This window comes from Nostoc sp. JL34 (genome assembly GCF_017114945.1).
In the GTDB taxonomy this organism is placed as follows: domain Bacteria; phylum Cyanobacteriota; class Cyanobacteriia; order Cyanobacteriales; family Nostocaceae; genus Nostoc.
Window position 1 is genome coordinate 1 of the sequence record NZ_JABXKQ010000135.1, and the last position, 57,671, is coordinate 57,671.

Genomic DNA, 57,671 nt, shown 5'->3' on the forward strand with positions numbered 1-57,671 from the left:
GAAGTATTCATAGATAAAAAAGGTTTTGACCCTAGTGATCCAGTAGGTTATCTCAATAGTTTTGCCATTAGAGCTAACGCCCCCAATCGTTTATTTTTGTCTTAACATACGTGAATTTGATGAACCTCTCCCTCCCAGCCTCCCTCTCCGAAACGGAGAGGGAGGAGCAAGAAAAATTAAGCTTTTACTCCCCTCTCCGCGTGCCTAACGGCAGGCTGACGCCAACGGAGAGGGGCTGGGGGAGAGGTCATTAAATTTCTAGTCCCAATATTGCCTCACGACTAAATTATCACCGGAGCATTTGATGATGGAATATACTTCATTGCCTATCAATACTCAAGACAAAATTATGCCCCGCACTGGATTTTTAGAAGTTGAAAATTTGGTCAAGTCTTATCCGACACCTGACAAGGATGATTTTGTTGTTTTAGATGGTGTTAATCTCACGATTGGTGAAGATGAATATATTTCAGTAATTGGTCACTCTGGCTGTGGCAAATCAACGTTACTAAAAATTATCGCTGGTTTAGAAAAAGCAACTTCTGGTTCAGTCAAGCTTGATGGTAAAGAAATTCGTCAGCCAGGAGCCGAACGGATGATGGTATTTCAGAACTATTCACTATTGCCTTGGTTAACTGTCAGAGAAAATATCCGGTTAGCTGTAGATGAAGTGCTAAAAAATGCTAACCGGGCTGAAAAAATTAGCATTGTTAACGAACACTTGGCGATGGTAAACTTAACAGCGGCTGCGGATAAATATCCGGATGAAATTTCTGGAGGGATGAAACAAAGAGTAGGCATTGCTAGGGCTTTAGCAATTCGCCCCAAAATGTTGCTGATGGATGAACCTTTTGGAGCGCTAGATGCCTTAACCCGTGGTAAATTGCAGCGACAAGTGTTAGATATCTGGGAAAATAATCGACAAGCAGTGATGATGATTACTCACGATGTTGATGAAGCAATTTATATGTCAGATCGCATTGTATTAATGACTAATGGACCAAATGCGACGATTGGAGAAATATTAGAAGTGCCTTTTTCTCATCCGCGCGATAGAGCTGCTATGCGAAACTCAAAAGAATATTTTGAACTCCGTAACCACGCCCTAAATTTTCTCGATAGATATTTCACCCAAGATGAGTAAATTAGACTATCATCTCTTTAGTGGGTAGCCTAATTCAAATTCAGCCAAACTGAATTTGGAACGGAGGAACCAATGTTTGGGGCTAATCTTACGAGAGACACCTTCCAGTCTTAGCCCGTCAGCTAACTCCGTAGGCAATGGAAGGAACCCCCAAGACTTTGGCTGTAATACAGTTATTATTGGGGTTTCCTTGACTGATTTAAGATTTGAGATTTTGGTTATCGTCACTCAATCAAAAATCAAAAATCAAAAATTTGTCCCCCTGCTTCTCATTGTTAATTCATTTCATTGGGAGAAGTAAAGCTGTGCAAATCAAGCCAATGTTAGCACGTCTGCAAAGTGCCACAGGTCGAGATGACTTAATTGAACAAATGGTACTGCTGCCAGAACCAAAAAAACTCTTTTCTGAAAAAGCTCAAAGCTTAAAAGCAGTTAATTTAATTGTCGCTTATGATGCATCTCCTAACAGTCATACGGCACTAGATATTGCCTTTTGGATTGCCCATCAAACCCGTCTAGCTACTAATGCACAAGTTACAGTTCAAGCTGTTTATGTCGTAGAAGATAATCACAGCAGTCAGTATCCAAATATCTTGAGCTTTCCCCAACAACAGCCTTCATTAGAATGTCAAGTTAGTGAAGTCTCAAAGTCTGTCACACAGGTATTAACTCAACCTAAATTGCAGACAGTGATAACTCCGTTGCAACAAGCAGATATAATTCTCTGGCAAGCCCGAAGTCTGGCTGAAGAATGGCAGGGTTCCTTTAAATCTCATTTACGGTTTGGCTCCATTACCACAGAACTTAAAAAAGTTGTTGAATCAGAAACTGCCGATATTCTGTTTCTAGGTTGCAATTCTGTCAATCATCCGATGATTGAGGCTCTAGGTTCTAATTTCCCCTGTGCCGTTTTGGGCATTCCCAGTAGTATTGATGAATAATCGTTCTTTAAAATTCCAGTAATTTTTGTCAAATTTTGATCGGAGAAAAGTCACCTAAAACTAGGTGGCTTTTTTAGCTACTAAATAAATAAACTTAAAATTTTCGATCTACAAGCATCAATTATTAAATTCATGAAACACGAACTATTTTTTGATGAATTTGAAATCAAATATTATCAATGGCGATTAAAAGAAGCAGAAAAAGAAAAATTGTAGGTTAGGTGAAGCAAAGCGCAACCCAACAAAGCCCTAGAAATTTTGGGTTTCGTTCCTCAAATGCCAGTTGCTTCTCCCAAGGGGAGACGCTGCGCGAACAAGTCGGGAAACCGCAAGGGCGCAGTGGCTCCCCAACCTACACAACTAAAGTTTTTGACTAGTAACCAATTAGGTGCAATACATCGCGTAGGACGCTATAACCGGCTAAATCCCAAAGTAGGTAGGCAAGAAAGCCAATAGCTGCCAAGCGACCGTTCCAGATTTCAGCTTGAGGAGTCCAGCCAAATAAAAATGCATTGCGATCTATGCCGTTGTAAGCTTTAGCAACAGTTGATAAATCAGCAGAAGGACGTGTTTCCATTTTTTTTGTCTTCAAGATTCATTTGTTAACTTTAATGTAGCTATTTGTAACTCAACTGCTGTCTGCCTGTAGGAACAAACTATTAGCACCTCTTGTGGAGGAGAATCAACAACATATTAGTGCGGACAAATCCACCTTGAGGTGGTGACAATAAATAGCTATGCAAACAAATACAAAGTGTTGAAAAGCTGATAATTTATGTGAGATAAATCTCAATAAATAAGCAATGAAAAATTCAAAACGAACGGTATATAGTTAATATTATGTGTCAATTAGATTAAGTTTTTTATCAAGAGATAGAAAAAGTTATATCTTCCGCTGTATGAGGGTTTCAGCCTTTGGAGAGATGCTTTAAACAGCTAAATTCTACGATTCTGAGCTAAATAGTTAGGTATTGCCATAGGTACAGACATAAAATACTAAGAGTTACTTCTCAAGAAATTCTTAATTCCCCCAAATTTAAACTTAGTAGAAGGAAATACAATGTTCCAAAGTACGGAAATCATGGTGGGACTCTACAAACCACTATTGTGGTTAGCACAGGTTCCAGTAGAACCCTCAAACGTCACGCCAGCACAGGCATCAGTTCTCACTTCCGGGCCGCGCTTTTTTGTGGCTTTAATCTCCGGCGTGATTCTAGCCTTTGCTTTCCAATTAGTTCTAACTAATCTCTCCCTTGCATTTGGTATTTCCTATCTGGGGCACTCATCTGACTCGGATTCAGATAGTAGAGAAGTCGAAAGTTTGGGCGGCAGCATTCGCAAAATCGGCACAGCAGTGGGGATTTGGACATTAGTCACTGTGACGATCGCCTTATTAATCGCTTCTTTTCTCGCAGTAAAATTGAGCCTTGTAATCTTAGACCCAACATTGGGAGCGATTCTCGGTTTAGTGATTTGGGGTGCTTACTTTTTAATCCTGGTTTGGGTCAGTTCCACCACCGTAGGTTCCTTAATTGGCTCAGTCGTCAATACAGCAACCTCTGGGTTTCAGGCAATTATGGGGACAGCTACTGCCGCACTAGGCGCCAAAGCAGTCAATAACCAAGTTGTCGCAACGGCTGAAGCCGCCGCAGCTGCTGTCCGTCGAGAACTAGGAAGCGCCATCGACCCCGTGAGTATCCGGGAAAACATTGAAGATTACTTAGAAAAGATCCGTCCTCCAGAGCTAGATTTGTCAAAAATTCGGAGTGATTTTGAAAATTTACTCAACGATCCGCAATTAAAAGCGATCGCCGGAACTTCAGATATCCGCAACATCGACCGCCAAAAGTTTATCGAGTTAGTCAGCAGTCGCACTGATCTTTCCAAAAAAGACGTTAGCCGCATTGCTGATACCTTGTATAAAGTTTGGCAGCAAGTGGTAAGTCAACAACCACCCACCGAAGACCGTTTGGGTGAGTTGATGGATTATCTGAAATCACTTCCACCAGGACAAAACAAAACAGACGAACTCAACGCCAAGCTGGATCGGTTATTAGCAGAAAAACGTGGTTCCAAAGAATCTGACCAAAAAACCGCTTCAGGGCCAATTCAAAGTACACTCCAGCAAGGACTATCTGCCTTAACCGGCATTGTGTTGGGACGCACAGATTTGTCTGATTTGGATGTGGAAAAAATCTTGGGTAGTCTCACTAGCGCTAAAGATAAAGTCACCGAACAAGCAGATAAGCTAGGGTTGCCAACACCATCACAACCCTATAGCCCAATTCGGGCTGATGTCGAAAACTACTTGTACAACACTTATGCTTGGCAACTGAGTCCAGAAAGAATTGCCCAGGAATTTCATGATGTCATCTACGACCCAGCAGCTGACCCTGGAATCGTCCGCAGGGAACTAGAACGACTATCCCGCAATGATTTAGCCAAAATTTTGCAGCAACGGGGATTGCTTACCCAAGGTCAAATTCAGCGCATTGCAAATCAGCTAGAAACTGTCCGCCAAGAAGTGCTAATAACAGTCAGAGCTGTTGAAGAAAGAGATATAGTCCAAGACTTGCAACGCGCAGTAGAAAGTTACCTGCTCGTTACTCCCAAGGCAGATTTGACACCCGAAGGCATTGAGCAGAAGTTTAAACCACTGTTGCAAGACTCAGAGGCAGATTATGAAACCCTGACATTGCGACTAGCGCACCTTGACCGCCAAGAAATTCGGGAGATATTGTTACAACGTAATGATGTCCAGTTATATGAAGTAGACAGCATTCTCGATGAGTTGGAAAAACAACGCGATCGCGTCTTGGTAGAATCCAAAGGACTAGCTGAACAGGCACAATATCAAGCAGAAACCCTGTGGCTGAATGTAGAATCATATCTGCGTAACACAGGCAAATCAGAACTGAATCCTGATGCTATCCGTGCTGACTTCAAAAGGTTGCTGGAAGATCCTCAAGCTGGAATTACCTCAATTCGGGCCCGCTTGTCTCGCTTTGACCGCGATACCTTGGTGCAATTATTGAGTCAGCGGGAAGATTTGAGTGAAGATCAAGTTAATCAAATCATCAATGCTACTGAGGAGTCATGGCATAATATTCGCCACACACCCCAAGCTGTAGTAGATAAAGCGAAAGAGCAATACGACTCTGTTAGCACCACGATCGCAGATTATCTCCGAAATACTGGTAAACAAGAACTCAATCCTGAAGGTATTCAGCGAGATTTGACCAGATTGTTTGAAAATCCCAAAGAGGGAGCCGTCGCACTGCGCCGTCGGTTGTCGCAGGTAGACCGGGATACACTGGTAAAATTGCTCAGTCAACGCCAAGACTTGAGTGAAGAACAAGTCAATGAAATCATTGATTCCACCCAAACTTCGATTCGTAACTTTGTGCGTGCGCCTCGTCGCCTAGCTAGCCGTACACAGCAAAGAGTGGAAACATTCAAAGGTTATCTAGAAGAGTATCTGCGCCAAACTGGTAAGGAAGAACTAAATCCTGAAGGTATTAAACGCGACTTGCAACTACTGTTGCACGATCCGCGAGTTGGTGTAGAAAGTTTTAGCGATCGCCTTTCCCAGTTTGACCGTGATACCATCATCGCCCTGCTGAAAATTCGGGAAGATATTTCTGATGAAGAAGCGGCGCGGATTGCCGATAATATGGTGTCTGTAAGGGATCAATTTGTCGAACAAGTTCGGAGCATCCAACGGGGCATTCAAGATGCAATTGATGGGGTTTTTGCCCGCATTCGTAACTATCTCAACTCCCTGGATCGCCCGGAACTTAACTATGATGGTATTAAGCGCGATATTCGCACAGTTTTTGACGATCCCCAAGCGGGGTTTGATGCCCTGCGCGATCGCCTGTCCTCCTTTGACCGTGATACCCTAGTGGCAATTATGAGTTCTCGTGAGGACATCTCCGAGGAAGATGCCAACCGGATCATCGACCAAATTGAACGGGCCCGCAACACAGTATTGCAACGTGCAGAACGCCTACAGCACGAAGCCCAACGCCGCCTAGAAGAGGTGAAGCATCAAGCACAGCGGCAAGCAGAAGAAACCCGCAAAGCCGCAGCTACAGCAGCGTGGTGGTTGTTTGCCACAGCATTCGTCTCTGCTATTTTCTCTGCATTAGGAGGAGCGATCGCTGTAATTACGCTGTAGTTTAACAAGTTGTCTCCGCTAACTTTTAAGCCTCCTAGTTTAGGAGGCTTTTCTATGTTTGGAATGTCCATTTGTCCTGAAATATATTGGCGGATTTCGTGTGAGTATGTCTTTCAATATAGTTATATATGAATATCCTTAACCCAATACGCTTGGGTTAAGGCTAAAAACTAAAATTGGCGTAGGCTGGGGAGCCACTGCCTTGGGCGGGTTTACCGACTTGAAGCAAGTGGCGCAAGCGTATTGATCCTTTATCGCTCTCATCTCAACAATTAGGAACTCATCTTTTTTATCCTAAGTCCAAAATGTGAATAAAGTCATGCTGGAATTGTGACTTTATTCCACTGTGTCTTCTTATTTAGTATTTTAAACTGAGAGCAATGCAGCAAATAAATTAATTTGTGTAACAAACAAAACTTACTGTAAATAGAAGACGGAAGAATATCTGTTCACAAATTATTGAGAAATGCTGTAGAAAACTCAAGTAAATTAATTGATGGAGAAATTATCATGAAACGCATTCTATTAGGTACATTACTTGCTCTCCCATTTGCAATTTCCTCTTTGCCGTCACAGGCATCGGCAGCACAAATCATTGTCAGACCCAATGTTCATCAAGCTGCTATTGTGCATAAACCTATTGTTGCCCGATTTCAACGAAAGTTAATTCCTGCACATTGGGAAACAGTACGACGCGGTAACAGGTGGGTTAAGGTTCGAGTTCCTGCTCGTTATGTAAATGTAAGAGTTTAATATTTAACGTGAATTTGACAAACCCCTCCTTAATTTGAATTCTTGTTCAAACCTGTCTCTCTCTGATAACGAGAGGGACAGGTTTTGTGTAGTAAAATATTTTAGATATCTTTTTATTAGGCTGATTAGACGGACACTATGTAATCCGTCAAACTCACGTTAATATTTAAATGGAGGCTAACAACTCAAGTAAAAATTTGTTGAAAAATAAGATTTGCAAAGTAAATGAAAATATCTGAGATAAGTCAATTTAATTAACATGAATATATATCAAAGTTCTCGGCTTTTTAAAAAACTTCTGATATTTATACTAGGCATTACTTTAATGACAGCCTGTGATTCCATTCAGGCTAAAGAAAAAATTTTGAGTGGTGATAATTATGGAGAATTACATGACCAAGGAAAGTTGCGTACTTACTATTTTTACACTCCAAAATCTTATAATCCAGACCGCCCAATGCCGTTAGTTTTAGTATTTCATGGAGATGATGGTAATGGTCGGTCTATCAGTAATGTGACTCGCTTCAATGAATTAGCAGAGCAAAAAGGATTTATTGTTGTTTATCCAGATGGAATTGACCAAAAATGGAGCCTTAGAGGTAACGGTCAAGGAAGGGTAGATGATGTTTTGTTTGTCAGTGCTTTGATCGATCATCTTCAGCAGCAAATCAATATTGATAATCATAAAGTCTATGCCACCGGTTTTTCTAGAGGTGGCATACTTACCCAAGCACTGGCTTGTAAGTTACCTGATAAAATTGCTGGTTTTGCATCAGTAGCTGGTTCGCTCCCAGTTAGACTCAAACCTAATTGCCAGCCTCAAACTTCCATATCGATGTTAATGATCAACGGTACAAACGATCGCGATGTACTTTATGAAGGTAATGACCACACTCAACGAGGAGCGCTAGTTTCTATCTCAGACATGGTAGATTTCTGGCGATCGCACGATCAATGTACCTTATCAAATGCATCTTTGAAGTTTTCTAAAGATCAAGTGAAAACCGCTCTCTACACAGGTTGCAATGGCAACTCAGAAGTCTGGCAGCTAGCGGTAGTAAACGGTGGGCATTTCTGGCCTGGTGGTTCCTCAACTGATGAGAGCGTAAACAAATTCAATGCCAAGTTGGGGCTGAATGCCAGTGAAACAATTTGGAACTTTTTTCAACGTCACAGTTCATGAGTAGCTAATTTTTTAAACACCATTTTCCTTAAACCATGCCAAGAGGCGTTTCCAACCTTCCTTAGCTTCTTTCTCGCGGTAGGAGGGGCGATAATCGGCAAAAAATGCGTGGGGTGCATCAGGGTAGACGATGATTTCAGATTTGCTGCTACTGGACTTTAAGCGATCGCGCATCTGCTCTACTGTATCAAGGGGAATACCTGTATCCTTCCCACCATAGAGTCCGAGAATGGGGACTGTCAGTTTTGATGCAATATCGACGGGATATTTGGGCTGAAGTTCGGTAGCATCGCCTACAAGCTTGCCGTACCACGCCACACCTGCCTTCACCTGGGGATTGTGTGCCGCATATAACCAGGTAATGCGCCCGCCCCAACAGAAGCCTGTAATTCCCAACTTCGCGCCATTCCCCTTAGCTGACTTCTTTGCCCAATCTACTGTGGCATCAAGATCGGATAACACCTGGGCATCTGGTACTTTGGCGACAATGGGGCGAATTTCGTCTATGTTGCTTAACTTGGAGACATCGCCTTGACGCACAAATAATTCCGGTGCGATCGCTAAATATCCCAACCGAGCAAAGCGACGAGTGATATCCTGAATATGCTCATGTACACCAAAGATTTCTTGGATTACCAAGACGATAGGGAAATTATCACCAGTAGCAGGTGCTGCTCTGTAGGCAGGAATTTCGCCATCTTTGACGGGAATTTTTACCGCACCAGCTACCAACCCTTTAGCATCAGTGGTTATGACTTGGGCAGAAATGGGTTGTACTGCGAGGGCAAAACCCGTCGCCACTGTAGCTGTTGCAATAAATTTGCGGCGCGTTATTTCTTTCATCATCTCTACGTTGAATTGGCGAAAATTTTATTATTTGTTATGCGTACAGTACTATAAAATAAATATTACAGTTTATCAATCAGTCTACCGTAATATTAAGCTTCGTTTGCTGTCCAAGCGTTCTTTTTCTGTAGCAATTGTCAGCAGAAAGTCAGAAGTATTGACAAAGAGCAAGCCACGAGATTAAACAATTTTCTGTGCTGAGTTTCCTTGATAATCATCCATAATCGCTGGTAATTACTTTGGCAAATAAGTATATGTTAAAGCCAGTAAACTATTTGCTGTAGTTAAAATCTGGCTTTTATCTATTTATTAATTCCTGTATTATTTTTATAACCTCAAAATTTCATTTCTTATAGCAAGTTTCATTGCAATAAGGAGCATCGGTAAGGGCACAACAATGTTGTGTCCTTACGATAGTCTATACTCCACTTGATTGCAAACCGTTATAATTCAATATAACAATCACCGTTTGCACAAGCCTACACAAACAAATTATCCTTCATTTATTCGCCTGTATCACTTGTAAACTACCACCTGCATATAAAGTTGACTTACTCACTTCAAACCCAGTCTTAGTTAACAACTCACCTAAATCAGTTTTCAAAAATTCCCAAGCTGTTTCCGTCTCAAACAACCACAAAAACACCGATACCCCAGGCCAAAATATCGGATTTTTTGGAGCGTGAAAATCCACCAGCGTAAATACCCCTTCTGGCTTCAGCACCCGATAAACTTCATTAATAATTTTTCGTAATTGCTGAGGCTGCATCTCGTGTAATGCAACGCTGGTATGCACCACATCAAACAGATTATCTGCAAATGGCATCTCCTCGGCAAAAGCTTCTATGTATGAAGCTTCGGGTACATTTAGCCGCGCCCGTTGCAAAGACTTGGGTGAAGCATCCAGACCTGTTACATTTTGTGAAAGTTTTACTAAAAATTCCGTCGTTTGGCCACTGCCGCAACATAAATCTAATACCTGAGTATCTGAGTGAATTGTTAAGCCTTGCAAAGCAAGTTGCCGAAAACGGGCTTCACCACCTACACTAAAGGCTGCTAAACGCGAAATACCGTCATACAACCATTGATAGCGGTAACTCCAATCCCTTAAAATTGTTGCCATTGCATATTTCCTTGCTATTAAGCTTTATATTTAATAAAGATATATTGTTAACATTAGTAAAAAACCTGAAAAGATTGGGGGAAAGTAACTGCTATGGGTCGTGTAGGCGTCTTATTACTCAATCTCGGTGGCCCTGATAAGCTAGAAGATGTCGGGCCGTTTTTGTACAACCTATTTTCCGATCCGGAAATTATTCGCCTACCATTTCGCTGGTTGCAAAAGCCCCTAGCCTGGTTTATTGCCACGCGGCGAACCAGAACATCTCAAGAAAATTATAAGCAAATCGGTGGTGGTTCCCCACTGCGGCGGATCACAGAAGCGCAAGGGGAAGCTTTAAAAGAACAGTTGGGTTATTTGGGGCAAGAAGCTAATATCTATGTGGGAATGCGTTATTGGCATCCCTATACAGAAGAGGCGATCGCACAGATTACCCAAGATAAGGTAGAACATCTGGTAATATTACCACTATATCCCCAGTTTTCTATCAGTACCAGTGGTTCCAGCTTCCGGCTTTTAGATAAGCTTTGGCAAGAAGATCCAAAACTTCAACCGATTGATTACACCGTCATTCCTTCTTGGTATAAACAACCAGGCTATCTTCAAGCAATGGCGGAACTCATAGCCCAGGAACTCGAGCAGTACCCTAAACCGGATGATGTTCATATATTCTTTAGCGCTCACGGTGTTCCGAAAAGCTATGTTGAAGAAGCAGGCGACCCTTACCAGGTGGAAATTGAGGAATGTACTGCGTTGATTATGCAGACTCTCAATCGACCCAATGCCCGCACCTTAGCTTACCAAAGTCGTGTCGGCCCAGTAGAATGGCTGCAACCCTATACTGAAGATGCCCTCAAAGAACTAGGCGCAGAAGGCGTGAAAGATTTGGTTGTCGTGCCAATCAGTTTTGTCTCAGAGCATATCGAGACACTACAAGAAATTGATATTGAGTATAGAGAAGTAGCCGAAGAAGCAGGAATTCACAACTTCCGTCGCGTACCGGCTCCCAATACCCATCCAGTATTTATTAATGCACTAGCCGAATTAGTGATTGATGCACTGAGAAACCCCAGTTTCAAGCTTTCGCAAGCTGCCCAAATGAAAAAGATGGTAAAGATGTACCCTCAAGAGCGTTGGGAGTGGGGTCTGACAACTAGTGCTGAAGTATGGAATGGTCGGATTGCCATGCTGGGTTTTATTGCCTTAATCGTAGAGCTGATTACCGGTCACGGTTTCTTACACATGATTGGGCTTTTGCAGTAAAGAGTATTGGGGATTGGGGACTGGGGGCTGGGAAAGAAGCTGAGGGAAAGGCGAAAAGGAGTAGGAGAGGCAAGGGAAAAATAATCCCCAATCCCCAATCCCCAATCCCCAATCCCCAATCCCCAATCCCTAGTTCCGCCGATACCAGTCATACCACTGCTTCGCACTACGAACTGCAAACCAAAGCAGTATTAAAGCAATTACTCCTCCTTGCCAGGGAGCATCAAAGGCAAATAGTACTAGAGCAATGCACAAGGTATCTTGAAGGAAGACTGCCCACAACGGTAAGCCACGTAACCGATAGAACCAACCAATTTGGACGAGTTGGAGTACCAAAGCTAATAAACCTCCAATTATGGCAATCAGCCAGTTTGGGGTTGCTGTTGCTGTAGCTACTCCTAACCCCATAATTGCGCCTACAAGGGGAGACATGAATAACTGAACCACCTGGAGCAATCTTTGCCCCCAGAGCTTTTTTGAGGCTAATAATTCAATTAATGACCAACTGGTGAGGCAACATAATAATATTGGTGGAGAAATGTGAGATAAAATTGGAACTTGTGACCACAAGTTGCTACCCTGCAATAATCCAATAATTAGCAAAGGTATGCCTATTCTCATTCCTGCTGCGGCAGAGGCAGAAAGTGTGGCTAGGATTTCAATCATCAAAGCACTCGTAATATTAATAAATAACTAAGTATTTGTTATGTATACTACCCAGTGCTAGCAATAATTCAAGCATCAAACAGATTGCAATATTAAATTTTGTTGGTATCTTTATATATATTTTTTGATAATATCTGCGTATTTTTTGGGTAACAGGTTTGTAGTAAGCGCTTAAGCGCTTACTACAAGCAAATTAATCCTAAATACCTAATCGTTGGTAAACTTCTTCTAAATGCCGCAGATGTTGCTGGGGGTCGAAACAAACCTCTAGTTCTGCTGGAGACAATTTTTGGGTAACACGCGGATCTTTGCTAATCAAGTCTTGGAAGTTGCCCTCTGGCTGATTCCAAGCGGTGTGAGCGCTTTCTTGAACGATCGCATAAGCATCTTCTCGGCTGCTTCCCTTGTCTATTAAAGCCAGTAGCACTTTTTGGCTGAACACAACGCCGCCATAACAGTTAAGATTCCGTTTCATGTTCTCAGGATAGACCAACAGGTTTTTGACCAAATCGGTTATTTCTGACAACATAAAATGTGTCAAAGTACAAGCATCTGGCAAAATTACCCGTTCTACAGAACTGTGAGAAATGTCTCGCTCATGCCATAAAGCAACGTTTTCTAAAGCTGCACCAGCATGACTTCTGACGAGTCGTGCCATTCCCGTCAGTCGTTCCGAACGGATGGGATTGCGCTTGTGTGGCATGGCTGAGGAGCCTTTTTGACCTTTGGCGAAAAATTCTTCAACTTCTAAAACGTCTGTTTTTTGGAGATTGCGAATTTCTACAGCAAAGCGATCGATGGTTGCGGCTACCAAAGCTAATTGTTGCACGTAGTCGGCGTGGCGATCGCGGGAAATAACTTGGGTTGAGGCTGTATCGGGTTCGAGTCCGAGTTTTTGACAAGCGATCGCTTCTACACGCGGTTCAATATTGGCATAGGTTCCCACTGCACCAGAAATTTTACCCACAGCGATCGTTTGGCGGAGTATTCTCAGGCGTTCTTGGTGTCGCAACACTTCTGCTAACCAACCAGCTAGTTTAAAACCAAAAGTAATCGGTTCAGCGTGAATACCGTGCGATCGGCCAGCCATTACTGTATGACGATGTTCCCGTGCTTTTTGGCGAATTACCTGAATCAAATCTTCCAGACGTTGCAATAATAGATCCAGGCTGGCAACTAATTGCAGTGCTAAAGCTGTATCCAAAACATCCGAACTAGTTAAACCCAGGTGAATGTAGCGTCCGGCATCACCAACATATTCATTGACATTTGTCAAGAAAGCAATGACATCGTGGCGGACTACAGCCTCAATTTCCAGCACCCGCTTTGGATCAAAATCTGCCTTGGCCTTAATTTCTTCAACAGCCTCAGATGGAATGTAACCAAGTTCAGCTTGAGCCTCACAAACAGCAATTTCCACTTGCAGCCAAGTTTTTAGTTTATAGGCTTCACTCCACAGATTAGCCATTTCGGGTAAAGTATAACGCTCAATCACAGTTCGGCACAGAATACAACCGTCATATTTTACAGTCTAATTAATGTCTAATTAATGTAGATCGCTTTTTAACGCTACTTTTTGCTCAGGGACGGAACTAGTTTTTGAATCCGACATGATAATACTAATCCTGCCGTCAGCCTCTATATACGCGAACTTCACATCAGCTAAAAATTCTACACCTTGCTGACGTAACTTGCTCATCAATTCATCATCTGTAATTAACTCTCGTTGCAGATGGCGCTCAATCATCCGCCCGTTTTTTACCAATAGCAGCGGTGGCGGATTCAGGAAACGTTGGAACTGGGGAAGTTTGTAACCCAACCAGTTCAGCAAGTAACTCCAAAAAATCACTGTTCCTACCAGGATAGCGCCTTCAGTAATTGATGTGTAATTACTTGCCATAGCATTCTGAGCAGCTTCCGCAAATAGCACAACTACGAGTAAATCAGTAATTCCTAATGTTCCTAATTGTCGGCTAGGAAGTAGTCTTAGCACTGAGAACAGCGCTAAGTAGACTAGCGATCCGCGGATAATCAACTCAAAGATGCTGATGCTAGGAATAAAAATTGCTTGCCAATTGATAAAAAACCATTTTTCCATTAGCACTGATTTTCTTCCTTGTTCAATAGACTTCTGAAAAAAATCCAGTATAAAAAGGAGTCAGAATTCAGAATTGCTGAATACCTTACTCATCAACTGTGGCAAGAATAACTAATTCGCTGCACTGGATATTAGATACTTCTATATCTATCAGATTTACAAATATAAATCTCCAGCAATTAAGGATTAAAAACGCTGATTTTTTCTTCTTTGCTTTAAGCGTTTGGGCTTTCTAAAATACTGAAAAAAGCGATTAATAAAGCGAGAGGATGGTTTTTTATTAGTCGATGCTTGTTCTCTTGGAGCCTTGCCATTATAGTTTGTATTATCAGATATATGTACGGCATTTTTAGTTGGAACTATACCGCTTCCATGCCTTCGGGAATAAACTTGAGTAAATTCTGCACCGAAGAAAAGAATCTGTGCGGCATAGTTAACCCAAGCTAAAATTACCACCAGTGAACCAGCAGCACCATAAGTCGAGCCAAAACTGCCATTACCTAAATATTGTCCTAATAAAAATCTCCCAATAGAGAATAAAACTGAGGTGAGAGAAGCTCCAACTAAAACATCACTCCATGCAATTTTGACATCTGGTAGAACTTTAAAAATTAGTCCGAACAGTACTGTCGTTATTGCAAAAGATATGATTAAATTCGCAATCTGCCAGATGAAATCGAAACCTGGCAACAAGTTACTAAAGTACGTTACTAATGTTGCTAATATCGTACTAATTACTAGAGAAACTAAAAGTAAAAAGCCAATTCCGATCACCATTGCAAAGGACAAAACGCGGAGGCGAATCATATTATTTATGCCACGTCCAGGTTTGGGTTTCACTTCCCAAATCGTGTTCATGGCATCTTGCAACTCAGTAAATAAGCCTGTAGCACCCACTAGTAGAACTAGGACACTAATAATCGAAGCGATCGCTCCTGTCTTTGGTTGGTTAGCATTTTTGATGGCTGTTTCGAGAAACTTTGCGCCATCTACCCCGACTAAACCTTGAATTTGCCCGACAATTTGACCCCTTGCCGCTTCCTCTCCAAATACTGCACCTGCGATCGCAATTACAATAATTAGCAATGGTGCAATAGAAAAAATCGTGTAATAAGCTAACGCCGCCGCTAATCGTGAGGCTTTATCGTCACTCCATTCTTTGAATGTCTCTTGTAATAACTTCCAAATTTCTTGCAAATTCATCCAATCAGTCTCCTTGTAAGGGATGTTGCTTAGTCCCTGATATATTGGATACTGATTTACTGAGTTGTGACATCCTCCCAAGGGTGTTTGTGAAGCGTTCTTGGGGAGGAATTTAGAATTTTATAGTCACATGACAATGCGATGTCTACGGCGGGCGTAGCTGCGATGCCAATTGGCGATAATGATGTTTTAGTGTTACAAGATCGGTTGTGGGTGATGGTGTTGGAGTCGAAAAAAACCACACTCTCAGTTTGGTCGGCTGTACCGCAAGCTCTAGCTTATATGATGGCTAACCCCAATCCCAGTAAACCTGTGTTTGGGATGGTGACGAATGGAGACGATATTTTATTTGTCAAAGTGACGCAAACAAATACACCACAGTACGATTTGTCAAGGTTTTTGCTCCGTTTGTATCCGCGAGAGAACTGTACGCCGTTTTGCAAATTCTTAAGCGTATTGGTGAGTTAATTTCTTTTACGTCTGTTCTCTTTTCGCTTTTATTGCATTCTATCTATCGTGCGATACTGAATTGCTTCCGCTACATGATTGGTTTTTAGCTCATCTTCTCCTGCTAAATCTGCAATCGTCCGTGCTACTTTGAGAATGCGATCGCTTGCTCTTGCTGATAAACCTAATTTTCTAATTGCTGCTTCTAATAAATTGCGGCTAGCATCATCTAATTTGCACCATTTTTGGAGATGACGACTTTGCAAATGGGCATTGCAACGCAGATTTACTTCTCCTTGGAAACGGGTAATTGCGCGATCGCTTGCTTGTTGCACTCGTTCGCGTACCGATATTGATGTTTCTCCCGTCGGTTGTTGGGTAATTTCTTCTGGTTTCAAACGATTCACCGCAACTTGTAAATCAATTCGATCCATCAACGGGCCAGAAAGTTTTGCCCAATATTGCTCGCGTTGGCGGGGAGAACAAGTACATTGTTGGATAGTATCGCCATAGTAGCCGCAAGGACAGGGATTGGTACTTGCAACTAAAGTAAACTGCGCGGGAAACATTACCGATAGTTTGGTACGGGAAATTGTCACATAGCCATCTTCTAAAGGTTGACGTAAAAATTCTAAAACATCTCGTTTAAATTCCGTGAGTTCATCAAGGAACAGTACACCTCTGTGAGATAATGATATTTCTCCAGGACGAGGGAAGCTACCACCGCCAACCAAAGAAGGCCCGGATGCTGAGTGGTGGGGACTGCGAAAAGGGCGATCGCGTACCAATGAACCACGATTTTTCAATAAACCAGCTACCGAATGAATGCGAGTCACTTCCAAAGATTCGGCAAAGCTCAACGGTGGTAAAATTCCTGGTAAGCGCCTTGCTAGCATAGTCTTCCCACTACCAGGCGGCCCGACAAAAATGAGATTATGCCCACCAGCCGCAGCAATTTCTAAAGCACGACGCCCATGAGCTTGTCCTTTCACATCATGCAAATCTGCGCCAGGGTAGGATACTGTTGTTGTCTGTGTTGTACTATCTATCTGCACAGGTTTGTAACGCCCCGGATTATTTAAAAAATCCACCACCTCAGACAAATGCTTGCAGCCGTAAACAGCCAAATCTTCAACCACTGCCGCTTCTTGGGCATTATCAGCAGGGAGAACTAAACCTGCAATTCCCATCTTTTGGGCTGCTGCTGCGATCGGTAATACACCAGCCACCGGACGTAAACTGCCATCCAAAGAGACTTCACCCAAAAATAGATAATCCCCCAACAAATCAGCACTAACTTGCTCAGAAGCCGCCAAAATTCCCACACTAATAGGCAAATCAAAACAGGGGCCTTCTTTGCGTAAATCTGCCGGAGTTAAATTAATGACTATCTTTCGCATGGGAAAGGCAAAGCCAGTATTTTTCAAAGTTGCTTTGACTCTTTCTCTGGATTCTTGAATCGCTGAATCTGGCAATCCCAAGACAACTATTCCCGGTAATCCCCCTGACACATCGACTTCCACGCCTACTTTGACGGCATCGATGCCCACAATTGATGCACTCCAGACTCTAGCAAGCATTGCTTATATAACAGTAAACCAATAGACATCTCTAGCAGATGAGTTGGGAGATTGGCATGAGTGAAACTACATAGACGATTTTTCTCAATTACAGCAATTTTCAGGTATTTAGACCACGCAGTAGGGGCAATTCATGAATTGCAACTATGACAAATGTGGTTCAAATACATGAAAACTGTTGTAAGTTGCACATCGCGTTACCGCCAATGTTGGGGTATTTTCAGATTTTCCGGTAGGATTGTTGTGCGATCGCCAATTGCTTGTTCAATCTGCTGTGGTTCTACGTTTTCCGAACCACTCAAGTTTGCTCCACAGAGATTAGCTTCTTGGAGATTAGCTTCTTGGAGGTTAGCTGTACTCAGTAATACACTTTCTAGGTTAGCTCCAGCAAGTTTTGCCTTTTGCAAGTTACTACCAATCAGGTTTGCATCTTGGAGATTGCTACCCTCTAAGTTGACTTCTTCCAAGTTGGCATCACAAAGGATTGCTCCTTCTAAGTTGGCATCACAAAGGATTGCCCCTGCCAAGTTGGCATCACAAAGGATTGCCCCTTCCAAGTTGGCATCATAAAGAATTGCCTGAGAGAGGTTCGCTTTTCTGAGGACTACGCCTTGGAGATTGGCTTCTGGGAGGATTGCTTTAGAGAGGTTGGCTTCATAGAGGATTGACCCACAAAGATAGGTTACTGATAAGTCTGCCTCCGAGAGGTTTGCTCGGGTAAAATTGACCCATTGCAAGTTAGCTCCTACAAGGATTGCTCTAGAAAGGTTAGCTTCCGTTAAGTCTGCATTACTGAGGTCTGTGTTGCGTAAATCGAGTTTCTGATTGACTGGATCTTTATATGAATCGCGTCGTCCAATGACAGTTAAAGCTGTTTGAATATCTGTAGGAAGTTTCGATGATTCCCGTAACTCGTTCTCATATTCCTGATTCACCGGAGCATTTTCGCGGATAAAAGCAGCGAGGATTTCCATGATTGTCCAATGGTCTTTTGGAGAATCCTTAGCAATTCTTTCTAAAGCATAAATTGCAGCAAATCGCGTTTCAATCTTTTCATTTCCCAGTTGCTCAATTGCTTTAGAAAAGCGTTCGGGAACAATTTCTTGTCGATTTGGTTGTGTGTAATTGATACCAGTTCTGATATTGTTATCCCAAACTAGTGTCCCTGCGAGGAGTTGTGTTAACAAACTCTGATTCTCATCCAGAGAGAGTCTGGAAGTATAGTAAGCATTAATAATTAATGCCAATCCCCCAATAATTATGGCAAGAATTGTTAATATCTGAGTGATGTATTCGATTTTTTCTTGAGTTGAAAATCCTTGAATATATTCAAAGAATGAAAAAATTAAAGTTAATAATAAAATAAATATAACTGAGATAAAAGCCAACAAAGTCGTGAGTCCATTTGTCTTTATGAAAGACATGTCATAAGTCTTCATATCTGACTCCTTACGGAAATAAATTTAGGTTGATTTTAAGAGTATCTGTAAAGTTATGATAGAGTACAAACACGGATATGCTTGACTGATTATTAAATGTACTGCATAACAATCATCTATGAAATGCTTGCCGAACAATGCTCCAATCCTCAATTCTGAATTGAGAATTGAGAATGCAATCAGGTGGGAATTTATGATGACTTCCGATGACTTGCGATCGCAGTAAGGGACTTCCAACAAATAAATTACCTAATATTGTGGGGTGGGCATCTTGCCATTAGTGTCAACTTAAGGTTAAAACCCATTTGTCAACGATAGGTTTTGTTAGGAACGAAGTATAAAGGTGAACTTTTTTCTGACTTTTATACGCAAGCTGGGAGTGATGCTAATAAACAAAGCATTAATAGTCCCTGAAAAAGTTCGTTTTTTGTCCCTTTCAAACCAAATTGTTAAGCATAAATACTTATTGACATAGGAAGTTTGAGCTTAACTTGACACTAATGGCGAGACGCCCACCCCACAATAAGTAGTTGAGTATTTTTTTATTTGTCAGTCCCTAAAATTACACTGCCAAAAATAACGTAATCCGCTTGGTGTTAACGATCGCTTGACTTTTAAGACAGTCGCTACAGATGTTATAAGTATTTAACCAAACCTGATATTATTTCTTGGAGTTCCCTAAAGACTTATCATTAAGATTGCAAGGGGGCAGGGGGAGAAAGTGTTTTCAGATTTTTGCATAGATGCAGGAATCATAGCTAATCAGCCGGACATGATATAAAACCCAACAAACCACCAAAGTGTATTGAACTATAACGAACAAAAAAGTTGCAAATTATTCAATCCACTTTTCTAAGCGCATCTGACTAAATTGGAAATCGCTATGAGCAATTCCTCTGGTGCTACAGGTTTAACAATGTGCTGTTGAAACCCTGCTCTTATTGCTTGCTGCTGATTGATTTCGCCTGCATAAGCAGTCAGAGCGATCGCAGGCATCTTTTTTGCCCCGACTTTTGCTTCTTGAGTCCGCACCTGTTGCATCAGCATATAGCCGTTCATCTCTGGCATCCCAATATCGCTGAGTAAGATATCTGGCTTTGACTGGGTTAGCGCAAGTAAAGCTTCATCGCCTGATGCTACTGCGGTGACGATCGCACCAAACTGTTCTAGGACAAAGCTGAAAAAGTCGCGGGTATCAGCATTGTCATCTACAACCAGCACTTGTAAACCTATGAGGGGAGAAGAGGCAAAAACGGCTGTTGAGGAATCAGTATTTGTGTCATCTCTGATTGTTGCACTGTCCTTGATTAGCGGCAACCTAACTGTGAAGATCGCTCCCTGCTCCTCGCCAGGACTTTCCGCCCAAACTGTTCCTCCGTGCATCTCAATCAAGTGACGAGCGATCGCTAAACCTAACCCTAATCCACCAAACCTTCTAGTTGTTGTACTATCACCCTGACGGAAATAGTCAAACATATAAGGTAGAAAATCAGGGTGAATGCCCTTACCTGTATCGCTGACGGTAATCTGCGCTTGAGCGTCGATGCACTCCAATCGCACATTTACTTTTCCCTCAGTCTCAGTAAACTTGACGGCATTCGATAACAGGTTCCAGAAAACTTGCTGTAAGCGAGCTGAATCACCCAGAACTTTCCCCACACTGGGATCGAGCATCGTCTCAATGGCAATGGTTTTAGCCTCTGCTGCCAAATGTACTGTTTCCATTGCGCCTTCAATGGTAGATACCAGATCGACTGGGATCATGTTGAGCCTGAGTTTGCCTTGGAGGATGCGAGAAACATCTAGTAAGTCTTCAATGAGTTGAGCTTGTAATTTGGCATTGCGCTCAATAGTTTTCAGGGCTTTCTGGAGCGATGGCTCATCAAATTTCCGGCTCTGCAACAGTTTTGCCCAACCAAGAATCGGATTCAGCGGCGATCGCAATTCATGGGAAAGTACCGCCAAAAACTCATCTTTGATTCGGTTAGCAGCCTCGGCTTCCGCCCTGGCTCTTTGCTCGAGTTGCAAAAGGCGATCGCGTTCTGATTCGGTGCGTTTGCGATCGGTGATATCGGTTAGCATGGCGATCGCACCTAAGCACTCACTCTGTTCATTCAAAATTGCTGTCGCAGAAATCAGTGTCCAGATATACGACCCATCTTGGCAGCGTAATCGCCTTTCTTTAAGATCGCTCCCTTCCCCTTTGAACCACTCCAGTTTCTCTTCATCTGCTATATCATCAGCCCGATCCATAAAATCAAATATAGAACGACCGAGTATTTCTTCTGCCGGATAACCCAACATCTGAGATATCCGCTGATTTACAAACTCTGTTCGGGCTTCAGAGTCAATCATCCAGATTCCCTCATAAGAGGTATCAACAATTCGGCGATACTTGGCTTCACTCTTCTGTAAAGACTCCTCTGCTTGCTTGCGCTGACGTCGCTCCTTAGCTTCCCGCAATGCGCGTTGCACCGAAGGAACTAACCGCCCTAGTCGTTGCTTTAATACATAATCGGTTGCACCGTTCTTCAAAGCTTCGATCGCTAATTCTTCACCCAATGCAGCAGAAACAAAGATAAAAGGAACCTCTGGACAGTGATTTCGGGCAATTTCCAAAGCCGAAATTCCATCAAACGATGGCAGGGCATAATCGGCAAGAATTAAATCGAAAGTCTCTGCTTCCAGAGCCGCTACGAAGTCAGCATCAGTTTCGACTCGGATCAGTTCGCAATCAATTCCCCCTTCAGTTAGTATCGCTTGGGCTAGCTCTGCATCTAACACGCTGTCTTCTAAAAGGAGAAAACGGAGGACATTCATCAGTTCCTCTCCTTTTGTGGATGAGGTGCGGGAGGTAAAGCACCCACGGGAGGCTGATTGATCACCGCCCAAAACAGGCCAACACCCTTAATAGAATCAACAAAATCATGGTAATCTACTGGCTTCACAACATAAGCATTGACCCCTAACTCATAGCATCGAACTAAATCCGGCTCCTCGCGGGAAGAAGTCAGTACCACCACTGGAATCACTCGCATTACTGGGTCAGATTTAAGTTGTGCCAACACTTCTAGCCCATCGACTTTAGGCAGTTTCAAATCGAGCAGCACTACAACAGGATACCCTTCCATTCGCAATCGAAACAATCCCCGGCGATAAAGATAATCTAGTGCTTCTTCTCCATCACGTACCACCACTACTTCGTTGGCGAGATGGTTTTCTGACAAGGCGGCTAGGATTAACTCGGCATCGTTGGCACTGTCTTCAATTAGCAGAATTCGCTTGAGTTCTTTCATTCACTTTCCTTCTTTGACAATTTAGGCAGCGAGAAATAAAAGGTGGCGCCACTGTCAACTACAGCCTCTGCCCAAACTCGACCATTATGCCGATGAATAATGCGTTGCACGTTTGCCAATCCAACACCAGTGCCTTCAAATTTTGGGTCGCTATGCAGACGTTGAAATACTCCGAATAGCTTGTGTACATATTGCATATTAAAGCCTACGCCGTTATCTTGTACAAAAAAGACAACTTCGTTTTCATTGTCAATACTTCCAACAGTAATTTCTGCTGGGTTTTGAGTCTGGGTATATTTTACGGCATTGCCCATCAGGTTGCGAAGCACGAGCCGCAGCATGGAGGGATCGCCCTGCACTTCTGGCAGTGATTCGATGTGCCAATGGATTGTACGTCCTTGGGTTTCTGTGATCAAATCGCGTTTTACTTCTTGTACTAATTCCTCCATATTCAGGTTGATATAGCGCATTTCGGTGCGCCCCATGCGAGAAAATGTCAGCAACTCATCGATCAGTATTCCTGCCTGTTTGGCAGTTTCGGCAATTATTTTCAAATAGCGCTGACTTGTTTGATCTAAGCTTGTTGAGCTATGCCGCTTCTGAAGCAATTCGATAAATCCGGCGATGTGGCGCAGTGGTGCCCGCAAGTCGTGCGAAACTGAGTAAGAGAAGGATTCGAGTTCCTTGTTGGCGGCTTCAAGTTGGACAGTGCGCTCTTGAATCCGTTGCTCTAGCATTTCATTGAGTTGTTGCAGGGAGGCTTCGGCAACTTTGCGAGCGTGAATATCGCTGGCGATGCCCACCCACTTGATAATCTGTCCGCTTTGATCTCGAAATGGTAAACCCCGGACAATATGCCAACGATAGCTACCATCAGAAACTTGACGGAAGCGAATTTCTACTTCGTAGTCTGTAGCGTTAGCAACAGCCTGCATGGAAGTTTTAAAGACGCGATCGCGATCATCGGGGTGAATCACATAAATCCAGCCATAGCCAGCAGTCTGCTCCATTGTCAGTCCGGTGTAGTCTAACCAGTATTGATTGCAATAGGTAATACCACCATCGCGATCGCCCATCCAAATGGCCTGTGGCGAGACTTCGGTTAAAATTCGGTATCGCTCCTCGCTGTCACGTAGGGCTTCTTCTGCCAAGTTGCGATGGCGTAGTGCAGTTTGCTGTTCGCTAATGTCAGTGACTAACGCCGCATACCCTTCAACGATTCCCTGTTTATTAAACTGGGGAACATAAATGGCATTAATGTAGCGTGTACCACCATCTTTATAAGAAATTTTACTTTCAAAAGTGACCTGCTCTCCTGCTAATACTTGTTCCACATAAGGACGAAGCACTTCATAAGCGGATTCACCCAATACTTCCCAAAGATGTTTCCCATAAACTTCTGCCGCCGGATGCCCAAACCACTCTTGATAGGCTCGGTTGTTGAAGCGGTAGCGTTGTTCTGAATCTACAAAGGAAATCAGAACTGGTAGCGTATCTGTAATCAAGTGAAGTTCTGTTTCTCGTTGCCGCAGTGCTTCCTCATTGGACTCTGTTAAGCGACCAAACCGTACCTCGGTTTCGCGTAGTAACTTCAGACTTTCCTCCGCTTTCCGTTGGGCTGCGCGGCGTGATTCGTTGAGCCAGCTGATTAACCCTGCTGTCAGCATGAACACTGCCAAGGGAACTACAATATTCAAATTTGTAATGTTCTGCGGATAGAGTGGCTTAAAAAAGAAGTAATTGATTGCCAAAGTAGACAAAACGGTTGCCAGTAACCCCGGCCCTAAGCCCCCATACCAGGCACTCACCATCACCGCAGCAAAAAACAGCGCCGCAGGCGTTGGAGTGAGATATGAATTGAGCAGCAGAGTTGTCCGCAGGGCTAAGGCAACGGCTAGGAAAGCAACACCATAGTACAGCAGTTGCTCCCGGATGAATACGCCCTTGTCTCTACCGCCAGCTAAGAGGTTTTGAGGTTCAGATACTCTTGCCTTACGACTCATAACCCTACTCTGCTTCTGGAAAATACTGATTTAGCTCTTATTTATTGTCTCTTACTCAAGGAATATTTTCTCTGTTTTCGTCTCTAAGTGAACCGTTTGAGTTCAAAGGCTCGGTGATGAAGCTCAGAAGTTCGGCGATGAAGCTCTGAGGTTCGGCGATGAAGCTCTGAGGTTCGGCGATGAAGCTCAAAGGTTCGACAATGAAGCTCAAAGGTTCGGCGATGAAGTTCAAAGGCTCGGCGATGAAGCTCAAAGGTTTGGCGATGAAGTTCAAAGGCTCGGCGATGAAGCTCAGAGGTTCAAATTTCAGTATCTAAGAGGTTGTTTGAAAAGTTGTAAAGTATACTCAAAACCCCGCTTCCATTCCTCTCCCCGAAAGGTCGATAGGCTTTGAAACCCCCCTTCCCTACAAGGGAATGGGGGCTGGGGGGTTAGGTTATCGAGGCTTAGATGTTACCAAAAAATTTTTCAAACATCCTCTAAGGGTGAAACTTGAGCTTTCCAATGTTCGGGTAGTTGAAGATTTTCCGGTAGGATGGTTGTGCGATCGCCAGAAGAATGAGTTTAATTTGGTCTAGTAATTTTTAATTGCGATCGTGAATTATATCGTGGGTAGGCATTGTTCAAGATGCTAAAACTTCACTGAGGATAACAACAGGTAAACCAGGAACATTACGAAAGCCTTTATCGTTGGTAATAAATTGGTTAGAATTAACAGATAAAGCTGTTGCAGCATGAATAGCATCGGGTGTTTTGAGGTTACTTGTAGCCCGAAGATTAGCAGATTGTCGCAGTATTGATTGACTAATAGGAATTAACTGCACTTGAGATGATAATAATAGTTCTTCATAGTCTGCTACTAAAGAATTATTGCCATTACGCAATGGAACAACTAAAATCTCCATTAATATTAGTTCACTGCTAATGATTTTAATTTCTCCTGCATAAAACTTAGACCATAGTGGTTGCATAAGAGAGTAATAATCAGGGTTACCTTCAATAGTATAAATAGCCACCGAAGTATCTATATAAATAGAGCCACTTGTTGGAAGTATTAGCTGTCCCATGATAAGCGTTCTTCTTGTAGTTGTCTGTCTATATCCTCAGCAGTTCGAGAAGGATGTCTCCTACGGCTTTCTTCTATAATGTCCAGTACAGAACGATGTTTTGGTTCAGCTTTTTCTGGTAAAATCACAAATACATCAACGCTATCGCCTATTTCAGCTTCTGGAATTTCAATTTCTATTTTGTTTCCTGGTAAAACTTTGGTTGTGATACGTAAAGCTGATTGCATGGTTTTTCCCTCAACATTTATTAATACTGTAGGCAAGATTGTTCTCTTCTATATTCTCCTACAAGCCAGAGAGGGCGGCAGTAGTCTCATCTATTTCTTGTTTTTTGCTAAATGAATAAATAATCCAATAAATAAAATTAGAATTATAAACGAATTTATTGGTGTGCCTGTGTTGTTATCAGACCTCATCTCCAGAATTTTTACGGAGACTTTTGGTAAAAACTATAGCATTAAGTGAAAACGGTAGAATACGCTCAAATAACTCATGATGCTGTGATAACTTAACTAGACTGCCGTTAATGTATTGGGGCTTCGATATAATCAGGTAGGCGAATGGTGCAATCGCCTTTTGCTAATTCAATCTGCTGGCTTAAATATCTGTAAAAATTTTTTTGCTCTATTTTCTCTGGCTTATTACTATTAATCCAATAATTAGTTTTACTTACTTATGATTTAATGATATACCATATTCCATTACTATTTTGACGTAATATCCGATATCTTTGCTCAATAAATTCCAGCATTCTTGGGAATTTATCTTTGATTATAGGCTCTTGAATATAATCAATAAAGATATAAGGAGGCTTAGATATATCTAACTGTTCTATAAGTTTTGGCCATTGTTCAGGTAGAAAGTATTCAAGTGCCCAACCCCGTAGTGATGTTGCTTGGGTTCGATCGGAGAAGTAGTAAATAGATGGATCGCCTGCTACATAAATATCACCAGAGAGACTTCCTGGTTGAGAAATAAAGTCAGCCTCTGAACGAAGTGATGGATATTTTTCTCTAAAGACACTCTGATATTTCAATCGTGTATCTTCAGCTAAAGCAAAGTTATTCTGAGCCAAAATAACACTCTTTTTTGCCAAAGGGTATGAGAAAGGCAAGAAAAATAAAAAGATGAGCAAAATTGCAGTAATTGGGGAATGTAATTCTTTTAAAGGCTGCCATAAGATATCTAATCCTTTAGTTGCTAAAATACCTACAGGTACAAACAATAGTAAATAATGGTACTCCCACAATGCCCCACTTTGTAGAAAAATCACGCCAAAAGCAAAAATACACCAAACAACAAGTAGCAAAGTTAATATATTCTTAGACTTACACAATGAGACATTCACTGCAACAATAGCTACTAAAATTAAAGGGTAAAAACCATAAAAAAACCATTTAATCCCGGAGATTAAGTTACTTTTATCAAATACCAGATTAGCAACAATCCGAGGAGGAACTATAAAAAATGTCTCATACAAAATTGAGAGGCTGTTAAACCAAGCAAAGTAGCAGATAACAGCTAGAAGCGGAAATATAATTCCTATAAAAAGTGGCGGAAAAATTACAATGAGTTCTTTGGCAATACTGCGATTCTTTATTAAGACATAATATATCAATACAGTTAGCCAAAACGGAAGTAATAGAAGTAAAAAAAGTAATTTAAATATGAGGACAACTCCACCAAAAAAACCTGAAAATAAAAGTAATAAAAATCTTTTTTTACCCTCATACTTAAAAGATTGAGAAGTCATCCAAAGACAAAGGAATAGAGGAAACCCAACCAGTGCTTCCACTTGAGTAAGATCCCAAGCTCCTGAAACAATATAGTAAACACCAACCGTTAACAAAGGTACTAGACTTGCGATCACCTGATACCGAAAATAGCTTTTGAGAGTCAGCAGCAAGATTAGAGAAAAAACCTCCATGTAAATAAGTTCAAAGACATGAATGCCAATTTCATTAAAACCAAACAAAGTTCCTGCCAAAAAATAAAAGTAGAAAATCCCCGGTTGCTTCACATCCCAAAAATCACGATAGAGTACTTTTCCTTGTTGCATCTCCAAAGCACCTAGCCTAAAAAATGCTTGATCTCCATCAAATGGAAAAGGTAAATGTACAAGACCAATTATGACAATAACAATCAAAACTAGAAAGTCAATTCTATTTAATTTAGGAATACCAATCATGTGATTTTAATTTAAGCGATTGACAAAATGGCTTCCCTACTTGAGGAAAGTATCCGTCGCAAAAGAAGAAAAATAGATAATTTATGAATAAATTAGGACTATTATAGTAAGCATATAATAGGCACATTTTCAGTTACATAAAGCTTACATGAATTCTTGGTAAAAACTATATATAGTATTTTGTGAGAAGGGTAGAATGCGCCCAAAAAACTAACTGATGCTGCGGTAACTCAACTTGATTGTCGCCAATGTGTAGGTGCTTCGATATAATCGGGTAGACGAGTGGTGCGATCGCCAAGTGCCTCTCTAATCTGCTGCAACTCTAAGTTTTTCGCTCCAGTCAAAATTGTCCCTTCCAGTTTGACATCACTAAGATTAGCTTGCGAGAAGTTAGCTCCCATCAGGTTTGCCTGAGTCAGGTTAGCTTGATACAAGGTTGCCCTATATAGGTTTGCTCCGATGAGGTTAGCCTGATACAGGTCAGCTTCCGTTAAGCTAGCTTCTGAAAGGTTGGCAAAATAAACTTCTGTTTGGTGGAGTTTGGCTGCATTCAAGTTAGCCCCAGAAAGGTTAGCACCATTCAAGTTAGCCCCTGAGAGATTGGCTCCAATCAAACCCGTTGTATGCAGGTTGGCTTTCCCCAATTTTGCTCCTTGCAAGTTAGCTAAAAATAGCTTTGCTCCAGAAAGATTGGCGACTTTTAAGGTCGCTTGTTGCAAGTTAGCTTTATAAAGGTTCGCTCCCTGTAAATTAGCTGCACGCAGACTTGCTCCAGAGAGATTAGCTGAACGCAGGTTTGCTCCAGAGAGGTTGGTACGATTAAGGTTAGCCCAACAAAGGTTGGCTCCACATAAGCTAGCTTTTAGTAATTTGGTTTCATAGAGAATAGACTTAATGAGTTTAGCGCCGTTGAGGTCAGCTTCACTCAAGTCAGCCCCACGCAGGTCAGCCCCACTCAAGTCAGCCCCACGCAGGTCAGCTTGTTGTAGGTTAGCTTTTAGCAGGTCTGCTTGTCTAATGTCGGTATTACGTAAATCAAGTTTCTGATCTTTTGGGTCTTCGAGTAAATTACGCCTGCCGATAACAGTCAGGGCTGCTTGAATATCAGTGCGGATTTTTGGCAATTCTTCATGGAGATTTTGCTCCAACTGCTGTGTCGGACGCGACCCGCCTCTACGCCTACTTGAGTAAACTCCTCCTTGATATTCCGGCTTTTGTTGCTCCCCTTTTACGTGCTGGATAGGTGCATTCTCTCGGACAAAGGCAGTGAGAATTTCCATAATTGTCCAGTGTTCTTTAGGAAAATCCTGAGCAACTCTTTCTAGTGCATAAATTGCGCCTGTCCGGGTTTCAACTTTTTCATGGCCAAGCTGGGAAATTGCCCCCATAAAGCGTTCTGCAATCAATCTGTCTTGATTGAGTTTTGCATTTTGAATGCCAATTTCCACGTTTTTCTCAGCTGCGATCGCATTTTTCTGCATCGCTTGGGCACGCCTTGCTGCATAATAAGTATTAAACATTGCTGCCGATGCTAGAAAAACTATTGCAGTAGTTGTTAATGCTTGGTTTCTATACTGGATTTTTTCCTGGATTGACAATTCTTTAATACTGGACAATACGAAGAAAATTACAGTCAATGAGAAGCCAAATATAACTGTTATAGTTATCAACCAATTCAACAGAGCGTCTGTCTTTTTAGAAGACATGGTAAAGATTTTCCTTACAACCTAGAATTATTACTTAGATGTTGGGGAAAAATAGTATAGCATTTAGCAGAAAATTATAATAGGTGTCAAGATACTCATTGAAGTAGGGAATAATATCGAATACACTTATATATTACGACATAAATAAACCACCCATTCCAAATCAATGAAACGCTTGCGGTACAAGAATTACGAATGACGCTGAAAATAGGGAATGGAGAGTTAGGAGTAGGGAGTAGGTAAAAGTAATCAAGCGGGCATGATATTAGTATTTTACTCAGAGAATTTGGTTTCTCTAAGGTTTGCCCCGTCGAGTATGGCATCATTGAGAATTGCCTCATGCAAACTAGCTAGATATAAACTTGCACAATGCAGGTTAGCTTTAGTGAGGTTAGCTCTTTTTAGGTTGGCTACACTGAGGATTGCTCCTTCTAGGTTGGCTAGATATAAGTTAGCTCCTTCTAGATTAGCTGCACTAAGTATTGCCCCCGCTAAATTAGCTTCTCTGAGATTGGCCCCAGCAAGATTAGTTTGATAGAGATTTGTTTGTTCTAGGTTCGCCCCATTTAAGTTTGCTCCTCTCATGTCTGTGAAGCTTAAATCAAGTTGCTCATTTTCTGGATCTTTGTTTGCATCTCTTCTGGCGATAACAGTCAGGGCTGCTTGAATATCTACACGAACTTTTGTTGACAGGTTGCTCCTTACTTCTTCTTGAGGCATATAAGCAGCATTTTCTCGGACAAAAGTGCTAAGAATGTCTATGATTATCCAGTGGTAGTGTGGATGATTATGGGCAATCTGCTCTAAATCATTAATTATAGCTAGACTGGTTTCTATTGTATTATTTCTTAGCTGTTCACTTGCTATTTTTAAGCGTTGTTTCGGTAACTGATGCTGAGTATTTTTAACTTGTTCCTGAAAAGCGTGTATCCACAGGAATATTTTTGATAGATTGAGGTGATTTTTTGGGGAAATATTTTTCATGGTACGAAAAGCATTAATAATTACTTCAAATATCTGTCAAATACTCGCAGTATCTTTTAACAATTTATTTGCGTATGCTATTGTTTCATGCATGGTCAATATTTGAATATGTTAATGCAAAAAACAAAATGGAGACTATAACTTTTGATTGAGTAGACATGAGCATATACACTGCTGCTATCCTCAGTTATTATTTGTACTCACTAGGCTTTATTATTCGCTAACAATTAACCATCATCATGATGATTTGAATTTATTCATAATCAGTAATTAACGAAATCTGAGTATTAAAATGCAGCAAAAATTACAGCCAATAGTTAAAGAACTGGTGTTAGTTGGTGGGGGTCATAGCCACGCTATTGTTATGAAAATGTTCGGGATGAAACCGTTACCCGGAGTCCGTTTAACCTTGATTACCGCAGCATCAGAGACAGCCTACTCTGGAATGTTACCAGGACATATTGCCGGATTTTATAGCCACGATGAATGCCATATTGACTTGCGACCCTTGGCGAACTTTGCTCAAGCACAGTTGTATATTGACACAGTAGTTGCCCTAGACTTGGAAAACAACAAAGTTCTTTGTGCTAACGGACTTGCGGTAGATTTTGATGTGCTGTCTGTTGATATTGGCAGCACTCCGTCTACAATATCTGTATCAGGTGCGGCAGAATATGCGATCGCAGCTAAACCAGTATCGCAGCTATTAGAGCATTGGCATGAACTAATTGCAGCCGTAAGTAAAAAACCTCAAGAACCAATTAGTATTGCGATCACAGGTGGAGGTGCAGGCGGTGTAGAATTGGCGCTATCGATGCAATCTTATTTACATCGGATTTTGCATCAAGCTCAACAACCTATTCAAAACCTAGAAATTCATTTATTTCAGCGTGGACAAGAACTGATGCCCAATTACTATCAATCAGTGCGGCATCAACTTCAGCAAATTTTAACTGAGCGAGGTATTAAACTCCATCTTGGAGAAACTGTGTGTAAAATTGCACCCATAACATCCAGGGAAACTCAAGAAGTATTTGAAATTAAATGTGAATCTGGGTTGAAAGTAGAATGCAATAAAATCTTTTGGGTAACACAAGCATCAGCGCCTAACTGGTTAAAAAACGCTGGACTAGGAACTGATGAGCAAGGTTTTATTTTGGTAGAAGACACGTTGCAATCTCAAACCCACCCGCAGGTATTTGCCTCTGGTGACATTGCCACAATGATAAATCATCCGCGTCCAAAAGCTGGGGTATTTGCTGTTAGACAAGGTAAACCTTTGTTTGATAATTTGCAGCGAATTTTATTAGGCAAGCCGCTCAAACCTTATAGACCACAGAAACAATATTTGAGTTTAATTGGTACAGGAGACAAACGAGCCATAGCCACACGAGGTATCATCACCTTACCACCCCACAAACTATTGTGGCGTTACAAAAATTGGATTGACCGCCGCTTCATGAAAGGACTGGGGACTAGTACCGCAAGGCGGAATTAAAAATTAAAAATTAAAAATTAAAAATGAATACAGTATAAGGGTTTCGTTGATTTGGAATGGTTGGTTTATTTCCGTCGTGTTGTACTAGGGACTTGGGGAGATGAGGGAGATGAGGAAGATTAATTAAACTAAGTGTTTTCCCAATCCCCAATCCCCAATCCCCAATCCCCAATCCCATCATCTAAGCTGTTCAATTAGCTCAATAATTTGTTGATAATACTGGATATTCCCTTCTTGGTAATACAAGTCTGCGGATTTCTGGAAATCGGTAATTGCTCCCTCAGAGTCTCCCAGATTTCTGTAGACATCTGCCCGAAGAATGTAAGCTGAAGCCCAATTAGGCTGACGCTGTAAGGCTTGGTTTAAGTCTGCAAGCGCTCCTTGTAAGTCTCCCAACAGAGAACGGCTACGACCGCGATTGTACCAGTCTTCGGCAAAGCTGGGGTCGATCGCGATCGCTCGACTGTAATCTTCTATTGCCCCTTGATATTCTTCTAGGGCATAGCGAGCATTAGCGCGATCGCTGTAAAATGCAGCAGATTGGGGATTGATTTGCAAAGCTTGGGTGTAATCTGCGATCGCACTTTCATAAGCTTCTAAAGCATAATGGGTTGAACCTCGGTTGTAATATGCTTCAATTAAATTAGGATTAATTTGTAATGCTTGGTTATAATCGGCGATCGCTCCTTGTTCATCCCCCAAAAGACGACGAGCATTTCCGCGATTGCAATAGGCTTGGGAAAATTCAGGGACAAGCTCTATGGCTTGAGTGTTATCATCAATTGCACCCTGTAAATCTTGCAGAGCTTCACGGGCAATACTCCGACCATAATAAGCTGCGGCTAAGTTATCATTAATCTGTAATGCTCGATCATAATCTTTAATTGCGCCTTTATGATCTCCTAAAGAACGACGAGCCGCCGCGCGATCACAATATCCTTCTGCTAAATTAGGATTGAGTTGTAATAGGCGATTGCTATCTTCAATTGCACCTTGATAATCTCCCAATCGGCGACGAGCATTTGCCCGGAAGCCGTATACTAAAGCTAGAGTCGGATTTTCTTGTAATGCTTGGTCATAATCTGCGATCGCACCCTGATAATCTTCAAGAGTACTACGAACCAAACCGCGCTCAGAATAAGCTTGCACATCATCAGGATTCAGCTTTAATGCTTGGTTAAAGTCTTCAATTGCTTCATGATAGTTTTTGAGGTGAGCAAGCACAAGACCCCGATTATAGTACGCTCCAGCAAAGTTGGGGTTGATTTTTAGGGCGTGGTTGTAATCGGCGATCGCACTTTGATAATTTGCTAGGGCGTAGTGAGCATTACCTCGATTATGATAAGCTTCTGCCAAGTTAGGATCTAATTGTAATGCTTGGTTATGGTCAGTGATCGCTTCCTGATAATTTCCTAAAATCTGGTGAATATTGCCCCGATTGCTGTAGGCTGCGGCAAAATGGGGATGCCATTGTAAAGCTTGTTGAAAATCTGCGATTGCCCCTTGACGATCGCCACGTTCAAAAAGAGTTACCCCCCGATTATGATAAGCATTGGCAATATCAATATTGATATTATCAGCTAATTGGGTACTCATTTCTATAGTTTGGATATAATCTGCGATCGCTTTGTCGTAGTTTTCTAAAGCAAAGTAGGCATTTCCCCGGCTGTGGTAGGATTGGGCCAGATTGGGATCTAATTGTAATGCCTGATTATGGTCAGCGATCGCACTTTGATAATCGGCTAAAAAGTAACGAGCATTAGCCCGATTGCAATAGGCTGTGGCAAAATTGGCATTGATTTCGACTGCGCGATTGAAGTTGGCGATCGCACTGCGATAATCTTGGAGTTGACCACTTAAAATCAGTCCTCGATTATGATAAGCTTCGGCATAGTCAGGATTTAGCTTGATTGCTTGGGTGTAAGCTGCGATCGCTGCTTGATAATCTCCTTGCGAATTGTGTTTTAATCCTTGGTTGAAAAAATCTTCAGCATTCATATAGTTTTTTTGGCTTTTGACATTCTCTAGCCTAAAGCATCGGGATTGTTAACGATATGTTTTGAAAATCATTCCAACTACTATTTTGTTTGTTGCTAGGATTTTTGTTTCAATTTTGTGAACGGGTTTCATTTATGTGAAAGTTCAATTTCGTCTGGTCAGTCTTAATGACTTGGTTGTTTCAATCCCGTTGCTAGGAATCATTGTTGCTATCGAAGAGTATGAGAAGATATGGGAAAAATTATCATCAGATGAAAACAGTAAAAATTAATAAAACCTCTCTTACTGTTTGTGGAGTTCAGTTAAATGTGAGCAGCTACTTTTTGCCTTAAAGGAGTGCCCATATCTTAGTCACCTCGGTAGATGCGTTAACCAGATTTACTTATCTTTACATAGATTAGTTTTTTCGCACCGACTTACTTATTTTGGTTAGATTGATCAAGTTTTCCCAATAAGAAAAAACTAAGATTTACTTTTATCTGCTTCTTTCTGCGCCGCCTCACTGTATTTCTTATATAGTTGAGTCCGAATTTTAGCTTCCTGATAACGGCTGTGGTTTTGTGGCACTGTACTCATTAAATCTGAAGCCCGTTGCCACTTAGCAGCTATCTCTAACCACTGAGTTGAGGTTGTGGCTGTTTTACCAGATGCAGAAGCTTGGTTGGCAATTCGCACAGATATTGAGAATGGGTCATCAGATGCCTCAGAAAGGCTATTATTAGAAGCAGCGGATGGTGTTTGGGCTTTCCTCTCGTTAGTATTTTTTGTGGTTAAAGATTTGGAAGTTTCTAGTTGCATTAGGTTTTTCAGTTGATTACCTAACTGGGCATAAACAACCCAACTAAGCAACAACAAGGAGCATAAACCAGCCGCTACTAATATCTTTGTTTGTTGAGGTTTATTTTTGTATTTTTCTTTGTTAATAAGTACTAAAGGACGAGAGACTGAAGTTTTAGGAAAATTTGGTTTTCCTAGTTCAGCTTGAGCTTCTGTGAAATCTTTAATTAGTTGCTTTACAATATTGGGCTGAATTAACGTAATTTCCTGTGACCAAAGCAATTGGTTTTCGCGATCGCTATCTATTTCCTTTAACCACAGTAATTGTTGTTCTCGAACAATCCGACTGTTGATATTGACTCGGCGAATATGACGCGGGGCAATGGACTCCAGAATTTGGTGGACTTGTTCGACGAGGGGAGATTGCTCAAGTTGCTCTATCCTGGCCGCCTCGCACAGAAGTTGTAAGACACCATCAGAAAAAATAGCTCTAGTTCTGACACCAGATTTAGCTAGCTTTTCATTCAATAGCTGAATAATCGCCGCAACGCTACCTTGGTGGGCTTGCCAAGCGATATCGTTTATTCGATCTACCATCTGAAATTTAGTGATAGCTCTTCCACCCTGACTGATTAACGTACTCATTAATTTAGGGACTCTTTTCTACTGACCTTGATCTTGTCTTCGATTTTACGAGTAAAAAGATGAGTTGCCAAATAAAATCATAAATATACAGCCTTCCTTTTCGCTTGGGTAAGGACACTCGATCGCGCTCAGTTAATTGGACACTCCCACGCCTTGAAAGCGTAGAATTTCTCGGCTGAAACTGCACTTTCAGGGTAACGCCCATGCTGGCAGACAAGCTACCTGTTTGACATAGTACATTATCATGTCTTTTAGCGATCGCCTTTACTCAGATTGAGGTAGGTGAATACACTCTGCGATAGTCCGAATCACCCACCAAAAGCGATCGCAAATTTATGGCTAGATAGTATAGCGTTTCCCGAACTAGCGAAGTACACGTGTAGGGGCACGGGAGCAAAGGAGAGGATCTCCTGCCTAATCTCCAAAAATATTGTTCAAATACCAAACAAAATAGCTTTATCGGGATACTTTTGTGAGTAATTCTTGATTTTTTTGCTTTTTTGTCAGAATGGCAATACTAAATAGCACAGCGATCGTTACATTAGAAGATATATAAATAAAAATCATTGTTGATTTTTATTCGTTCGCAGTTCACACAAAACCATGAGTGCAAGTACCATTATTTTCCAAAATCCCTTACTCCAAGGCACTGGTTTACCTCCCTTTGCAGAGATTAAACCAGAACGAGTAGTACCAGCCTTTAATCAGTTGCTAGCAGAACTTGACCAGCAGCTTGCCACCTTAGAGACTAATGTACAGCCTACTTGGAGTGGTTTAGTAGAACCCTTAGAAAAGCTGACAGAACGGCTTACCTGGAGTTGGGGGGCGGTAAATCATTTAATGGGTGTTAAAAATAGCCCGGAACTGCGCGAAGCTCATGAAATCGTCCAGCCACTAGTCGTACAATTTATCAACAAGCTTGGTCAAAGCCAGCCCATCTACAATGCTTTTAAAGCACTCCGTAGCAGTGATAGTTGGACAACATTAGAATTAGCCCAACAGCGCATTGTAGAAGCTGCCATTCGAGATGCAGAACTTTCTGGTGTTGGCTTAGAAGGAGAAGCAAGAGAGCGTTTCAACACCATTCAGATGGAGTTGGCAGAACTTTCGACCAAATTCTCTAACCATGTACTTGATGCCACCAAAGCCTTTAGCTTAACCCTGACAACAAAAGCGGAAATTGACGGTTTACCTCCAAGTTTGGTGAGTTTAGCCGCCCAAGTTGCTCGTGCGGCGGGAGAAGAAAAGGCCACACCAGAAAAAGGCCCCTGGCGCATTACTTTAGACTTCCCCAGTTTCGGCCCTTTCATGCAGCACAGCACCCGTCGAGATTGGCGTGAAAAGCTCTACAAAGCTCATATCACCCGCGCTTCTAATGGTGATTTAGATAACAACCCGTTAATTGTGCGTATTTTGGAGTTACGGCAAGAACTCGCAGATTTACTTGGCTTTAAGAGTTATGCCGAGTTGAGCCTTGCAAGTAAAATGGCTCCTAATGTTGAGGCAGTAGAAGCACTATTAGAAGAACTACGTCAGGCTAGTTATAATGCTGCTGTCAAAGACTTAAAAGAACTTCAAGCTTTCGCCGCATCACATGGAGAAGAATATCAAGATTTAAAACATTGGGACATCAGCTTTTGGGCAGAACGCCAACGAGAAGCAAAATTTGCCTTTACTGCTGAAGAATTACGTCCCTATTTTCCCCTTCCCCAAGTGTTAGATGGCTTGTTTGGACTTGTCAAGCGGCTGTTTGGCGTCACTGTCACCCCTGCTGATGGTCAAGCCCCAGTGTGGCATGAAGATGTCCGTTATTTCCAAATAGCTGATGAAACTGGTTCTCCCATAGCCTACTTCTACTTAGATCCTTATAGCCGTCCAGCAGAAAAACGCGGTGGTGCTTGGATGGATGTGTGCATCAATCGCGCCAAAATCACTGAAAATGGTGCAACTGGCATTCGCTTGCCTGTGACTTATTTGATATGTAACCAAACTCCCCCGGTAGATGGCAAGCCGAGTTTGATGACTTTCTATGAAGTAGAAACTTTGTTCCACGAGTTTGGTCATGGATTGCATCACATGCTCACCAAGGTTGACTATGCTGGAGCCGCAGGCATCAATAATGTGGAATGGGATGCAGTGGAACTACCCAGTCAGTTTATGGAAAACTGGTGTTATGAGCGACCCACTTTGTTTGGCATGGCGAAACATTACGAAACTGGGGAAGCCCTACCGGAGCATTATTATCAAAAGCTGCTAGCGGCGCGTAATTATATGAGTGGTACTGCTATGTTACGGCAGATTCACTTTAGCAATATTGATTTAGAACTACACTACCGCTATCGTTCTGGTAGTGATGAAACTCCGGCAGATGTGCGTCATCGCATAGCCAAGACTACTACTATTTTACCACCACTTCCAGAAGATTCCATGCTATGTGCTTTTGGACACATCTTTGAGGGTGGTTATGCAGCAGGGTACTACAGTTACAAGTGGGCTGAGGTACTGAGCGCTGATGCTTTCGCCGCTTTTGAAGAAGCTGGGCTTGAAGATGAGGAAGCGATAAAAGCTACGGGTGGGCGTTATCGGGATACGGTGCTGGCCCTCGGTGGTGGTAAGCATCCAATGGAGGTGTTTAAAACTTTCCGGGGTCGTGAACCAAGTACGATCGCTTTGCTCAGGCACAATGGTTTAGTGAGTGCTGTTAGCGGATAGCTAAGGTTTAGCCCGTGCTGAGTGAGGAATCTCAGTTCTTTCCTCGGAACTCAGAACTATTTTGCCCTATGCCCTCGCTGTTTTTTATGGAGTTTTACTCAGCCCTCAGTACTTTTAACTGGGGACTGCTGGGTGTTTCCAAGAGAAGCGGTTTTGTTGCAATATCATTCAAGCGGATGCTGCCTAGCAAATTCCGCCACTCTGCTTGCAGTGCCGCATCTTGAGGATTTTTTTGACGCAGTTCAGCTAGCGTCGTCAGTGCCTCGTACCATATCCCCTTTTGGGCATACACAGCATAGCGCTTTAGAGGTTCTGTGGTTTGTAGCTCTTTGACTGTGGCTGGATTCAGTTCGACTCGTTGTATTACCCCTTCAACGAAAGTCGGGGGCGAATTCTTTTCCTTGTCACAGCTAATAGTGAAAAACCAGCGGTATTGTTTGTCTACTACTAAAGCGGGAGTAGTGGTAGGTAGAGAAACGCGGATCACTCCTGGCTTATCTGGTAGAGCGATCGCTTTTCGGTAAATCTCCTTAGAGTCCTTAGAGTTAGGATATTCTTGCAGCACAAATTCAACTGCATAGAGCGAATCTTTGGTATATGGCACATAGAAAAACCAACTTGGGTGTTCTACCGTTGTCTGTGCCCAGACATTGATCACTGAGTTATCTTCCTCAGTAAAGGGCACTAAAGCAGTCAGGTCAGGTTTAGAAACTGGACATCCAGCCAATTCCCCGCGCCTCGCTCCACCACGAACGCGACCTCCAGGAGGGGGGCCAGGTGGAAGTGTGGGTTGATTATAGGTTGTGGCTTGAGCCAGGGTCGTTTTAGGATGAGAGCGTAGGCGTAGCCTGCCGTAGGCATCGCTACGTGAAGAACCAAGAGTTGGTTTCCCTAGTACTGGAGTCAGGCTAACTACTAAACTTGTACAGCTAAAAACTACTACGAAAAACAGTTTTATCGGTTGTGAATTTGAATTCATAAAAACCTTACCTCATCCGATTTTAGATTTTAGATTTTAGATTTTAAATTGGGCATTAGTTATTCTCCCTCACTCCCGCACTTCTGTTTTTGAATTATAAATTGACATCAAGCCCACCATAGCTACCAGTGATAAAGCCGACGGTACAAACGGCACCCAAGCACCCGAAATTAACAGACCAAGGCAAACTACATACAAAACGCTAGAGGTAACACCGACTGCTAACACCAACCAGGGTAACGAAAGCTTGTGCCAAGCCAGGACTCCCCCCACCAACGACCAGCCCAAAATCCAGACTACCTCAACCCACAGTGACCAAGCCCGTAGCAACGGCCGCCCATCCTGGACTGCACCGAGAATCTGACTGACCATCTGAGCCTGGACTAACACTCCTGGCATTTGCTCATCTAAGGGAACGCCATAGGGTGTCGGCCAAGTATCTGGAGAATCCCCCTTTGCCACCACACCAATCAGAACAATTCGGTCTTTAATAGCGCTGGGGTTAATCGGACTAGATAAAAATTGCGTTAGCTTCACCTGTTGGGCTATCTCTTTTGAGGAACGATAGTTGAGTAAGATTTGACCACCATTAGCATCAATATTTTGATAGCCGCCAGTCCGAGACTCCAGTTTCGGAAAAATAGTCTTACCCAGCTGCAAATTTCCTTTAGGGGTGAACTTTGGTTGGATTCCTGAAGGGTGCAGATAGAGGAATGCTAGTTGTAAACTGAAGGAATATGGAGCAGAACACAACGATGTCGGCTCTTGGTTCATGAACAGAAGATGCCGACGGATGACTCCATCGCGATCGTGAATAAAGTCACTGAATCCCAAGTTGCCTGGGGGGATTTCTGGCGGTGGCTTAATGCCTTTGATATTTCCTGTGCTATCACTCCCCTTGCATACACCAACCAAGTTCTGAGTTTTCTGGAGACGAGTAATTAAATCTGGCTCTTTGGTCTGAAAATCACGGTAGACATCCAAGCCGATCGCACGGGGTTGGTATTGATTCAGTTTTGCCAGGAGTTTGTTGAGAGATTTTTCGGAAATGGAAGCTCCAATCAAGGACTCGTTATTTTCTCTTTGAGTCGCCAAATCATCATCGTCAATTGTGATTACCAATAGTCGGGGATCAATTCCCTCTGGAGGGCGCGATCGCATCATTAGGTCAAAGGCTTGAATCTCTGGATTTTCCAGCAATCCCAGCAATCTCACCCCACAAACTAAGCCTGTAATCGCCAAACTGGATAACAAAGTTGTCCGAAATCTGCGTCTGGTAGACAAAGCTAAATCCGGTTTAGTTTTGGTAGACCTCAATTCATCCCAAGTGGGTGGTATCTGCGCTGGATTTTGGCAAATCACTGGTAGCCAAGTCGCACAGGGAAATCGATCCTCAAGTCCTTGCAAGCGTTCCCGCGCTTGGCGTACCGCTTGATATAAAGACTCGCCACCGGAAAAGCCTTGGAGAAAATACTTTAAAAACTCCTTAGCAACTTGGTCTGGGACGGGTTCGCGCATGACGATCATCTGAGGAATTTGCAAATCAGCCAATTCTCGTGCCAATCCCAATCCATCACAAGAGTTGAATATAGCTAATTGCAAGCCGTTTTCAATGGCTTTCTTGAGAGCGTACTTTAATTCGCCAATGGTAAGACTATCAGTTTTATTCAGGTAAATTCGTCCGCTTTCTCCATTTCTGTGACTAGAACTGTGCCCAGCAAAGAAAAGAATATCCCAGTTTTTTCCCCAGAGATGCTCAGTCAAGTCCTTACGCTGTGGTTCTACCAGAAAGCTAACCTCTGCGTTACTACACTGTTGCAGTAAAGCTTGATCGGCTTGGGTGTCAATCCCCTTACTATTGCCCACAATTGCCAAAATGTTGACTAATTGGTTTAAAGTGCGTGGCTTGTGAATGCGATCGTAGGATGGTGAAGAAAGGGCAATTTCAGCCTTGGGGTAGCGTTCTAATAAGTCCCACAGATGCCAGGGTAATAGCTGCAATTGGCTATTTTCTGTTTGCAAAATTACTCGTATTTCTTCCGTGGACGACAATCTTTCTAACCATTTTTCCCTTAAAGGGCGAAACTCTTCTGCTCGCAGCCAGGTATTAAAACGTGCCCGCAAAATATGGGAAGTGTTTTCGCAGTCTTGAATCATCGATACATTCGTCACCTGCATTTGGTCAGCATGGAGGCGATAACGATTGCCTATCTGCCGATAACTAGACTGCCAATGACTATAGTAGAGCGGCATTTCCGGGAATGCAGGTAACTTCCCCGCGATTTCTGTTGCAGCCCGCTTGTCTTCTTCACCAATTTGGAGGGTGACAGCAAACCCCTGTTCAAAACTACCCTCTCCGAATTTCATCACCACTAACTTACCCATGACCGTCGCTATCTCCCTGTGCAAAACCATCCCCTGTTTTAATGTCTCATAACAAGCTCCACAAGCATTTACAGACTTTTTCCTAAATCCCTAAAAGCAGGCTTGAATTTTTAATCTTTAATTTTTAATTAACCAATTACCACTTAATAAATTACCGGCAAAGAGGGAGGATAGCTACATCTTTCAAATTCGGAAGTGTTCGGTAATGCTGATATTATCTAAGGCCACCCTAACGCTAAATTGCTCTGTGGGTTCACCACGAAACTGTAACTGAATATAGTTGTCTGATTTTCTAGATTGAGCGGAGAGAAATACTGCTCCCGAACTATCTAGAACGGTGAGATGAACTCCTGACGGCAAGTAGATTTGATTCCCAGTGGCGTGTAATTGGAGATGAATACTAGTTTCTTGATTCTTTTCGGGGCTGATTTCTACAATCAACATGACTGGTTGGTTGAGAATTTGGATGCCCAAATCAATCAGTTTTGCCCGTTTAGTAATTGATTCTGGTTGATTGAGAGTATTTAGTTCCAAAGTTTCAGTACTGCGAAACGCATAATTTGGTCTGAGTTCCGGTACATTCCACAGGGATTCAATAGTCTGCCAGCCAGTCTCAAATATGCCAGCAAACCACTGACTCAAATTTACCAACGAGGTGAGTGGAGATTCCCGCAGTTGCCACAGGTGGTCGATAAACGCTTCCAATGGTTGCAGTTTACTTAAAGGCAGTGTTTCAGTTGCGACACTAGGGATAAAACCAAGTAGCCTTGCTTCTTGAAGTGATTCATCAAATTGAACTACTAAATAACCCACCCGTTCTTCCCAAGTTTCTGGAGGAATGGAACATATCCGCTGATGCAGATGGACAGGGCGACACTCCAAACGACCAATTGAGGGTATCTCTAAGTCAGCTACATTCCCACAAAGGCGCATGATGGGGTTCCAACTGTCACTAGCTTGAAGATCAGTAGGAATATCCATCATCTGCAAGTAATCATTCACCACCCATACAGCCAGAGTATTCAGCCGGACTTGCTCTGCTTTTTCAGGATTTGGCTGCTGGTTAGCAAATTGCTGGGCAGTTATGCGAGCTGTTTGGGAAATCGGCAATGTTAAAGCGAAATCGTCTAGCTGATAGGTGGAGTTATTCATAAATCAATCCCTAGTGATCAATGCTGCTATGTACATATCACCTGCATTCAATAAATTTATGCCACAAAATTGAATACTGGAAAAAGAGAATTGGGCATGGGGCATGGTTATTCTTCTTCTCACCTTGTCTTCCTTGTCTCCCTTGTCTCCTTCATCTACCCTTGCTCTCCTGCTTCCCCCAATCCCCAATCCCCAATCCCCAATCCCCAAATCACAACCAATTCCCAATCAATACATAGGCAGACCAAAAGCTTGGTGCTCTGTAGTTGGGATGTTTCAGCAGTTTTAACTGGGCACGGTGGACTGCTTCGGCTTTGGTAATTTTGCCACTCTTGAGTTCTCGATAGAAGGCACTCACAAACATCGCTGTTGATTCATCATCAATCTGCCACAGGGAAGCTATGGTACTACGGGCCCCAGCTCGGACAGCTGCTCCTGCTAGCCCGAGTGCTGCACGGCTGTCTCCTGTTGCTGTCTGACAAGCACTCAAAACTAATAGTTCTACTATGGTTTTACCCTGACTGCGGAAGAGAGTATCAAAATCCTTGACATTGATCTGACCATCGAAATCTAAAATAAAAGTGTCTTCAAGGCGGGAACTAAACTGACCGTGGGTTGCCAAATGCACTATGTTGAACGAAGCAGCACCAATTTCACTCTCTAAATTCTTTTTCTTAAAATCCCCATCTAGTAAGCTAGTTGTCGAAACTCCGGCTTTGGTAATGCCCTCAAATTCAGATTTAATCGCAAGCAATGGTGCAAACTTGAGAAATCCTGGTGGGGGCTGAGTCAGTCCTGCGGTTAGCGCTCTGAGCTGCTGTTTTACCAGCGGTTTTGGGTCGAGGAGTTGTAGACCGACGCTCAGGGCGATCGCATATTTCTCTACCAAGTATTGCTGACCATCGTAGAGAGCAGCCATTGGTAAATTGCGTAATGGCCCATCCAGGACGAACACTAGGGTATCGACGCCACTTTTTTGCAATTGTGACTCAATGGGTTTAAGCAGCCAGTTGTAAACTTCTTGCGATTGAGTTTCGACTGTCTTGGTAGCTGTGGGATTGACAAGATTTTTTCGCAGTTCTACTAAGAGTTTTTCTACTTCTGTTTGAGAAATCTTGGTACTGTAGCTTTGCAGGCGTTGTTTGGGAATTTTGACAATGACCTGGAGTTCGTCAGGAAGAATAATCGGATAAAGGATGGCAGCTTTGGAATTATCTTGGTCTACCACTTGATCGAGGGCTACTTTCTGACCTTGCAGGCAAGCTTCCCGAAAGAAGTCGTCCAATTCTGCTAGTTGGAGTGCTTCAATGCGTTCCCGTGCTTTCTCTAATATTTTTTCATCTGGTTTTCCTTGTTGGGATTGCAGCAGTAACTCTACTGACTGGCGGTAGACGGGTTCTACGCTGTCCCGAAAGTTGAATTGCACATCCTGATTCACTACATCTTTATTCACTACTAAATCTCTGCGGAGAGATTTGAGAGTGTCTACAGCAGCATCATAAGCCGCGATCGCACCATTAATATCTTTTTGGGCCCAGAGCAATCTACCTAACTGCCACTCCAAGGTATAGGTAATTTCTGGTGCATTGCTGCTCTGTGCCAAAGCTAATCCTTGTCGGGTAAGCCCTTGCGCCTCTGACCACTGTCTGGTTTCTTCGTACAAGCTGCCTAAACTCTTCAGGGCATAAGCCTCTGCCCGCTTGTCCCTTAAGCTGTGGGATTGCTGGATGGCTTTGGCGAGTAATACTGCTGAGTCTTTTGTGCTGAATCCTGAGTAATAACTCTGAGTGGATGCTTGTAAGACACCACTCTTGACTTTTGCCAGACTTTGTGAATAGTTAACCTGAGCGTAAATACTAGCACGGCTGAGGGGGAGTTGCTTGAGTTGGGATTCAATCAACGGTAGGAGAGCTTGAACCTTTGCCCATTGTTGATCTTCAATAAGTAGTCCCAGGTGATTCAGTTGCGCTTGGACTTTTGTCAGGGGTGAGGCAGATACTTCGACTGCTTGTTGATAATAGGCGATCGCCTGTGGCTTTTGGTGTTGTTTACGGGCATTATTGCCCAAGCTGAACAGACTAGCCCCAATATCAGCGCTTGATTTGAGGTTTCGAGCAATTTTTAGACTTTCTTCTAGCGCTTTGTGTGACTTTTCCAAATCGCCCAATACTAAAAGAGCATCACCGAGCGATCGCAAACCCACTGTCTTTTCTATAGAATCTGGTTGAGATTTTAACGTCTGACTTACCTGTTCGAGTGTTTTCACAGCCCGAGGGTAAAATCCTTGGGTGCGCCACGCTTGTGCTTGATTGATTTGCGATCGCACCACGCCACTTTTATTATCTGCTTGCTTGTAAATTCCTTCAGTCTGCTGCCAAGTTGCTAAAGCCATATCGGCCTGTCCCATTGCTAGTTGCAGACGACCTTGAATATCTAATGATTGGGCAAATATTTGCGAATTTTGATTTTTATCCTGTGCTTTGAGCAAATTTAAGCTCTCTGTAATTGCCTGCTGCGCCTGATTCCATGCACCGAGTTGCTGGTATGCCAGAGAAAGATTACTCAGTGTCGCTGCTAGTGTGAGACTCTCCCCTCGCTGCTGATATGCCTGGACAGCTTGTTGCAACACTTCTACAGCTTTGGTAAAGTTGCCAGTATTGTATAAAACTTTGCCCTGTTGTAGTAGTAAGTCTGGGTCAGCGGCCACAGTCAACGATGTCAGACTGTTAATTGGCAGTTGGGATGAGGAATTGATTGAGCCAGGAACTTTTGCCAGCACAGGTGAACCGATAATGCATAGCAAAGCCATCAGGAAGTATAAAGGCAAACGGAAAAAGTGAGCTAGCGCGGTCTTTTTGGTTTTCAAAATGAGTGACTGGCGAACCCCAAAGGAGTAAAAAGTTCTGCAACGGAGGTAAAATAAGCGATGCTCTGGCTTCCTTTGCCTTTTAACTTTTATAAAATTCGAGCCAAAAATCTTAGTTATTTTAGGCATAAGCATGACAAGAGGTAGGTAACCCATTCTCCAGGCATAAATCCGGGGGTTTTTAGCAGCCAAAATAGCGGCTTGGTTCCTGTGCAGGTTCCGAAATCCTATCCCCCGAACCTCTGGGCGCGGTTCCAATTAACAAGAAGAGTTAGTGCGTTGGGCGGAGAATGCCCGACTTCCCTGCTCTTAAGCAAGCTACGCGCAAGCAATCTCCCCTTCTCCCAAAGGGAGAGGCTAGCGCCAAGGGAGAAGCTAACTGGCGTGGTGTACTCATCCCCACGCCCCAAAAACACATTGGTTTGCCTAGTAGCAAGCAATATGTTTTTACCCTAATCGAGACTACGGCATAGTCTCTTGTCAAGTGGATACATGTTTTCTGCGGGGTTACGCAGTACCTGATCCAATTTCAACATGGCGGTATTATCTCATGAAATACTCTTGATTTTTTGACCTAAACAGAAAAGGATATAGAGCAAGTAATATTAAGCCCAGTTGAATACTGCATTGTTAGGGTTGACATACCAAATTAAAAATTAAAAATTAAAAATTCAGAAAGCTAAATTTCATCTAGGTTTCTATCTGTCACATTCTTTTTTTAAATTGGTATCACTCTCAAAGATGTTGGTAATGACAAGCCTTAAAAAGGAGGGAATTAATCCCCCTTTGGAAAGGGGGATATTCGGGGACAAAATATCACTAACACCAAGCGTATTAGGTTAAGGGGTAGGATTCTACGCGCTAAAGTATTTTGCTAATGGATGGTAAGCAATAATCGCAGTGGTAGACTGTTCTGGATAAAGTTGCTCACTTTCATCCATATATAAGTTAATCCTGTCAGTCTGCAATAACTCCAGTTGCTTGTATTGATCCTGAATGTTTGGACAAGCTGGATACCCAAAACTATAGCGTGAGCCACGATAGCGTTGTGCCAATATATCCCGAATATTATCGGGTTCATCAACCACAAAACCTAACTCCCGGCGAATTCTGGCGTGTGTCCATTCAGCTACAGCCTCCGCCACCTGTACCGCCATGCCGTGGAAATACAGATAATCGGTGTATTGATTGGCAGCAAACAGCTTTTGGGCGAACTCTGTCGCAATCTCCCCTACAGTCACCGCCTGCATCGGGAAAACATCAATAATTCCCGACTCCTTTGGTGCAAAGAAATCTGCTATGCACAACCGTCTTAACGACTTCTGTCTAGGAAACTCGAAAGTTGCAACCTGTTGTGATTGGTTTTCTGAGTTATATATATGTAGAGAATTTCCCTCAGATTGACAAGGAAAATACCCATAAATCACCTGGGGATGTAACAGATTCTCCTCAAGAATCCGCTGTTTCCAAGTTTCTAAAACTGGGTACACTTTCTCAGCTAAGAAAGCCTGATATTCTTCCTTAGATTGTTCTTTTGGTTTGCGGAATTGCCACTGTCCAGCAATTAAAGCTTGTAAATCCAAATGCCAGAATATTTCCTCGATGGGAATATCACTAGGCTGTAACAACTTCGTTCCCCAGAAAGGCGGCGTTGGACGTTCAATATCTATCGCCACGGCTTCGGAACGTCTCGTATCTACTACTTTTGCTTCAGCAGATGTTTCTTCAGCAGTTTTAGTTACTGGTTCTTTGTGACCATTTGTCGAAACTTCAGCAGTTTCAACTTCATTCAAAAATCCCTGCAAATCTTCCCAGTTACCAGCGGACTTTGCTGGCATTAATTTATCCATGAAGTGCAAGTCAGAAAAGGCATCTTTGCCATAAACAACTTTACCTTTGTAGGTTTTTTGGCAATCTTCATGCACAAACTTGGGAGTCAGTGCCGCACCACCTAAAATTACGGGGACACTAATTCCTTTTTCGTTGAATACCTCCAAATTTTCTTTCATGAAGGCGGTGGATTTTACCAGCAAACCACTCATGGCTATACAATCAGCTTTGTGCTGTTCGTAAGCGTTGATGATGTTTTCCACCGGCTGCTTAATTCCCAGGTTAATCACCTTGTAGCCGTTGTTGGACAAGATGATATCTACCAAGTTTTTACCAATGTCGTGGACATCGCCTTTAACTGTGGCAATGATAAAGGTTCCCTTGGCATTGTTGCCTGATTCTGATTTTTCCATGAACGGTTCTAGAAACGCCACCGCCGCTTTCATGGTTTCCGCAGATTGCAAGACGAAGGGTAACTGCATTTGTCCCGAACCGAATAATTCCCCGACAACTTTCATGCCATCTAGCAGAAAGGTGTTGATAATCTCTAAGGGGGGATGTTCTTCTAAGGCTTTTTTCAGATGTTCTTCTAAGCCAATGCGTTCGCCGTCGATGATGTGGCGTTTTAGACGTTCTGGGATGGGGAGACTTTCATCTAAGGAGCGATCGCGCTTAGTTGTCACCCCGGCAAACGCTGTGGTAAGCTCTCCCAAGGGATCGTAAACGCAAACATTACCCTCAAACTTCCGCTCATCATAAATCAACTGGCGACAGATTTCTTGATGACGGGCGTCAATCTTCGAGAGCGGTAAAATTTTGTTAGCGCTGACAATGGCTGCATCCATTCCCGCCGTCGTCGCCTCGTGCAAAAACACCGAGTTCAGCACCATCCGCGAAGCTGGATTTAAACCAAAGGAAATATTGGAAACACCCAAAATCACATGACATCCAGGCAATCCTTCACGAATCCGCCGGATAGATTCAATTGTGGCTTTACCGTTTTCTCGGTCTTCTTCAATCCCGGTGGAAATTGGTAACGCTAGGGTATCAAAGAATATTTCTGTGGGTGGTATGCCATATTCTACAGCTTGACGGTATGCACGCTCTGCGATCGCAAACTTTTTATCTGCTGTCCGCGCCATCCCATCTTCATCGATAGTACCAATGACTATGCCAGCACCGTATTTTTTCGCTAACTCCAACACTTTCAAAAAGCGCGGTTCCCCATCTTCGTAGTTGGTGGAGTTCAGCAAACATTTACCACCGGCAACCTTTAAACCCGCCTCCATCTTTTCCCATTCGGTGGAGTCAAGCATTAAAGGCAATGTCACATTATTAACAATGCGCGAAACTAATTCGTGCATATCCCGCACGCCGTCGCGTCCCACATAATCGACGTTGACATCAAGGATGTGTGCGCCTTCTTTGACTTGCGCCCTCGCCATTGAAACGAGTCCATCCCAATCTTCGGCATTGAGCAAATCGCGGCACTTCTTGGAACCACTGGCGTTGAGACGTTCGCCAACAATCAAGAAGGAATTATCTTGATCGTAGGGCTGAGTGGTGTAAATTGATGCTGCTGCTGGTTCTAAACTTGGGTATCTAACTTTTGGCTTCAGGTCTTTAGCAAGTTCTGCCAATTGTTGAATGTGTTCTGGACGCGTCCCACAGCAACCCCCAATCACTTGGACACCCAAATCTTCAACAAAATGCATCAGCGACATCCGTAATTCTAACGGTGTCAGGCGGTAGTGCGCTTGACCGCCGACGTTTTCAGGTAAACCCGCATTGGGTATACAGGAAACGATGAAAGGTGAATGTTCTGCCAGATACTTGATATGTGGTTTCATCAAGTCTGGGCCTGTGGCGCAGTTTAGACCGAGAATGTCAATTGGGTAATGTTCCAGAATCGTCAGCACAGCACTGATTTCTGAACCAACCAACATTGTGCCCATGCTTTCCATTGTCACAGACACCATCAATGGTCTGCGATCGCCTTTCTTGGCAAACACTTCTTCAATACCATTCAGCGCCGCCTTAATTTGCAGCACATCTTGGCAAGTCTCCACCAGAAATAAATCCACACCACCATCCCACAGCGCTTCTGCTTGTTCAGCAAAAGTAGCTTTCATGGTGTCAAAGTCAATATGTCCCAAGGTCGGAAGTTTAGTTGTGGGGCCGATGGAACCTGCCACAAACCGGGGTTTTTCTGGCGTGGAAAATTCCGCAGCGACACGCTTGGCCAATTCTGCGGCTGTTTTGCTGAGGTAATAGGCTTGGTCTGCCAAGTCATATTCTGCCAGCACCAGGGATGTACTACCAAAGGTATCGGTTTCAATGACATCAGCACCAGCAGCGAGAAAGTCGCGGTGAACCTTAGCGACAGCTTCGGGGTTCGTGTGGACTAAGTATTCATTACAACCTTCATACTGTGGGCCGCCAAAGTCTTCAGCAGTCAGGTTTTGGGTTTGCAGGTTGGTTCCCATCGCCCCGTCGAAGACGAGGACTGGGCTATCTGGACTACGCAGGCGTTCAAGGAAAGGATGAGTCATATTTTCCTAGAAGAAATGAGGAAATCAAGTGAGTCTTGTTATACTCCACTTACTTTATTATTTTCCAAAATTTTGGGAGTTTCGGCAGTATGTAATGGAAAAATTCTTATATACTGAAGCATTTGATGTGCTTATATTGTCAATATGCATGGTGGACTAGTTTATACAGAGGTCGTTCTATGGAAAGAAGGAAAATTTTAATTGCAACTAAAACATACCCTTCAATTAGCACTAAATATCAAGAAACAGTCTGTACAGCAGGGGTTTTATTAGATGATGACGAGAAACCAGTTCAGTGGATTCGCATTTATCCCATTCGTTTCCGTCAATTAGATTTTGATAAGCGTTATCCAAGATGGTCAATTATAAGTGCTAAAATAGAAAGAAATGACAAAGATTATAGAGAAGAAAGTTTTCGTATAGATGATTCTTCGATAGAAGTAATACGAAAAATTGATACTCGCAAAAACTGGGAAGAGCGAAAAGCTTTGGTTCTGCCACTAGAATTCAAATCTATTCGGGAGATTAAAGAGCAAGGTAAGTCTCTCGGTATTATTAAACCACAAACTATAAAAAAATACTTCTGTAACGAGACAGAACGAGAATGGAACCCAAAACAGCAAGGAATCTTGGATCAACTAGACTTGTTTGAGCCTTCAGTGCAGTTAGATAAAATCCCTTACAATTTTGGTTACGAGTTTATTTCTCAAGATGGAGATAAGCATCGTTGTACAATAAGCGATTGGGAAATTCAGCAACTTTATAGAAATTGTCGAGATAGATCAAATGAAACAAGTATAGACAATAAAGAAAAGGAGGCTTTAGAAAAAGTACGCCAGAAACTAGAAGACGAGTTTTTAAACAAAAAAGATTTATACTTTATCATGGGAAACCTAAAAACTCACAAAAATAGCTTTATGATTATTGGGATATTTTACCCACCATTAATAAAAATATAATATTGAAACTTGATTGTTCCAGGAATTAAAAATGAAAGTTAAAGATATTGCTAAAACAAGATGTATACTTACTTTTGGATATGGCAATCGCAAAGACTACGATGCCTTCTTAGAATACCTGCAAAAGTTTGATGTGGGATATGTTGTTGATGTGAGGATTCTTCCTCGTGCTTGGAGCCGGAAATGGTACGGCGACAAAATTAAAATATTCTGTGAATTAAATAATATTGAGTATATTTCTAAAACCGCTTTAGGTAACACATCTGGTAAAGAAAATTGGATTCCAGTAAATCAAGAAGAAGCAGATAAAGCTCTACATGAAATTGCACAAGTTGCTCAAACGGGTAATGTTTTACTCTTGTGTGCTGAAATGAACCCGAATCGCTGTCATCGGAAAGAAGTTGCTGATTGCTTGGGAAACTTAGTATCAATGCCTGTTAAGCATTTAGAATAGTAATCTAAAATTTTCTCGATACTTAGAGAAGAATGTTTAATAAACCTCATTTCACAACAGGCAATCTAGTGGTGCGACGCCGAATAGACCGTCGTAGACATCGCAATTATAAAGCGATCGTAGTCGTAAGATGTGTTAGCGCAAAAGCGTAATGCACCATTGAACTCCATTAATGAGTCTTTGAACTCCGTTAATGAGTGTTTGAACTCTATTAATGAGTCTTTTAACTCCGTTAATGAGTGTTTGAACTCCATTAATGAGGCTTTGAACTCCGTTAACGAGTCTTTGAACTCCATTAACGAGTCTTTTATATTCGTGAATGAGTGAATGTTATTGCGAGGTTAGCAATGCTTACGGCAAGTATTGCGTCCTACGCACCCTGCTAATTTAAATATTACAGCCGTTTCTACGCAGATAGAACACATTAATCTAGTCCCATTCTGCATAACCTGCAATACACTAATCTGGTAAATATCGCTACAAAGTTGGTGAGGTTTGCAGGTGACAAACGAAGAACTGTTGCAAATTATTGAACAAGCTGCCAGGGAAAAGGCAACGGTGCTATCCCTCTATAACAAGCTAAACTGCTGGTAGTTGGTGAAGAAAATGTGGGTAAAACATCATTAACAGCGCTACACGATGAAGACTTTCACACCCACGAATCCACTACCCACGGTATTGAAATTAAATAGCTTTTAACAGCACTATTGCAGGGATTATCAAGGTATATTTGACTAGAATTAAGGTATTATAGCGATTATTATTTGGACACCATAAGCGGTAGGGGTTTACAGAAGTGCGCCTCTACAACTGACACGCCAGTTTAGCTATAAATTAATATCTACCGTTTTACGGGTATTAGAAAAATGAAGTTTACAGACTGGGCGACTAGGGTGCTACTAATCTGGCTGATGTTTGCCACTCTAATTGTAGTGCTGCTAATTGGACGAGCGACAAAATTACACAACAATCCGACAATATCCCGTATATCCAATCCACAGGTTACAGCTTTCAGTCAATATCCCCAGGCGCAATTTCAATCAGCGAAAGAGCCAGAGAAGAAATCTCAACGGGTTATCAAGTCCCCAGTCAAGCTTAACAAGCCTGTAGCAAGGTATATAACCACTCAAGCTTTTGCACAGTACAGACCTAATTATCAAGTTGCTTCAGTTGACCCAAGTAACTATGGTGAACGTTATACCCAAGATGTTAATGGCATTCCTCTCAGCAACCAACCAATTATCGTCATCCATGAAACTGGTTATTCAGCTTCTAGCGCCATCAATTTCTTTCAAGTAGCTCATACTGATGAAGGTGTGCAAGCAAGTTACCACGCCTTAATCAAGTTAGATGGAACGGTAGTTTATCTAGTACCGCCAGAAAAGCGGGCTTTTGGTGCAGCTAACTCTGTGTTTGATGGTTCTCAGGGAGTGGAAACTGTGCAGACTAATCCGACTTTACCTGCGTCTGTGAATAATTTTGCTTATCACGTTTCTTTGGAAACACCGCCAGATAGTTATGACAGTAGCAGCCAACAAACCCATAGCGGCTACAGCGAAGCTCAATATCATTCTCTTGCTTGGTTAATTGCTCAAAGTCAAGTCCCAGACGATCGCATCACTACGCACCATTTAGTAGACCGTTCTGGTAAAAAAGTTGACCCGATAAATTTTGATGGTCATAAATTTCTCAGCTTACTTAATACTTATCGTCAGGTTAGACCAATTTATCGAGTCAGCAAATAATTCAGATGAATAAGAGATCCCCCAACCCCCTTAAAAAGGGGGCTTTTTATATCCCCCCCTTAAAAAGGGGGATCAAGTTTTCAGGTTTTTGAGTGCATAAGTCCTATTTAATTTTGAATTGTTAACTTGCTCAAGAAGGCGCGATCGCGTCAAAATAAGAGTTAAGACGCTGTAATCTAACTTAACAATGACCATAACGCAGCTTGAGCAAATTTCCCCTCAACTAACACCGCCAAATGAGCGGGGATATGAATATGATTTGGTAATTGTCGGCGGTGGGATTATTGGGTTAACTCTAGCCTCTGCTTTAAAAGATTCTGGTTTGAGTATCTTGCTAATTGAGGCAAAAGTGGCATCAGCGGCGGTAGCCAAGGGACAAGCTTATGCAGTTCACAAACTTTCGTCGCTGATTTATGAAGGTATTGGCGTTTGGGACAAAATGTTGCCGCAAATCGCTAAATATTGCCGAGTCCGTCTTTCCGATGCCGATCATCCCGATGTGGTGGAATTTACCACAGATGATATAAATACAGCAGAGTTGGGTTATGTGGCGGAACACCAAGCCCTGTTGCAGCCGTTGCAAGATTTCGTCCAAAATTGTCCCAATGTGACTTATTTGTGTCCGGCGGAAGTGGTAAATACACAATACCAGCAGAATATAGTCGCGATAGAAATAAAAGTTGCCGATCAGCTAAAGACAGTTCGCAGCAAATTAGTTGTAGCAGCAGATGGATCGCGATCGCCAATTCGCCAAGCTGCTGGAATCAAAACTTCGGGCTGGAAATATTGGCAATCTTGCATTGTCGCATTTGTCAAACCAGAAAAACCCCACAATAACACCGCTTACGAAAGATTTTGGTCTAGCGGCCCCTTTGCGATTTTACCTTTACCGGGGAACCGTTGCCGCATTGTCTGGACAGCCCCCCACGAAGAAGCAAAAGCTTTGTGTGCTTTAAATGATGAGCAATTTTTGGCAGAACTAAGCCGCCGCTATGGCGATCAGATGGGGAAACTGGAATTACTAGGCGATCGCTTTGTTTTTCAAGTACAACTCATGCAAAGCGATCGCTACGTTCTCCCGCGACTAGCATTGATTGGTGATGCGGCGCACAATTGCCATCCCGTCGGCGGACAAGGTTTAAATTTGGGTATTCGGGATGCAGCGGCTTTAGCGCAAGTAATTCAAGCAGCGCACAAATCGGGTAAAGATATTGGCAATATTCAGATTCTCAAAGGTTATGAACGCTGGCGCAAGCTAGAGAATCTGACAATTTTAGGTTTCACCGATTTGTTAGATCGGATGTTCTCTAATAATTTCTTCCCTGTAGTGGTGGTTCGTCGCTTGGGTTTATGGTTCTTGCAGCGAGTACCTATATTAAAAGTATTTATGCTGAAATTGATGATTGGCTTAAAGGGGCGGACTCCAGAATTAGCAAAACGCTAAGGCTTGAGAACGCAATCGCTGATATGTTTACTTGATTAAATTTGCAAAAAGTTAGCGAGCGCCTGCGGTAATGGCAGAATAATTACAATCAACAAAGCCATTGCCAGTAACCCCCAAACGTCACGTTTGTTATCCAATTCAGTGACATCATTCAGCGCAGGTTCATCAATCAACGGCATAAATAATAAGATAATCGCCCACACCAAAAATTCTTCCCGAACTAAAGAAAGTAATAGCAACAACACGCGAGCAATTTGACCAATTACGATCGCAGTTCGTTGTCCAAACATCGCATGGACAATGTGACCTCCATCTAATTGTCCCACAGGCATTAAATTTAAGGCTGTGACAATTAGTCCTAAGAAACCTGCTACTGCAACGGGATGCAAATCGAGGGCTGATTTTGCCGTTAACTGACTTCCCAAAGCTAACTTCGAGAGTATAGCCAGTAAAATTGAATACTTGGGATTGAGGGCATCAGGATTTAAAAGTCGGGTTTTTTCAGTCAGCGAAACTATATCAGAATGAGCCAAACCCCATATTAGTAATGGCAAGGTAATAACAAAACCTGCAATTGGCCCAGCAATACTAATATCAAATAAAGCTTTGCGATTAGGAATGGGACTACGCATCTGAATAAATGCGCCAAAAGTTCCCAAGAAGAAAGGCACGGGAATAAAGTAAGGCAACGTCGAGCGAATCTTGTAGAATTTAGCTGTCAAATAATGCCCAAGTTCGTGAGTGCCCAAAATAGCCATCAGCCCTAAAGCATAAGGCAATCCCTTGAATAGGACATCTGAGTTAGATAGAAGTTTGAACAAAGATCCAATTTGCCAGATAGGCGGCAGAGTAACACCAGCATTTTCTACTCCCACTAAGGTAGTAGTGATCAAAGTAGCTACTAGCAGCATCAGCGCTAATCCTGGTCGAGTTAATCGTTCCTGGTTGCGTCGTGGTGTATCTGTCTGTTTCGCAGCAGCTTGAGTGTTGGGAACCAGGACAAAGAAAGGTTTGCCATTGAAGCCTTCTTGAAAAATCAGCAAGAAGCGATCGCCAAATTGTGCTTCAATATTAGTCTTAATCTGCTGGTAAGCGTTGCTGGCTTTAGTTCGCAACTGCCCCCGGCAAATCACAGATTGTGGACGATACTCAATATTTTGAACATAGTATACAGACCAAGGAAAACAATTTCGTAGTTGGGTTTCTTCGGCTGGTTCAATGGGACGCACTATTGGTTCTGGGGTAGGCTGGATAGTCGGCTGTGATTCTGAGGCTGGGGTTTGGGCTTCGTCGGTCTGTGTTGTATCTCTTGGTGCTTGACGCCCCCATTGAAACAACACCCAGTACAAGACTGTGCAGACAAATACCGACCAGAGGATCAGCCCTGGCGGTGGAGGTTGTTTCGCCCCATAGATTAGCGTCCATCCACTCAACAGGAATGCTGGTGTCATTAAAACCAGCCACAACAACCATACTGATGTGCGGGTGATGTGAGCAACGCTGCGCTGCACCATTAGATAAGTAGCTAGCCCCAGCAGGAGGATAAACAGAAACCAAAATGCCATGTTCTCTTCAGTAATTTTGACAAAACGCCCCACCAGTAGCTTCAGCACCATAGCATTAACTACAAGGCAGACCTCAAATCCCAATTCTTTTCACAACGGTTAACAGTGCTGGTTAACGCTCAAGTTGCAATTCTTGAGAATTTCCACACTGTAATCAAATTTTCCACAACTCCTCAGTTTCGGTTCTTTGATTATGTGCCCTTTACCTCAACAGCCAAGTCATACAACTAAGCCACCACGGGCTGTCTTCTCTGACGAAGTTCTGAGCGGAGGTTCTCTGCAATCGGACTTCGCACAAGAAAGCATTTTTGCTTTTCCACCCAATCGGGACACATTAGGGGGAACCTCTTATTTTATTGTAAGAAATGAAGGCAATATCCTCATAGATTGCCCTGCACTAGAAAAAACAAATCAAGATTTTTTGCGATCGCATGGAGGCGTGCGTTGGTTATTTATCACCCATCGCGGCGCTATTGGCAAGACTGCTGAATTTCAGCAAGACTTTGGCTGCGAGGTGCTGATTCAAGAGCAAGAAGCGTATTTATTACCAGGCTTAACCGTAACTACTTTTAGACAAGAATTTACTCTTGATGCTGCAACACAAGCGATTTGGACACCAGGACATTCTCCCGGCTCATCTTGTCTCTACTACAGTGAATTTGGAGGTATATTATTTTCTGGTCGCCATTTACTCCCTAACCAGCACGGTCAAGTAGTACCATTACGGACAGCCAAAACCTTTCACTGGCCAAGGCAAATTCAGAGCATTCGATTATTGTTAGAACGTTTTACACCAGAAACTCTCCAGTATATTTGTCCTGGAGCTAATACAGGCTTTCTTAGAGGTAAGCGATTCATAAATCGAGCTTATCAACACCTCGCTTCTCTGGATTTACCAGCTTTGCTGCCGATACAACCTCTACTTTAGGACACCAATTCAGTAATCCTGGAAGAACCTCTCCCCCTACCCCTCTCCTACGAGGAGAGGGGAGTTTAGCTCCCCCTTCCCTTCAAGGGAAGGGGGCTGGGGGGTTAGGTTTTTGATTACTGAATCGATGCTTTAGAGGCTAATCTATCCCTGCCTCAATTTTAAATTGAGAGAAAACTGCTGCCTCAATAGAGTTAGAAACAGATATTGACACCAGACCAGTGTTGCTAACGCTAAATAGAGAAATAATCAAGATAATTAAGTTCATCACCTAGAAAAGTCTAGTTAACTATGATGAATGATTTAGTCTTTTTAGCTGCTCATCAATTGGCAAAAGCAATCCGCGATCGCCAAGTCTCTTCAGTAGAAGTGATAGCAGCTTATCTGAGTCACATTGCTCAATACAACCCAACCCTAAATGCGATTGTGACTTTGGATGCAGAAAATGCGATCGCTCGGTCGAAAGCGGCAGATCAGGCATTGGCTCAAGGAGAAAATTGGGGGGTCTTACATGGAGTACCCGTAACAATCAAAGACACCCTAGAAACCAAAGGATTACGCACGACGAGCAGTTATCAACCCCTAGCAGATTATTTCCCAAAGCAAGATGCTACCGTTGTCGCTCGATTACGTGCCGCCGGAGCGATTATTTTGGGTAAGACGAATACACCCCAGTTGGCTGATAACTTCCAAACTAATAGTCCCTTATTTGGCAGAACAAACAATCCCTGGAATCATGAGTGTACCCCAGGCGGTAGCACTGGGGGCGGGGCGAGTGCCATAGCTGCTGGGTTATCTCCTCTGGAACTTGGTAGTGATATTGGCGGGTCTATCCGCGTTCCGTCTCACTTCTGTGGCATTTTCGGCTTGAAACCAACCGAGCATCGAGTCTCAACATTTGGACATATTCCAGAGTTACCAGGAACACCTAAAACCATCCGCTACTTACAGACAATAGGGCCTCTTGCTCGCTCTGTGGAAGACTTGCGATTGTGCCTGTCACTGATTGAAGGCCCAGACCCATATCAGCCAGAAGTGTTATCAATACCTATACAAGACAATCCACTTACCACCC

The 57,671-nt window shown here is 42.7% G+C and carries 44 protein-coding genes, 1 pseudogene and 1 riboswitch (1 of these 46 running past the window's edge); of the genes and pseudogenes, 18 read left to right on the forward strand and 27 right to left on the reverse strand.

Going from position 1 to position 57,671, the window contains the following annotated elements:
- The first annotated feature begins 307 nt into the window (after nucleotides 1-307).
- Nucleotides 308-1,144 carry an ABC transporter ATP-binding protein gene (locus HWQ44_RS24180; protein ID WP_292724242.1) on the forward strand — a complete coding sequence of 279 codons (837 nt, stop codon included), beginning with the start codon at nucleotides 308-310 and terminating at the stop codon, nucleotides 1,142-1,144.
- A 32-nt stretch (nucleotides 1,145-1,176) separates the two neighbouring features.
- A riboswitch (cyclic di-AMP (ydaO/yuaA leader) is annotated at nucleotides 1,177-1,293 on the forward strand.
- Nucleotides 1,294-1,464: 171 nt separating this feature from the next.
- Nucleotides 1,465-2,085 (forward strand): universal stress protein, encoded by a 621-nt coding sequence (locus HWQ44_RS24185; protein WP_292724243.1) that lies wholly within the window; start codon nucleotides 1,465-1,467, stop codon nucleotides 2,083-2,085.
- A gap of 373 nt (nucleotides 2,086-2,458) precedes the next feature.
- Here the strand turns inward: HWQ44_RS24185 and HWQ44_RS24190 are convergent, their stop codons facing one another.
- Nucleotides 2,459-2,662, reverse strand: a complete 204-nt coding sequence (locus HWQ44_RS24190) for a high light inducible protein (RefSeq protein ID WP_292724244.1) — start codon at nucleotides 2,660-2,662, stop codon at nucleotides 2,459-2,461.
- Nucleotides 2,663-3,145: 483 nt separating this feature from the next.
- Here HWQ44_RS24190 and HWQ44_RS24195 point away from each other — a divergent pair, with 483 nt between their 5' ends.
- The 3 genes from HWQ44_RS24195 to HWQ44_RS24205 all read left to right on the forward strand — a co-directional run bounded on the left by HWQ44_RS24195 (nucleotide 3,146) and on the right by HWQ44_RS24205 (nucleotide 8,201).
- Complete coding sequence (locus HWQ44_RS24195; protein WP_292724076.1) at nucleotides 3,146-6,265, forward strand: MFS transporter; 3,120 nt, start codon at nucleotides 3,146-3,148, stop codon at nucleotides 6,263-6,265.
- Between the two features lie 510 nt (nucleotides 6,266-6,775).
- On the forward strand, nucleotides 6,776-7,018 hold the full coding sequence (locus HWQ44_RS24200; protein WP_292724079.1) for a hypothetical protein: 243 nt from the start codon (nucleotides 6,776-6,778) through the stop codon (nucleotides 7,016-7,018).
- A gap of 259 nt (nucleotides 7,019-7,277) precedes the next feature.
- Complete coding sequence (locus HWQ44_RS24205) at nucleotides 7,278-8,201, forward strand: PHB depolymerase family esterase (protein WP_292724082.1); 924 nt, start codon at nucleotides 7,278-7,280, stop codon at nucleotides 8,199-8,201.
- Nucleotides 8,202-8,213: 12 nt separating this feature from the next.
- Here the strand turns inward: HWQ44_RS24205 and HWQ44_RS24210 are convergent, their stop codons facing one another.
- On the reverse strand, nucleotides 8,214-9,044 hold the full coding sequence (locus tag HWQ44_RS24210; RefSeq protein ID WP_292724245.1) for a dienelactone hydrolase family protein: 831 nt from the start codon (nucleotides 9,042-9,044) through the stop codon (nucleotides 8,214-8,216).
- A 502-nt stretch (nucleotides 9,045-9,546) separates the two neighbouring features.
- Nucleotides 9,547-10,170, reverse strand: a complete 624-nt coding sequence (locus HWQ44_RS24215; RefSeq protein ID WP_292724084.1) for a class I SAM-dependent methyltransferase — start codon at nucleotides 10,168-10,170, stop codon at nucleotides 9,547-9,549.
- A gap of 93 nt (nucleotides 10,171-10,263) precedes the next feature.
- On the opposite strand from HWQ44_RS24215, the gene hemH reads away from it, so the two are divergent.
- Entirely contained in the window at nucleotides 10,264-11,430 is a 1,167-nt protein-coding gene (gene hemH / locus HWQ44_RS24220) for a ferrochelatase (RefSeq protein WP_292724087.1), read from the forward strand.
- A gap of 129 nt (nucleotides 11,431-11,559) precedes the next feature.
- Here hemH and HWQ44_RS24225 read toward each other — a convergent pair whose 3' ends face one another.
- From HWQ44_RS24225 to HWQ44_RS24240, 4 genes are all read right to left on the reverse strand, one after another.
- Nucleotides 11,560-12,096, reverse strand: a complete 537-nt coding sequence (locus HWQ44_RS24225; RefSeq protein WP_099101151.1) for a DUF4126 domain-containing protein — start codon at nucleotides 12,094-12,096, stop codon at nucleotides 11,560-11,562.
- Between the two features lie 199 nt (nucleotides 12,097-12,295).
- Nucleotides 12,296-13,591 carry an adenylosuccinate lyase gene (purB, locus tag HWQ44_RS24230; protein ID WP_292724095.1) on the reverse strand — a complete coding sequence of 432 codons (1,296 nt, stop codon included), beginning with the start codon at nucleotides 13,589-13,591 and terminating at the stop codon, nucleotides 12,296-12,298.
- Between the two features lie 51 nt (nucleotides 13,592-13,642).
- Complete coding sequence (locus tag HWQ44_RS24235; protein WP_094350414.1) at nucleotides 13,643-14,194, reverse strand: DUF421 domain-containing protein; 552 nt, start codon at nucleotides 14,192-14,194, stop codon at nucleotides 13,643-13,645.
- Between the two features lie 186 nt (nucleotides 14,195-14,380).
- Entirely contained in the window at nucleotides 14,381-15,397 is a 1,017-nt protein-coding gene (locus HWQ44_RS24240; RefSeq protein WP_292724100.1) for a YihY/virulence factor BrkB family protein, read from the reverse strand.
- A gap of 183 nt (nucleotides 15,398-15,580) precedes the next feature.
- On the opposite strand from HWQ44_RS24240, the pseudogene HWQ44_RS24245 reads away from it, so the two are divergent.
- A pseudogene (locus tag HWQ44_RS24245) lies at nucleotides 15,581-15,879 on the forward strand (type I restriction endonuclease subunit R); the annotation flags it as partial.
- A 15-nt stretch (nucleotides 15,880-15,894) separates the two neighbouring features.
- Here the strand turns inward: HWQ44_RS24245 and HWQ44_RS24250 are convergent.
- The 6 genes from HWQ44_RS24250 to HWQ44_RS24275 all read right to left on the reverse strand — a co-directional run bounded on the left by HWQ44_RS24250 (nucleotide 15,895) and on the right by HWQ44_RS24275 (nucleotide 24,436).
- Nucleotides 15,895-17,424, reverse strand: a complete 1,530-nt coding sequence (locus HWQ44_RS24250) for a YifB family Mg chelatase-like AAA ATPase (protein WP_292724103.1) — start codon at nucleotides 17,422-17,424, stop codon at nucleotides 15,895-15,897.
- Nucleotides 17,425-17,621: 197 nt separating this feature from the next.
- Nucleotides 17,622-18,848: a pentapeptide repeat-containing protein gene (locus HWQ44_RS24255; RefSeq protein WP_292724105.1), complete on the reverse strand. Its 1,227-nt coding sequence runs from the start codon at nucleotides 18,846-18,848 to the stop codon at nucleotides 17,622-17,624.
- Nucleotides 18,849-19,715: 867 nt separating this feature from the next.
- On the reverse strand, nucleotides 19,716-21,683 hold the full coding sequence (locus tag HWQ44_RS24260) for a response regulator (protein WP_292724108.1): 1,968 nt from the start codon (nucleotides 21,681-21,683) through the stop codon (nucleotides 19,716-19,718).
- Entirely contained in the window at nucleotides 21,683-22,159 is a 477-nt protein-coding gene (locus HWQ44_RS24265; protein WP_292724110.1) for a response regulator, read from the reverse strand. The genes HWQ44_RS24260 and HWQ44_RS24265 overlap by 1 nt, the downstream gene beginning before the upstream one ends.
- A complete protein-coding gene (locus tag HWQ44_RS24270; protein ID WP_292724113.1) occupies nucleotides 22,156-24,162 on the reverse strand; it encodes a PAS domain S-box protein in 2,007 nt (668 codons plus the stop codon). Before HWQ44_RS24270 ends, HWQ44_RS24265 begins: the two co-directional genes overlap by 4 nt.
- Nucleotides 24,163-24,217: 55 nt before the next feature.
- The gene (locus HWQ44_RS24275; protein WP_292724116.1) at nucleotides 24,218-24,436 is read right to left on the reverse strand and encodes a hypothetical protein; all 219 of its coding nucleotides are present in this window, start codon (nucleotides 24,434-24,436) and stop codon (nucleotides 24,218-24,220) included.
- A 142-nt stretch (nucleotides 24,437-24,578) separates the two neighbouring features.
- Between HWQ44_RS24275 and HWQ44_RS24280 the strand changes: the two genes are divergently transcribed.
- Nucleotides 24,579-24,740 (forward strand): hypothetical protein, encoded by a 162-nt coding sequence (locus HWQ44_RS24280; protein WP_292724118.1) that lies wholly within the window; start codon nucleotides 24,579-24,581, stop codon nucleotides 24,738-24,740.
- Between the two features lie 45 nt (nucleotides 24,741-24,785).
- Here the strand turns inward: HWQ44_RS24280 and HWQ44_RS24285 are convergent, their stop codons facing one another.
- The 5 genes from HWQ44_RS24285 to HWQ44_RS24305 form a co-directional block, all read right to left on the reverse strand.
- Nucleotides 24,786-25,229 (reverse strand): PIN domain-containing protein, encoded by a 444-nt coding sequence (locus HWQ44_RS24285; protein ID WP_292724121.1) that lies wholly within the window; start codon nucleotides 25,227-25,229, stop codon nucleotides 24,786-24,788.
- Entirely contained in the window at nucleotides 25,217-25,456 is a 240-nt protein-coding gene (locus tag HWQ44_RS24290; RefSeq protein WP_100900700.1) for a hypothetical protein, read from the reverse strand. Before HWQ44_RS24290 ends, HWQ44_RS24285 begins: the two co-directional genes overlap by 13 nt.
- Before the next feature lie 446 nt (nucleotides 25,457-25,902).
- Nucleotides 25,903-27,417, reverse strand: a complete 1,515-nt coding sequence (locus tag HWQ44_RS24295; protein WP_292724124.1) for a hypothetical protein — start codon at nucleotides 27,415-27,417, stop codon at nucleotides 25,903-25,905.
- 230 nt (nucleotides 27,418-27,647) lie between these two features.
- On the reverse strand, nucleotides 27,648-29,123 hold the full coding sequence (locus tag HWQ44_RS24300; RefSeq protein WP_292724127.1) for a pentapeptide repeat-containing protein: 1,476 nt from the start codon (nucleotides 29,121-29,123) through the stop codon (nucleotides 27,648-27,650).
- A gap of 273 nt (nucleotides 29,124-29,396) precedes the next feature.
- Nucleotides 29,397-30,107: a pentapeptide repeat-containing protein gene (locus tag HWQ44_RS24305; RefSeq protein ID WP_292724130.1), complete on the reverse strand. Its 711-nt coding sequence runs from the start codon at nucleotides 30,105-30,107 to the stop codon at nucleotides 29,397-29,399.
- Between the two features lie 292 nt (nucleotides 30,108-30,399).
- Between HWQ44_RS24305 and HWQ44_RS24310 the strand changes: the two genes are divergently transcribed.
- Nucleotides 30,400-31,605, forward strand: coding sequence for an FAD-dependent oxidoreductase (locus HWQ44_RS24310; RefSeq protein ID WP_292724133.1), 1,206 nt, complete (start codon nucleotides 30,400-30,402; stop codon nucleotides 31,603-31,605).
- 177 nt (nucleotides 31,606-31,782) lie between these two features.
- Here HWQ44_RS24310 and HWQ44_RS24315 read toward each other — a convergent pair whose 3' ends face one another.
- Nucleotides 31,783-33,603 (reverse strand): tetratricopeptide repeat protein, encoded by a 1,821-nt coding sequence (locus HWQ44_RS24315; protein WP_292724136.1) that lies wholly within the window; start codon nucleotides 33,601-33,603, stop codon nucleotides 31,783-31,785.
- A 462-nt stretch (nucleotides 33,604-34,065) separates the two neighbouring features.
- Entirely contained in the window at nucleotides 34,066-34,977 is a 912-nt protein-coding gene (locus tag HWQ44_RS24320) for a hypothetical protein (RefSeq protein WP_292724139.1), read from the reverse strand.
- Between the two features lie 651 nt (nucleotides 34,978-35,628).
- On the opposite strand from HWQ44_RS24320, the gene HWQ44_RS24325 reads away from it, so the two are divergent.
- On the forward strand, nucleotides 35,629-37,737 hold the full coding sequence (locus HWQ44_RS24325) for a M3 family metallopeptidase (protein WP_292724141.1): 2,109 nt from the start codon (nucleotides 35,629-35,631) through the stop codon (nucleotides 37,735-37,737).
- A gap of 94 nt (nucleotides 37,738-37,831) precedes the next feature.
- On the opposite strand, the gene HWQ44_RS24330 is transcribed toward HWQ44_RS24325, so the two are convergent.
- The 4 genes from HWQ44_RS24330 to HWQ44_RS24345 form a co-directional block, all read right to left on the reverse strand.
- Complete coding sequence (locus HWQ44_RS24330; protein WP_292724143.1) at nucleotides 37,832-38,716, reverse strand: DUF928 domain-containing protein; 885 nt, start codon at nucleotides 38,714-38,716, stop codon at nucleotides 37,832-37,834.
- Nucleotides 38,717-38,785: 69 nt separating this feature from the next.
- Entirely contained in the window at nucleotides 38,786-41,101 is a 2,316-nt protein-coding gene (locus HWQ44_RS24335; protein ID WP_292724145.1) for a CHASE2 domain-containing protein, read from the reverse strand.
- 183 nt (nucleotides 41,102-41,284) lie between these two features.
- On the reverse strand, nucleotides 41,285-42,253 hold the full coding sequence (locus tag HWQ44_RS24340; RefSeq protein WP_292724147.1) for a DUF1822 family protein: 969 nt from the start codon (nucleotides 42,251-42,253) through the stop codon (nucleotides 41,285-41,287).
- A gap of 211 nt (nucleotides 42,254-42,464) precedes the next feature.
- Nucleotides 42,465-45,062 carry a CHAT domain-containing protein gene (locus HWQ44_RS24345; protein WP_292724247.1) on the reverse strand — a complete coding sequence of 866 codons (2,598 nt, stop codon included), beginning with the start codon at nucleotides 45,060-45,062 and terminating at the stop codon, nucleotides 42,465-42,467.
- Nucleotides 45,063-45,409: 347 nt separating this feature from the next.
- On the opposite strand from HWQ44_RS24345, the gene HWQ44_RS24350 reads away from it, so the two are divergent.
- Complete coding sequence (locus HWQ44_RS24350) at nucleotides 45,410-45,592, forward strand: hypothetical protein (protein WP_292724149.1); 183 nt, start codon at nucleotides 45,410-45,412, stop codon at nucleotides 45,590-45,592.
- A 381-nt stretch (nucleotides 45,593-45,973) separates the two neighbouring features.
- Here the strand turns inward: HWQ44_RS24350 and metH are convergent, their stop codons facing one another.
- Nucleotides 45,974-49,501, reverse strand: a complete 3,528-nt coding sequence (gene metH / locus HWQ44_RS24355; protein ID WP_292724151.1) for a methionine synthase — start codon at nucleotides 49,499-49,501, stop codon at nucleotides 45,974-45,976.
- A gap of 179 nt (nucleotides 49,502-49,680) precedes the next feature.
- On the opposite strand from metH, the gene HWQ44_RS24360 reads away from it, so the two are divergent.
- Nucleotides 49,681-50,460, forward strand: a complete 780-nt coding sequence (locus tag HWQ44_RS24360; RefSeq protein ID WP_292724152.1) for a hypothetical protein — start codon at nucleotides 49,681-49,683, stop codon at nucleotides 50,458-50,460.
- A gap of 31 nt (nucleotides 50,461-50,491) precedes the next feature.
- Nucleotides 50,492-50,914 (forward strand): DUF488 domain-containing protein, encoded by a 423-nt coding sequence (locus tag HWQ44_RS24365; protein WP_292724154.1) that lies wholly within the window; start codon nucleotides 50,492-50,494, stop codon nucleotides 50,912-50,914.
- 135 nt (nucleotides 50,915-51,049) lie between these two features.
- On the opposite strand, the gene HWQ44_RS24370 is transcribed toward HWQ44_RS24365, so the two are convergent.
- The gene (locus tag HWQ44_RS24370; RefSeq protein ID WP_292724248.1) at nucleotides 51,050-51,235 is read right to left on the reverse strand and encodes a hypothetical protein; all 186 of its coding nucleotides are present in this window, start codon (nucleotides 51,233-51,235) and stop codon (nucleotides 51,050-51,052) included.
- A gap of 287 nt (nucleotides 51,236-51,522) precedes the next feature.
- Here HWQ44_RS24370 and HWQ44_RS33645 point away from each other — a divergent pair, with 287 nt between their 5' ends.
- The 3 genes from HWQ44_RS33645 (at nucleotide 51,523) to HWQ44_RS24380 (ending at nucleotide 54,103) form a co-directional block, all read left to right on the forward strand.
- Nucleotides 51,523-51,606, forward strand: coding sequence for a hypothetical protein (locus tag HWQ44_RS33645; protein WP_366931399.1), 84 nt, complete (start codon nucleotides 51,523-51,525; stop codon nucleotides 51,604-51,606).
- A gap of 174 nt (nucleotides 51,607-51,780) precedes the next feature.
- The gene (locus tag HWQ44_RS24375) at nucleotides 51,781-52,659 is read left to right on the forward strand and encodes a peptidoglycan recognition family protein (protein ID WP_292724156.1); all 879 of its coding nucleotides are present in this window, start codon (nucleotides 51,781-51,783) and stop codon (nucleotides 52,657-52,659) included.
- A 187-nt stretch (nucleotides 52,660-52,846) separates the two neighbouring features.
- Nucleotides 52,847-54,103, forward strand: coding sequence for an FAD-dependent hydroxylase (locus HWQ44_RS24380; RefSeq protein ID WP_292724157.1), 1,257 nt, complete (start codon nucleotides 52,847-52,849; stop codon nucleotides 54,101-54,103).
- Nucleotides 54,104-54,138: 35 nt separating this feature from the next.
- Here the strand turns inward: HWQ44_RS24380 and HWQ44_RS24385 are convergent, their stop codons facing one another.
- Nucleotides 54,139-55,668: a site-2 protease family protein gene (locus HWQ44_RS24385; RefSeq protein ID WP_292724249.1), complete on the reverse strand. Its 1,530-nt coding sequence runs from the start codon at nucleotides 55,666-55,668 to the stop codon at nucleotides 54,139-54,141.
- 193 nt (nucleotides 55,669-55,861) lie between these two features.
- On the opposite strand from HWQ44_RS24385, the gene HWQ44_RS24390 reads away from it, so the two are divergent.
- Both HWQ44_RS24390 and HWQ44_RS24395 read left to right on the forward strand, forming a co-directional pair.
- The gene (locus HWQ44_RS24390; RefSeq protein ID WP_292724159.1) at nucleotides 55,862-56,596 is read left to right on the forward strand and encodes an MBL fold metallo-hydrolase; all 735 of its coding nucleotides are present in this window, start codon (nucleotides 55,862-55,864) and stop codon (nucleotides 56,594-56,596) included.
- A 291-nt stretch (nucleotides 56,597-56,887) separates the two neighbouring features.
- Nucleotides 56,888-57,671, forward strand: partial view of an amidase gene (locus tag HWQ44_RS24395; protein ID WP_334728439.1) — the 5' portion only. Its footprint extends 599 nt past the window's final position; only the first 784 of its 1,383 coding nucleotides appear in the window; the start codon lies at nucleotides 56,888-56,890; its stop codon lies beyond the right edge, outside the window.

Excerpts from the sequence above, each read along its gene's own strand:
- HWQ44_RS24180 (WP_292724242.1), top strand. The coding sequence starts at position 308 with ATGGAATATACTTCATTGCCTATCAATACTCAAGACAAAATTATGCCC.
- HWQ44_RS24185 (WP_292724243.1), top strand. The coding sequence starts at position 1,465 with ATGTTAGCACGTCTGCAAAGTGCCACAGGTCGAGATGACTTAATTGAA.
- HWQ44_RS24190 (WP_292724244.1), bottom strand. The coding sequence starts at position 2,662 with ATGGAAACACGTCCTTCTGCTGATTTATCAACTGTTGCTAAAGCTTAC.
- HWQ44_RS24195 (WP_292724076.1), top strand. The coding sequence starts at position 3,146 with ATGTTCCAAAGTACGGAAATCATGGTGGGACTCTACAAACCACTATTG.
- HWQ44_RS24200 (WP_292724079.1), top strand. The coding sequence starts at position 6,776 with ATGAAACGCATTCTATTAGGTACATTACTTGCTCTCCCATTTGCAATT.
- HWQ44_RS24205 (WP_292724082.1), top strand. The coding sequence starts at position 7,278 with ATGAATATATATCAAAGTTCTCGGCTTTTTAAAAAACTTCTGATATTT.
- HWQ44_RS24210 (WP_292724245.1), bottom strand. The coding sequence starts at position 9,044 with ATGAAAGAAATAACGCGCCGCAAATTTATTGCAACAGCTACAGTGGCG.
- HWQ44_RS24215 (WP_292724084.1), bottom strand. The coding sequence starts at position 10,170 with ATGGCAACAATTTTAAGGGATTGGAGTTACCGCTATCAATGGTTGTAT.
- hemH (WP_292724087.1), top strand. The coding sequence starts at position 10,264 with ATGGGTCGTGTAGGCGTCTTATTACTCAATCTCGGTGGCCCTGATAAG.
- HWQ44_RS24225 (WP_099101151.1), bottom strand. The coding sequence starts at position 12,096 with ATGATTGAAATCCTAGCCACACTTTCTGCCTCTGCCGCAGCAGGAATG.
- HWQ44_RS24235 (WP_094350414.1), bottom strand. The coding sequence starts at position 14,194 with ATGGAAAAATGGTTTTTTATCAATTGGCAAGCAATTTTTATTCCTAGC.
- HWQ44_RS24240 (WP_292724100.1), bottom strand. The coding sequence starts at position 15,397 with ATGAATTTGCAAGAAATTTGGAAGTTATTACAAGAGACATTCAAAGAA.
- HWQ44_RS24250 (WP_292724103.1), bottom strand. The coding sequence starts at position 17,424 with ATGCTTGCTAGAGTCTGGAGTGCATCAATTGTGGGCATCGATGCCGTC.
- HWQ44_RS24255 (WP_292724105.1), bottom strand. The coding sequence starts at position 18,848 with ATGTCTTTCATAAAGACAAATGGACTCACGACTTTGTTGGCTTTTATC.
- HWQ44_RS24260 (WP_292724108.1), bottom strand. The coding sequence starts at position 21,683 with ATGAATGTCCTCCGTTTTCTCCTTTTAGAAGACAGCGTGTTAGATGCA.
- HWQ44_RS24265 (WP_292724110.1), bottom strand. The coding sequence starts at position 22,159 with ATGAAAGAACTCAAGCGAATTCTGCTAATTGAAGACAGTGCCAACGAT.
- HWQ44_RS24270 (WP_292724113.1), bottom strand. The coding sequence starts at position 24,162 with ATGAGTCGTAAGGCAAGAGTATCTGAACCTCAAAACCTCTTAGCTGGC.
- HWQ44_RS24280 (WP_292724118.1), top strand. The coding sequence starts at position 24,579 with ATGGGGGCTGGGGGGTTAGGTTATCGAGGCTTAGATGTTACCAAAAAA.
- HWQ44_RS24285 (WP_292724121.1), bottom strand. The coding sequence starts at position 25,229 with ATGGGACAGCTAATACTTCCAACAAGTGGCTCTATTTATATAGATACT.
- HWQ44_RS24290 (WP_100900700.1), bottom strand. The coding sequence starts at position 25,456 with ATGCAATCAGCTTTACGTATCACAACCAAAGTTTTACCAGGAAACAAA.
- HWQ44_RS24295 (WP_292724124.1), bottom strand. The coding sequence starts at position 27,417 with ATGATTGGTATTCCTAAATTAAATAGAATTGACTTTCTAGTTTTGATT.
- HWQ44_RS24300 (WP_292724127.1), bottom strand. The coding sequence starts at position 29,123 with ATGTCTTCTAAAAAGACAGACGCTCTGTTGAATTGGTTGATAACTATA.
- HWQ44_RS24305 (WP_292724130.1), bottom strand. The coding sequence starts at position 30,107 with ATGAAAAATATTTCCCCAAAAAATCACCTCAATCTATCAAAAATATTC.
- HWQ44_RS24310 (WP_292724133.1), top strand. The coding sequence starts at position 30,400 with ATGCAGCAAAAATTACAGCCAATAGTTAAAGAACTGGTGTTAGTTGGT.
- HWQ44_RS24315 (WP_292724136.1), bottom strand. The coding sequence starts at position 33,603 with ATGAATGCTGAAGATTTTTTCAACCAAGGATTAAAACACAATTCGCAA.
- HWQ44_RS24320 (WP_292724139.1), bottom strand. The coding sequence starts at position 34,977 with ATGGTAGATCGAATAAACGATATCGCTTGGCAAGCCCACCAAGGTAGC.
- HWQ44_RS24325 (WP_292724141.1), top strand. The coding sequence starts at position 35,629 with ATGAGTGCAAGTACCATTATTTTCCAAAATCCCTTACTCCAAGGCACT.
- HWQ44_RS24330 (WP_292724143.1), bottom strand. The coding sequence starts at position 38,716 with ATGAATTCAAATTCACAACCGATAAAACTGTTTTTCGTAGTAGTTTTT.
- HWQ44_RS24335 (WP_292724145.1), bottom strand. The coding sequence starts at position 41,101 with ATGGGTAAGTTAGTGGTGATGAAATTCGGAGAGGGTAGTTTTGAACAG.
- HWQ44_RS24340 (WP_292724147.1), bottom strand. The coding sequence starts at position 42,253 with ATGAATAACTCCACCTATCAGCTAGACGATTTCGCTTTAACATTGCCG.
- HWQ44_RS24345 (WP_292724247.1), bottom strand. The coding sequence starts at position 45,062 with ATGGCTTTGCTATGCATTATCGGTTCACCTGTGCTGGCAAAAGTTCCT.
- HWQ44_RS24350 (WP_292724149.1), top strand. The coding sequence starts at position 45,410 with ATGCCCGACTTCCCTGCTCTTAAGCAAGCTACGCGCAAGCAATCTCCC.
- metH (WP_292724151.1), bottom strand. The coding sequence starts at position 49,501 with ATGACTCATCCTTTCCTTGAACGCCTGCGTAGTCCAGATAGCCCAGTC.
- HWQ44_RS24360 (WP_292724152.1), top strand. The coding sequence starts at position 49,681 with ATGGAAAGAAGGAAAATTTTAATTGCAACTAAAACATACCCTTCAATT.
- HWQ44_RS24365 (WP_292724154.1), top strand. The coding sequence starts at position 50,492 with ATGAAAGTTAAAGATATTGCTAAAACAAGATGTATACTTACTTTTGGA.
- HWQ44_RS24375 (WP_292724156.1), top strand. The coding sequence starts at position 51,781 with ATGAAGTTTACAGACTGGGCGACTAGGGTGCTACTAATCTGGCTGATG.
- HWQ44_RS24380 (WP_292724157.1), top strand. The coding sequence starts at position 52,847 with ATGACCATAACGCAGCTTGAGCAAATTTCCCCTCAACTAACACCGCCA.
- HWQ44_RS24385 (WP_292724249.1), bottom strand. The coding sequence starts at position 55,668 with ATGGCATTTTGGTTTCTGTTTATCCTCCTGCTGGGGCTAGCTACTTAT.
- HWQ44_RS24390 (WP_292724159.1), top strand. The coding sequence starts at position 55,862 with ATGTGCCCTTTACCTCAACAGCCAAGTCATACAACTAAGCCACCACGG.